The organism is Bradyrhizobium sp. CSA112, assembly GCF_029051645.1.
In the GTDB taxonomy this organism is placed as follows: domain Bacteria; phylum Pseudomonadota; class Alphaproteobacteria; order Rhizobiales; family Xanthobacteraceae; genus Bradyrhizobium.
In genome coordinates, this window is the sequence record NZ_JAACFS010000029.1 from 1 (window position 1) to 57671 (window position 57671).

Sequence of the window (57671 nt, forward strand, 5' to 3'; positions counted from 1 at the left end):
CGTCGATGCGGTGACGCTGGAGGATGCCAGGAAGGCGGCGCAGCGGCTGTGGGGCCAGGGTCTGCTCACCGTCATCGTCGGCAGCTCCCCACTGGCCGCAGCCCAGTCGACCACCGCGCCATCGGCCACGACGCCGCCGCCAGCGGCAGTACAGCCAGGCGCCGCGCCATCCGCCGCAACGCCGGCAACACCCAATTAACTTTGTGTTCGTGAGGTGACATGCGCTCTGAACTTCTTTTTTGCGGCCGCGACAGCTGCGGTCGCGGCAAGCGATGCCGTCAATGCGACGGAACGTCCGCAGGAGGTGTTTTCAAAAACCTCTGCCGGTTGGGAACCGCAAGCTTGCGGGGATATCTGCGTCGTCTCAGCCAGGATATCCTGTCCGCGCCGACTGCCTGACCAGATCTCTTAAAGTGACACATAATTAATTGACCGCGTACAATCATCTTGGCGCGAGGCCAACATAGCCTAGCCAAGATAATCGACGCCGGCACAGAAGGGACGCCGCCAAGTGCTCCTGCCACCGGCGGCATCCCAAAGGTCTGTTTCAGCGGGGAGGGGCATGGCTCTGCCGCAAGCTGGGCTGTGGAAACGCCTACCCGGTGGGGGAATCCTCACCCGAGTATCCAGGCCAGAGGCTAGGGTCAAGCGACGGGTTGAGACGAACAAAATCCTCTTCTCGCCACTCGGCTGTGTGGGGCACAGCTAGGATAGAGAAGGTTGTCGGTGAGTCCTCGCTCGGCATGAGTCCGACGGTTCTTAGCACGTTGAGCTGGGCGTTCGAGGCCGTTTGGGGACAGAAGACCCAGTACTCGCTGGCGCGACGTCCGTTTTCCATGACGAAATTTCCGAGTTCCAGTGGCGCATCCCCCGTGGACGACGATGGCCCGGCTTGTGATGGCGCGGCAGGCGATGGCTCGGCCTGTAGCAGCCTGGGTTCGAGCTCCTCCCAAACCGGGTCCTTATCGCGGGCTTCCGCCAGCGACTGAGCAGGCGGCTGCTGCGAGCTGGGCCCGTTCGCCGGCGGCCGAGGATGGCTCGGCTTGCATCGGACCGGGTTCGACCTTCTGCCAAATCAAGTCCTGATCGAAATCTGGGGCTTCCGCCAGCGATGGAGCAATCGTCTGCTGCGAGCTGGGCCGCAGCAAACTTTCGCCGGCGGCCGGTAATGGCCCAGGGGGGCCGCAGCCGGCGTACGCAGATCATCGTCCCAACTCAAATGTGACGAATAGGGATGCTCGGCCTCCAAATGTGGCGAATAGGCTTCCCCCTGCGGCACTGGCGACCACGCAGCATATGGCGGGGGACTATCTTGCAACTCGCTCAGCTGGTGCTCAAAGCCCGTTGGATCCTCGGGCGGTGGCGGTGAGGCGGGCTGTGGGTCCGTGTTCAGTGGGTCGATTGAGTTGAAATCCATCCTGTTCCTCCTTCACATGGAGCGGCTCGAGCCATTCTTTGAAGAAGGCCACTTGCATCGCGACTACGGAGAACCACTGAGAACTCTCGCCTTGAGCTGCAGCCTCCAATCTGCCGGCAACAATGGCGCCAACCAGGTTTGCGGTTATTCCGAGCATCGGGTGCCCCGACGTTGCATGACGGTGGATAGACGGCATCGCCGTCGAGACATCCGCGCTCTCATGCTAGGAGGGTGAGCTTTCGAGAAGCTGACGAGCATCAGAAGGATTCAAAATGAGCCAATGGAGACGGCATTGACTTCCGCCGAAAGCTGCCGCGCATTCTAAATTTCATCTCTGGCCCGGCGCAGGCTCGCGCACGATGCTGTCCTGACGCGGCGCGTCGGAAGAATAGGGGGCTTCCGGTCGTCCATCGCGAACGACCGTGGTTGAGGAGCCACGAAATAACTTCAGCACCGATTCCCGCGACTGCTTTTCGACCGCAGCGTGCGGCCGCGCCTGCGCCTCCGCTACAAGGCCGTTGAGCGTTTGGTCCAAGAGCGCGATGAAGCGTGGTGGACCAGAAACCAGGACGAGGCCATCTCCTGGTGCCGGTCTCACAAGATAGCGCTCGTCGGAGATATTGAGTGCATCGAGGGCCGCTTTGAATGCATCGAAGCTGATCGGCTTCAACACAAGCAGACGACTTTGCGCCTCATTTGCAGCAGATACATACAGCACGAGCCCATCGTAGTACCATTGAAGATTGTAGAGATTGGTCAAACGGTCCAGGAACTCGCGCGGTGGCAGATCTGGCATGCGCCCGCGAATCCGACCCTTCACCTCCGCGCTGACGTTCACTCTGATATTGAGGTTGTTACCGAATTCCAGCAGTGCGGCAGACAGGTCCTGATCCAGAACCGTGTAGCTATAAGGTGCCGAAGGCAGCGAGAGCGGAGCCCCAAACGCCGTGAGTACCCCGGAGCAAAGGAAAACTCCTGCGCCCGCAACTCGGTTCAAAATGTTCAGGATCGTGCGTCGGCTTAGCATTCCCAAGTCCCTTCGACCTGAGAACAAGTATTAAGACTTCGCCCAAATTGGAAGCCAAGCGTGATCTTTAAAATGGCCTTATGGCTCGCATGTTCGTCAGCTTGCGGTCAGCTGGCCTCTTTACGGTATTGACCATCAATTCTTAACAAGGGCGATGTCTCATCGCAGCCCAAACCAATGACACCTTCGATCATGCTAGGCGCTACGCCGATCTCTCTGAAGCCTGCCGACGGTCTGTCCGGGCTCTGCCAGCCGGCAGCCATCGGCCAGCAGAGCCAGTTTCAGCAGACTCTTCTGCACGTCGCTTCGACATCAGACGCTGCCTCCTCAGTTACCGATAGAGCAGCGTCCGTTCCTGCGGTGTCAGAGGTTCAGCGTGCAGCAGTGCAGGCGAGCCCGCCTGGCGAGCGCGTGCTCCAGGCTCTCTCTTCGATGTATCGGAGCAATCCCATTCCTTCTGCAACGAGCGGCGGTGTGACCGCCATTTCGAAGACTGTTCAACCTGGGCCGGCCGCTCAGCCGCTTTCGCGGTCGCAGCTAGTCGGGGCGAGCCCCGCGGGCAAGCCGGAAGGGGTGCTCGACTTCGACGCGATGGTTGCGGGTCTGCGGGACGTTTACAAGGGTGTCGTGGAGGTTTCGCTTGTGTCCAAGAGCACCAGCGCCGTCAGCTCATCTTTGAACAAATTGCTATCGGCGGGCTGAGTTCGTTGACGTCTGCTTTCATCTATGGACAAAACGGCCATGCCCGCCTAGCCGGTCAGTGGTTGCGTGTTTTTGCCGTGCTGTCGCTTCTCCTCCCCTTGATTGGCTGTAAGGCCGATCTCTACACCAAAGTGCAGGAGCGCGAGGCCAATGAGATGCTTGCTCTCCTGCTTAGCAAGGGCGCCGATGCGGTCCGTGTTACTGCCAAGGATGGGACCAGCACGATCCAGGTCGAAGAGAAGCAGCTAGCCTTTTCGATTGAGCTGCTAAATCTCGAAGGGTTGCCGCGCCACCCTTTCAAGAACCTCGGCGAGGTGTTCAAGGGATCGGGCCTGGTTGCCTCGCCGATCGAGGAGCGCGCCCGCTACGTTTATGCCCTGAGCGAAGAATTGTCGCGCACGATTAGCGATATCGACGGCGTCATATCCGCGCGTGTCCACGTTGTTTTGCCAAAAAATGATCTATTGCGCCAGGACACGATGCCATCCTCAGCGTCGGTGTTCATTCGACATAACTCCAATGCAAAGCTCTCGCTCCTGCAACCGCAGATCAAGATGCTGGTCGCCAACAGCATCGAGGGCCTATCCTATGACAAGGTGGTGGTGGTCTTTGTGCCGGTTGAGCGGGCTCCGCTTGAGCAGCCTGCCCCGCGAGCTGCGTCCGCTCAGTCGACCAAATCCATTTCAGACCCGCTACTTGCGGCCGGTATCGGAGGAGGCGGCGCTGCGATTGGCCTTCTGTGCTACATATTCCTGGGCTCTCGTATGCATCAGCGCGCCCAGCCGTCGCGCGCGCGATCCAGACTTGGCAACCGTTCGAACACGCCCGCTATCCCGCCTCCCGGTAAAAAGATCACCTCCGACAAGGCATAGGAGTGCGCAGATGCCCATACCGCTGCCATCCTCCGGTTCTCATACGTGGTCCGAATCGACCTCTGAGGGGCTGCGCGAGCTTGCTGCCTCGACCCATCTGACCCGATTTGCTGCCCGTCTTGACGGGCGGCTGTCGGCTTCGACTTTGGTCCGGCTACAGAAGAGCTCAAGGCTGCAGGTAAGACTTGCTGAAATGCTGCTTGGTAATGAAATGGACTCCAACGGCTGTAACTGGGGAACTGATCTTCTGCTCGGCCATGATCCGAATAGGGCTGCTTTGCTTGCCGGCAGTATCTGGCATGCTCGCTCGCTCCTAAAGCTCGTCTCAAAGCAGCATCTCGCGATTCTGCTCGGGCGTATCGGGGCAGAAGCGCACGCTTTCGGTATCCGGAACTTGGCCAGCGCGGTCGCAATCACCGCTACCGCTGATCCGGAGCAACTTTCGCAACAGATTGAACACGATGGCCATGCCTGCCTAGGTGCTTGGCTCGACGAAGCCTCGGCACTTGATCGCACGCGCGTGCTGTTACGCTTGCCCATGGGCACTGCTGCCGAGAATCCAGCGGCCGAACACCGCAATGCCGCGGGCCCAGTGCTTTCCTTGGTGATCGCACATTTGTCGAGGGAGACGCCACGGCATGACAGCTGATGACCCGGGACTGCCGGTGGCTCCCGAGATACGGCCGCTCGGGCCTCTCATATCGGCGGCCGAGATCGGGATCTGGTGCGATGCCGTAGAAGCGCGCGCGGCTGCCGAGCGGCATCTGCAACGCGTTCGCGGCTGGGGACGGACAGCTTATGAGCGGGAGCGGGCGCGTGGCCGTGCGGATGGCTTCAAGAGCGGCGCCGAGGAAATGTCTCGGCTGATTGCGCAGGCTGCTTCCGCACTTGCGCAGCGAAAAGCCATTCTGGAGCAGGAGTTGCCGCAGCTCGTCATGGAAATCGTGAGCGATCTGCTGGGCGCGTTTGATCCAGGCGAGATGCTGGTGAGGACCGTTCGTCACGCGATCGAGCAAAAATATGGTAGCGCGGAAATTTGCCTTCATGTCTCTCCTCTGAAAACCGATGCGCTAGCGCGCGAGTTCGCTACGTACGATGGACAGGAGGGCCGGCCGAAAGTGCGGGTTGCTCCGGATCCGGCTCTAACGACAGAGCAGTGCGTGTTGTGGAGCGAATTTGGCAATGTGGACATTGGAGTTGCCGCGCAGCTGCGGGCTCTACGCCTTGGCCTGGATTTGCCATCAAAGGAAGACGGGCCATGACCACATCAGCGACCGATGCGGCGGGAGAGAGGAATCTGCACGCCGCGCTATCGTCTCTGAAATCTACAGCAAAGCATATCGACACGCGTGCTGTACGAGGGCGGATCACACGGGCGGTCGGCACCTTGCTCCATGCCGTCTTGCCAGAGGCGCGTATAGGGGAGCTTTGCCTGTTGCAGGATCCCCGCACCGGATGGTCGCTCGAGGCCGAGGTGATCGGCCTATCGCAAGATGGGGTATTGCTCACTCCCATTGGTGACATGGCGGGCTTATCCAGCCGAGCAGAAGTGGTCGCGACCGGACGAATGCATGAAGTTCCGGTCGGCCCCGATTTGCTTGGCCGGGTGATCGACAGCTTCGGCCGTCCGATCGACGGAAAGGGTCCAATCAACGCCGCTCAAACTCGTCCGCTGCGCGGCAAGGCCCCCAACCCCATGACAAGGCGCGGTATCGAGCGAACATTCCCACTCGGCGTCCGTGTCTTGGATGGGCTTCTAACATGTGGCGAGGGGCAGCGGATCGGCATCTACGGAGACCCAGGGTGCGGTAAGTCGACGCTCCTGTCGCAGATCGTAAAAGGCGCGGCTGCCGACGCCACCATAGTCGCGTTGATCGGTGAGCGCGGTCGTGAAGTGCGGGAATTCATCGAGCAGCACCTTGATGAGGCAGCGCTTCGACGCACCGTCGTTGTCGTTGAGACCTCCGATCGTTCGGCAATGGAACGAGCGCAATGCGCTCACATGGCGACGGCAGTCGCCGAATATTTTCGTGATGAAGGACTTCGCGTCGTCCTGATGATGGACTCATTGACGCGCTTTAGCCGCGCCATGCGCGAAATTGGCCTTGCGGCAGGAGAGCCGCCGACGCGGCGCGGCTTTCCGCCATCGGTTTTTGCGATGCTTCCTGGCCTGTTGGAGCGTGCCGGCATGGGCGAGCGCGGCTCGATCACGGCCTTCTATACTGTGCTTGTCGAAGGCGACGGCTCGGGTGATCCAATCGCCGAAGAATCACGAGGCATTCTTGATGGCCACGTTGTTCTCTCACGCCTTTTGGCTGCGCGCGAGCATTTTCCAGCTATTGACGTATTGTCAAGCCGCAGCCGCGTGATGAATGCGGTCGTCTCTGTGTCGCATCGAAAGGCGGCTTCCTTCTTCCGTGATCTGCTCTCCCGCTACGCCGAGGCCGAGTTCTTGGTGAAGGTTGGCGAATATAAGCAAGGCAGTGATCCTCTGACAGACCGGGCAATTAATTCGATCGAGGAGTTGCGGAAATTCCTGCGTCAGGGCGGAGACGAGGCGTCAAGCTTTGAGGAGACGGTCACATGGATGTCGCGTCTGACCGCGTGAATCGCGTCCATGCCTCGAAATTGCGGCTAGTGAAGGACATGAGACAGCGGAGCGCCCTTCGTGAGGTGTACAACATGGAAGCCAAGCGCCGCACCGCGTTTCAAGCGGTGGAACAAGCTGTCCGGGATCTTGCAACGGCCGAGAAAAACCAAGCGGCGCTCGAAGCGGAGCTTTACCGAGAACTGGCATCTTTTGATTCGCTATCTGTCGAAGAGCTCGATCGTCGCTGTCACATCGTCATTGGACGGCTCAAAACTGAGATCGCAGGAGCACGCCGAACGCTTGAGGAAGCGCGCGCCGCTCAAGAGCGGGCCGAGACGGCGGTCTTCGAGGCGCGGACCACTTTGACCAAGTGCTCGGCGGCGAGTCACAAATGGCAGAAAATTGAAGGCGACGTTCAGCGCGCGAGTGATGCCCATTCAGAGGCGGAAGCCGAGATGGAGGCGGATGATGAGGTTTTGCTTCGGTATCGCAGTGGTTCGCGTACTCACACGGCTAGCTACTGAATCTGATGGCTTCTTCTATGCTAGGGAAAGCGCCTTGTCTTGTAGACGCGCCTGTGACCATGGCTACGGGTGAACAATCGGGATTTAAACCGGCGCTAACCCTGTCCCCTGCGGTCGTCTCTTGGCTCAACGAGATCGCTGCTGCCCGCAAGCCTCTGCAAAGCCGTCTCCGCGATAAGCCGCTATCCGTACGGATGGAACGGCTTGTCTGGGAGCCGGAGCCGTGTGCCGTATCGATGCTCGACTGCGTTTGGGCCATCGGACATGAAACAATCATCTTATCGTTGGCCCGTCCGGTTGTAGAAGGGCTGATCGCGACGGTGCAAAGTGAGCTTGGCCTACCTGCCGAGCCCACTCGTTCGCTCCTCGTCGAATTTGCACTCGATCCGTTGCTCGATCAACTAGAGGGTCTGACACAACAGAAGTTGCAGCTGATCTGTTTGAGCGAAGCAACGGCTCGGGGTCCTTATCTGGAGCTCGAAATCACCTACCGCCCATTCAAGGGAAAAGCGCGCCTGCTCCTGTTCTCACCTCTCGATGGTTCAGTTCCACCCGCGTTTCGGGCGTTAGGCGGACTGCTCAGGCAGCTGCCGCGAGAGGCACGCCAGCTTCCCCCAGAATTGCCTGTCATCGTTAAGGGAGAGATCGGCTCTCTCCGTGCGACGGTTGCGCTGCTAGGGAAAGCAAATGCAGGAGACGCTCTATTGCCGGACGTAATACCCTTGGCCCGTGGCCAAGCCATCCTCAACGCGGGAACCTTATGGGCTCCGGCACATGTTGCAGAGGATCGCTTGATCGTGCGAGGGGCATTCCGCCTCCAACCACATCCCCTGGAGTGTGCACATATGATGACTCAATCCGAAAAACCCCGGCCGCCATCTGAAAGTGATCTCGACAACATCGAGATTACTCTTGTTTTCGAATGCGGCCGCTGGACTGTCGCACTCGGAGCCTTGAGGGATATCAGCGAGGGACATGTGTTCGAACTTGGCCGGCCGCTCGACGGACCGGTTGATATCCTTGCTAACGGCCGCCGCATAGGCCGCGGGGACATCGTAAGCATCGGCGGGGAGCTTGGCGTCAGGTTGCGGGGCAGGTTGGCCGTCAATGACTGACATTCAACCGGGAATTCTTGGACTCCTTGCGCTCACAGCCGGCCTTGGCCTGCTGGCGTTCCTAGTCGTAACAAGCACTGCGTTCATAAAGGTGTCCGTCGTGCTCTTCCTCGTTCGCAACGCGCTCGGGACTCAATCTATCCCACCGAACCTCGTTCTATATGGCGCGGCGCTGATCCTGACAGTTTTCATTAGCGCGCCAGTGATTGAACAGACCTATAATCGCCTTTCTGCGCCACAACTCCGCTACCAAACAGTCGATGATTGGCTGAGCGCTGCAAAGGAGGCGCAGGAGCCGCTGCGCGGGCATCTGAAGAAGTTCACCGCTGACGAGCAGCGCCGTTTCTTCTTGGCTTCAACCGAACAGGTCTGGCCCGAGGACATGCGCGGCAACGTGAGCGCCGATGACCTGGTCATTCTGGTGCCATCTTTCCTAATTTCAGAACTCAAGCGTGGCTTCGAAATTGGGTTTCTTCTCTATCTGCCCTTTATCACCATCGATCTGATTGTAACGACCATCTTGATGGCCATGGGTATGTCGATGGTTTCGCCAACGGTGATATCCGTGCCTTTTAAGCTGTTTCTATTCGTCTCAATCGACGGCTGGTCGCGGCTCATGCACGGGCTGGTGCTCAGCTACACAACGCCGGGAGGTTGAGCATGGATGAGGCAAGCATTCTCACTCATATGAGCCGGTCACTTGTGCTCTTTATGATCTGGGTTCTGCCACCGCTTATCGCGGCGGTCGTTGTCGGCTTAGTTGTCGGCATCATGCAGGCGGCAACGCAGCTTCAGGATCAAACTTTGCCACTGACTGTGAAGCTTCTGGTCGTTGTCGCGGTGATCGCTTTGTTCTCTCCAGTGCTCAGCGCCGCGCTGATCAAGGAAGCAGAGCAGGTATTTACCGACTTTCCCGCACTCACAGCAAGTATTAGCCGACGTTAGATGAACGTCCCCTCATTCACCGAGACGCAAACTCTGATCCAGGAGGCGATCGAACTCGTGCTCGCAGCCGGGCTCGCGGCAGCCCGCGCCCTTGGCATTATGTTGGTCCTTCCCGTGTTTACGCTGCCGCGCATTAGGGGGCTGATCCGCGGCTGCGTGACCTTTGCGATGGGACTGCCATGCCTGTTGCAGATCAGGCTCGGCTTGCAGTCGCTGGATGAGGGCTCACGACTGATCAGTGTCACGCTACTCGGTTTGAAGGAGGTGTTCGTCGGCCTGCTCATCGGCTTTTTGCTCAGTATTCCGTTATGGAGCATCCAGGCAGTGGGTGAGATCATCGATACCCAAAGGGGGATTACGAACCCTGTTGCTTCCGATGATCCAGCCACGCGTGGCCAGGCTTCGGCGACGGCGGTTTTACTCGGTACCACTGCGATTTCGATTTTCGTTCTAGCCGGGGGATTGGAGAATATGATTAGGGGCCTTTATGGCAGCTATTTGATCTGGCCCGTGTATCGGCTGATGCCTAGCTTGACCGTGCAAGGCGCGATGGCATTTCTGGGGCTTCTCGGTCACATCATGTATACGGCGCTACTGGTCTCTGGCCCCGTGTTGGCATTCCTGCTGCTACTCGATGTATCGGTCATGATACTCGGGCGGTTTGCGCCGCAACTCAAACTGAACGATGTCTCTCCCACCATGAAGAATCTGGCGTATGGGATAATCATGGTAAGTTACGCCACCTTCCTCGTCGAATATATGGGATCGGAGATCAGTCAGTCCAACACCGTGCTCGAGTTGTTCAAGAACCTCCTTAAATGAGTGGCTCGAGCGAAGAGAAGAACCTCCCCCCCACTCCCAAGAAGCTAAAAGATGCGCGCAAGAAAGGGCAGAGTCCGCGCAGCACCGATTTGGTCAGCGCAGTCAGTGTGTGCGCCGGTTTCGGCTGCCTCTGGTTAAGAGCGGGCCTCATTGAGACCAAGTGGTATGAAACGGTACGGCTAATCGACAAACTGCAGGGGCAGCCGTTCACAAGCGCGGTCCAGCAGGCGCTGGGCGGCTTGATCGAACTGTTTCTTGCGGCCGTTGGTCCATTCCTCGGGGCCGGTGTTGCCGCTGGTATTCTAGCAGGGGTCCTTGCCAATGGTGGATTAAACGTCTCTTTCGAGTCCTTAAAGCCGAAATTCGAGAAATTGGATCCCATGAAGGGGCTCAAGCGGATTGCGTCTAAGCGGTCGCTCATTGAACTCTCGAAGTCGCTTCTTAAGGTGTGCGTTCTCGGCGCAAGCTTGCTACTCACGGTTATCGCAAGTTGGAAGGCGCTGGTATACTTGCCAACCTGCGGTAGGGGGTGTCTCAACTTCGTGTTCATTGAGATCAAATTGCTGACCGAAATTGCTGCCGGTGCTTTTCTGATCGCCGGATTGGCCGATCTTCTGATCCAGCGCTGGTTGTTTTTACAGGACATGCGCATGACGGAGACTGAGGCCAAACGCGAGTCCAAAGAACAGCAGGGCAATCCGCAGGTCAAACGAGAACACCGTCGCCTTCGTCAGGAGACGGCGAACGAGCCTCCGCTTGGCGTCCATCGCGCTACATTGATAGTGACAGGACAAGCGATCTTGATTGGGCTTCGCTACATTCGTGGCGAGACCGGCGTGCCGATCGTGGTTTGCCGTGGTGAGGGCGAACTTGCCTCACGACTGCTTTCTGAGGCGCAGTCGCTGCGCCTCAGCATTGTCCAGGATCCAGCCCTGGCGCGGCAGCTCATCCGGAATGCCAGGCTGGGCAACGTCGTTCCTGGGAAGTACTTTGAAGGGGTTGCGAGAGCACTCTATTCCGCCGGGCTGGTCTAGACATTGCTTATGGCAGCAATGATTGCGCCATCCGGCGCGCTATCGAGGCGACTGTATATCCCTCATCGCCGTTGATCCGGCTTCTGGCGAGGACCTGTTGCCAATTCCATCTTCCAAGTCGCTCTTGTTGCGTCGCCCCATGGACCCATATGTGGCAACAGGAATGGCGGCACGATCACCTTTTGTTGCCATGACTGCTCTATTGTCCAGCAGGTCGCTCGGATCGTTGACCATGACGCCCAGATTGTTGCGGATTGAGCAGCCTAGCGTCTGGTCGAACGAATTATCGTTAACCGAAGGACCAATGATCGAAAGGGACGGACATACGGGAGGACGTGCTTCATAGACAATGGCCTCGATTCGCACCGCGAAGCCGACAGGCCGGTCGATGCGAGGGCCGAACAGGCGGACGTTGTAAGGCGTGACGCCCATTGCGCGGGCCTCGCTGGCTACCTGCGCGGCGAGCCGGGGCGAGCCGGTGATATCGAGATGGAGCGCATCAAACCGACCGTGACTGGCGCCGGCAATTAAATCCCTCAGTCGATACCGCTCGAGGCCACGAAGGCTCTGCAGCACCAAGACACTGTTCTGCTGCTGCACCATGCTTGGTTGTTCAGCCGGCCCCGTGTTGATCAGAGCAGTGCTTGTGCAGCCGCCTAGGCTCGCCATCAGAACGAACAGATGGGGCAGGGCTCGTAAAGTCATTCGACGATCCTCATTCGATAACAAAGCCGGCGCCGCCTGTCGCGCCTGGTACACTGGTGCGTGGAGCGTCGCGGCCTCGCGGCGGGCTTGCCAACGTGTTCGTCAAGGCGCGCCCCATATCTGAGGGCGGTCCGATGCGGTCGGCGGGGGCGCTCATCCGGTTCGGGTTCGATGCTGGCCGCACGATGTAAGGCGTGACAATAATAACGAGCTCCGTCTCCTGCTTTTGAAAGGACGAAGAGCGAAACAGTGCACCGAGAATGGGCAGGTCGCCTAACCAAGGAAAAGTACTGATATCCGTGCTGAAGTTACGCCTGATTAGCCCCCCTATTGCGAAGCTTTGTCCGCTCCCAAGCTCGATAACGGTCTCCGCACGCCTCGTAGAGAGGGCAGGCACGGCCATACCGTTCACTTGGACCTCACCTACTTTCGAAATCTCGCTGACCTCAGGTTTCACGCGGACATTGATTTGATTGTTGTTAAGAACAGTCGGGACGAAGTCGAGGCTCACTCCAAAGTGACGAAATTGGATCGAAACCTGTCGGTTGTCCTGCATGACCGGAATTGGAAATTCGCCGCCCGCCAGGAAGCTCGCGGACTCACCGGACATTGCGGTGAGATTCGGTTCAGCCAGTACGGAAGCGAGGTGCTCGCTGGCGAGCGCGTCGAGAACAGCGCCGACGTTGATAGTACCGGCGCTGAAGCCGATACCTACCTTGCCGCCGCCGCTAGCCGTGCCGGAACCAGCACCTTTACCGCTGCTAAAGAAAAAAGTGCCATTCTGACCCAAAGCGGAGAGGTTGATGCCGAGCTCCTTCATGGCGCTGCGTGAGACCTCCGCTACGCGAACGCTCAGATTGACCTGTAACGATCCGGCGACCTGAATTTTATTGAAGACCAGCGCACCCGGACCGAGAAACTGCTCTGTGACCCTCACGGCAGTGGCGACGACATCGGCATTGGGAGCCGTACCGTTAAGGATCGCGCCGCGGGGGGTATAGCTGACTTGGATCGGATAGTCGCCGACCTGGGCCTTCAGCATGGCACGCAGATCCTCGATCGGTTGCGTGACGACAACACGCAACTCGGCGAGAGCTTCCCCATTGGCGTTCAAAGCGAACAGGCTGGTCCGTCCGGACTTCTTGCCAAAGACGAAGATGGTCGTGTTCGATGGCGCTTGATAATCCGCGATCGTGGGGTCGGCAACAAAGATGCTCGCCGCCGGCCCGGGCAGATGAATTGTCTTGCCGAGCGAGGAGGAAAGGTCCAGCGTCCCATTGATGCTGCTAGGAGCCGCGCGCGGCGGCCCCCCTCTAGCGTCGCGCGTCGTCTGAGCTGCGGCAGTTAGTGGCGATAGCAAAGCGACCGCGCACAGGAGGTGGGAAAGAGAAGGACAAACGGCAGACCACAGGGCGCTAGCGACGATCGAGCGTCGATCGCTGCCACCTTCATTATCAAGAGCGATCTTCAAGGTAGTCTTTGCTTTCAAGTTCGATCGACTACGCGGCCGATGCCGCGCTGTTCAATTCAAGGATATAGCCGACGCCGCGTGCGGTTGTGATCCGTAGCGTCGCACCAGACTGATTCAAATGACCGCGCAAGCGATAGATTGCGACTTCAAGTGCATTGGTAGAGACCTCGTTGTCAAACGCATAGAGGCTATCCTCCAGCGACGCGCGTGGCACGGCGCGGCCTGCGCGGCTGAGCAGATGCTCAAGAATGCACACTTCGCGGCGTGCAATCTTTAGGGGCCGACCACCAACTGAAACTTGCCGGGCGATCGGATCGAATTTTAGATTACCAAACACAACGACGGGGGCTGTCATTTGCGTTGATCGCCTCAGAATGGCTCGCATCCGAGCGATGAGTTCATCAGTAGACACGGGCTTGGGCAGAAAATCGTCTGCACCACCATTGAAAATGGCGATCCGCCTACCGAGATCATTGCGGCTGCTCATCACCATGGCAGGCATCAAATGTCCGTCGCGTCTCAACCGCTTCAGCCAGTCCAGGCCGTTTCCATCCGGTAGGGCCAACTCGAGCAGGAGAATGTCGTACTTGGCGTAGTCGAGAGCGGTCGCCGCCTCATCCAGCGTGCCCGCCACATCAACGGCGAAACCGCAATCCGAGAGCGCTCCTTGCACAGCGCGCGCAAGGTCCGCATCATGATCAACCAGTAGCGTTCGCATTTCATTGCCTCTTCATGCCAAAACTACCAAGCAGATCACCGTCGACCATGAAGTCGGGCGAAATTGAGTTCTCCAGCTTCAACGTAAACGTCGGGAGACGGTACCGACTAAGAAGAGCAATGTTGCCAACGGCCAACATCGCTCCGCCCATTGCCTGCCGATTAGCAATTTCGGCCGTTTGCTGTGGATCGCATGCGTCCTTGACAGTCAACGTGGTCTTGATGTCGGGAACCAGGCCAGAATCAGCCAGAGCATTGAGCGCTGTGGCAGGACCCTCGTGCATCTTCGCGCCAATCTCGGCAGTGCTTCCGGTCATCGGCTCGGCGAGCGCATTGCCAGCACGCGCAATCGAAACCAAAGCACAAGAGAGAATGGCTGGATTGGCATCCGAACTGATACGAGACATTTGGAAGCTCCCCATGTTGCCCTGACTCTGCGGTGAGTCTTGCTATGCCATCGACCTGTGAGGTCGTTTGGTCATAGCAAATGCAACCTTGAACGCGTGAAGACAGATCGCACCCCCGCAGCGGGCCGATGCTCTAGATGCCGCTAACGTGGGACGAAACAACCAATGCGCCGCGGGCTATGAAAGATTGTCTCGGTGGGCGGTGACGTGCATCGGGAGCACGAGAAAACCCGGCATTTAGACAGATCCAACGCGCCCGCTTGGCTGTGGCCCATCTGGCACACCGAAGAATGGCGAGTCCGTCCCCGCAGCGGCGTTATCAAGCATGTGGTTCGGGTGGTTCCGCCGCCTGCATTCCACCTCTCGGGACGAACGGCGGCGGATACCGAACTTGGACTCAACTTCATTTCCCCTCCGACAACGGGAACGCGACGACAGCGAGTACTGCTCTTGAGCTCCTCGTGCTGTTGCAGCCTCAACTTGGCCGGCGCGGGTACCCCGTCCGGCGCGTAGGCTACGTTGCCAACAGGCTTTCGAGTGGACTGATCGAGGAGCGTGACGGGGTCGAGCGGTGTGGCCCTACGGGTTGGAGACATTCGCAATTCTTGCTACCTGTCAGGAAGTGTTGCGCGCGACGCATTGTCGCGACTGGTGTCTGAAACCCTACAATCTGACGCTACGTGCGATTCAAGTCCCTTCGAGAGCTCGTTGCATGAGTATTCTAAAAATCGCAGGCTTGCTGAGGCAGCCACCATGGGAAATCGGATAAAAAGCACCGCGACGCATCAAAACAGCAAATCATCTTACGCGAACCAGAGGGCCTTCGCTGGCGCCGAGACTCATCATTCGTGGTTATCTGGACGGAAAATCGATGCCTGTCATTCGGGTTTGAGACATTTCGCGCTTTTTGCTATCTGTCAGGAAGTATTGTCGCGACCTGTGTCGGAAACATTACAATCTTACGCTGCATACGATTCAAGTCCTCCGAGAGCTCGTTGCGTGAAGATAAGCGGCCAAACCCCCTGACGCTCGATTCATACTCTCGTCCGACGTTTGCCGTCTTATATCCGGTGACGTCGTTCGTGCACCGACGAAAATTGATAAGCCCGTTCGCATGGGTGAGAGTTGCATCACTTCACCCGAGATAAGCAAGGGGCGCGACGTTCCCTGACAGCTCACCACCATGTGTCCGAGCTATGGGCTCAATCGGTGCCCGGCATAGTTCTTTATGGCTCGCATTTCCCAAAGCGCGTCGGTTACGCGCTTGACGGTGCGCTCTTCATCGGTGGCAATTGTCGAGGATCGTGGTTCCGCCCCTAGGCCCGTTCGAGCTGATTCAGGATCGGGGCTGATTAGGAAGCTGCGGATGCCAGAGCCAGCCATGAAGGCAGGCCGCCTCTCAAGAAGAGCGGCCAAGGTGCTGCGAGCTCATCAAAGTCATCACAATGAGTTTCTGGCGAGGGTGGTTGCGAACGATGGGCGCCACAACGAGATAGAGTGACACGGGTTTAGGTCCATCGACGCGGGTACAACCACGGCGCAGCCTGCGCATCGCAGTCGCGCGCGTCCCAGCCCAGAGATCGGCGGGTCAGAGGGAAAGGCCGCGTTTGTGCCCAAGGCTCAACGCTGCCGGGACCGGCTATGCCGCTCACGTAGTTGCTCAATTCGCGCTCGAGCGAAGGGCAGGGCACGAGCTGAAACCGAGAATGATGCCATCATGGCAAAGCGCCCCGAGGCGATCGACAATCTTCGGCGATAGATCCCCCGCAATCTACCCACCTGCATCAGCGGGCAATACGCAAGGCCCATTTCCTCGGCGAGACGGCTTCCGGTGTCGAGCTCACGGCGGCGCGGGCGCTCAATCAGGTTGAGGCCAAGCCGGACCTTGTCGCCGTGGCGGTGGGCAAGTCCAAGGTCTGCCAGCACATCGATCAGCCGCTCGAGTGCCGCGCGGACCTTGGCAATAAGTAAGTTGAATTTCGCGATCGCCATTTCCTTTTATCCAAACGCTCATATTGCGCAGCGCATTTCCCGTTGGTGCCCCTGGTGCGAGCAAGCCTATGCCGCCGGGTGTGCGGTAAAACTTCCCCCCATGCGCCGCCCCGCTGACCCGAGATTGCAGCCCAAGCGCGTTCTTCAACCAGCTTCAGGATAAACACGAACGCGTGAGCCGCCGTCCGTTTCCAGCAACTCGGCCCTGTAAGGCACGCCGCGGATGTTGATATACGTCGGGCGCCCCGCTTCCGGCATGAGGTGCTCCCCCTCTAGTGCACGGACAAGGTAAGGCGGAAGCCAGCGTTCGCGGTGCTGCCATCCCCCGCGGATAAGAAACCCAAGATCAGCTATGGGCTGCCGCGATGGCCCAGCTTCATTCATCGGCCTCGCGCGAGGATGATGGATGAGACGAACGTCCCTGTGCTCTCCCGGCCCAAACGTGGCCGAGTAATGCTCACCGTTGATCGCGAACTGGCTTGGGCCGAACTGGTTCGGCATGAGATTGATGTTACTCAGTACATCGATCAGGACGTCCGAGGCCGGTTGGGAGCCGTGGTGCCAGCCCTCGCCGACGATAGATCCGATATCCAGCCGCTCCTGAGGGGCCCCTGATGGCCCAACGAACGACGGCGGTCTGGCGAGGTCAGGCGCCGGCACAGAGTGAGCGTCGTCACGCAATTCATACGGTGTGGGCGGATTCAAATTAACCAGCGGCTCAAGACCGCCGTAGACGTCTGACGAGGGACGCCTCGCAGATGATAGTGACGCGGGTTCTTGCATCTGCTCTCTAAACCAATCCCAAGCGCCCGCGCTCGGGGTGGCTGGCGTTGCCGGAAGCTCCTGAAGCGAGCGCGGTTGCGGGCCGCGGTGCGGTGTGAACGAGGATGACGCGGGTTCTTGCATCTGCTCCCTAAACCAGTCCCAAGCTCCCGCGCTCGGGGTGGCTGGCGTTGCCGGAAGCTCCTGAAGCGAGCTCGGCTGCGGGCCATGGTGCGGTGTGAATGTGGACGACGCGGGCTCTTGCATCTGATTCCTAAACCAATCCCAAGCTCCCTCGCTCGGGGTAGCTGGCGTTGCGGGAAGCTCCTGCGGCGACCCGGGCTGCCGAGCGCCTTCCCCGGCGAGCGGACGCGCGCTCTCAGGAGGAGGTAGCCCCAGCGCTCTGTTCGCCTCGCGGACTTGCTGGTAGCGCCGAAGCCTGAGCAAATCGGCGTTAATTTTGGTGTCCGCGGTTTGGTTCCTATACTCCTCAACATCTTGGGCCAGCCCATTGTCATTCAGTCGGCCAGCCATGGCCCCTTTTTCGCGCGTTTGCAGCCAATCGCTCAACCTGGAAAGGCGGCGAGCCTGTCTATCGACAGTCTCCGGCTCAATCCTGCGTGTCGCCTTTTCCGCCGCGGTCCACATGTCGATGAGGGTTGCGTCTGCCGGATAAGGAGCCAAGCGCCGGATATCGGCTGACAAGGCCTTTCCGGCGCCGACGTCCCGGAGCTTTTTCAATGCCGCTTTGATGCGCCCGCTGCGATCCTTCGCATAGGTTTCCACATCGTCATCCAACCCAGCTTCCAGCTCAGGGTTGCCAATTCGATCCGCGATTGATGGCCTCCCGTTCTGGCTAAGTCGGCCGCTCAAATGGCGCAGATCGGCTATCGCATTTTTGATGGTGCCGTCGCCCAGTACTTTGCCGGTGCCGTCGTCCCGGGTGACCTTGGCTTTGCTTTTGAAGTCCTCAAACAGCTCCTCGTCCTCCTCAGGGACCCCGCGTGTTCGGCCGGGCTGCTTGGCGTAATCCACGCGAAACTTCGTTGAAAAGACCTCTTGCTGAGCCGTGGAGCCGGACGGCTTTTCGCTGCGACTCGTCCCAAACGCCTTTCCGACACCTGACTTGATACGCGACCACAGTCCGCGATCCTTGCTGTTCTTCGTCTGAATCGCGGGCCGCTCCTCAGATGGCAAAGTGTAGCGCGCACTGCTGAACATATCATCCCGCAAATTGGACTGCGGCGGTACTTGGGCCGAATCTCGAAAGTGAGCTCGGGGGATGTCTACGCTGTGGCGCGTGCTGCTGAACGAGGTGTCCCTCAGCCGGGAGTGTGGCGGCATCCGCACCGAACCGCCGAAGTCAGTGCGCCGGATTCCTCCATCGCCCTTTGCGGGACTCTCATCAGGCGAACTAGACCTTGCGGAGCTCTCATCAGACGAGTTGAGTTGTAACTCGTTCATCTGCTGCTCAAAGCTAGCTTGCTCCCTCGTGTTGCCCGATTGCTGCCCCGCGCGCGACTGTTGATAGTACGCTTGTGCGAACCCTTCCACATCAAAATCAAACAGGTTAAAATTGTTATTCGTTCGCTCCATGGCACCTCACATCCCACAGCAAAGCTCGTATCTGGCGCACGGTAGGGTGATCGAGTGAAAGCGGTGGAGCCTTCGGCCGAGATTCCGACTGTCGAAGCCTGAAGACAACTGACAATCAACAATCGTTTGCCGCGACCGAGACCGCCGCCACGCCCCTCCGATTCCGAGATCAAGCAATCGGGTGTTCATTTCCTGATGACGTCGCCGTCTAGATATCGAGGTTCTCATGCTAGGAGAGTTACCTGATGAGAAGCTGACGAGTCTCAGAAGGCCACAATGAGCTAATGGCGACCGCGTTGATTTCTCCAGAAATCTGCCGCGTACCCGCCATGTGATTTTTTGGCCCAAGCCACGCACGAGGCCGTCCCGACACGAAGCGAGCAAACAGCCTCGCCAACCGCTCGGGCATTATGTCTGCAAGCAATACGATCAACGTGAAGAACTCCGTATCGGGGGAATTCTCCCCATGTGGAGCCCGACTCAAGACGACGGCTGTGGCATCGCCATCAATTCGAGATCGCGGAACATGATGTAATTCTGCCGGATCCACTGATGCAACTCGGTGGAGGAATCCTTCTCGTTGCGCAGATATCCCGTGAACGAAAAGCTCAGTCGGTCGACCTAAGTCTTTAGAAATACCGGTAGCGCCGAAAACCGGAGTACGCGCGCGCCATCCATGGCTTCAGGTAACTCGCCGCGCAGCATGAATTCATTGTGGACGGTGACCAGCGCCCCGGCGGAATCCGCCACCGCAGCATCTCATGGCTGCGCGAGGAGACGCGGTCGGTGCCGGCGACGAATAGGATGATGGGGGCAACACGGCGGCGGAGCGCCTCCTTGATGAAGCCGATCTCCTCGCACATCTTGAAAAATTCATCAAAGGCATGGAAGCCGAGGTCGATTACCTTGGCCACCCGGTCGTGCAGGATAAGCCGGTCCATCAGCTGCATCTTGCCGTAGGTGTCGATCACATCCGCCGTCTCAGGTGATGTTAGGGAGGTAATCGACCAGTGACGGCTCCTTCAGGTTGATGTCGAACGAGAGCGCAGTGCCGTTCTTCAGCAGCAAGAACTCGCTCATGAGGCGAGAGACGAGGGTCTTGCCGACCTGCGGGATAGGAGAGCAGATGATGTAAACGGGCGTGGCTAACATTGCCAGTAATATCAAGCGAACTTCGTACGTGGTTCAGTTCTTCAATCGCCGAACGAGCGACTATTTTTCGCCGCCGCGGGTCACTGACTTGGCGCCGGCCAAGTCGGTCAAGTTAATGCGATCATATTCGCGCCAGACATTTGCGAGCCAGTGCCGAACATAGCCGCGCAGCACGAAGGGGTGGTTCGCGAGATCGTCGTGCCGACCCTTGTTGGCTACGAAGTTGACGAACGGGACGGAAGCAACTTCGACCTGCTCATAGGCCATCTCATTGAGCTTAGGGATCGTCAGCTCGGTCGCGTTCTTGATACGGTGGAACTAGGAGTTGTAGGTTGACTCGTCCCACTGGAAGAATTGAGTGTCGTTCATGAAGTTCTTGACCAGAAAATACGTTGCACCAGTCATGAAACTGGCGGTCTCGGCGATCTCGTCCCGGGAAGCGATGGATGATCCCAAGATGTGGAATACGGCAAAGGTGATCTGGCCGGACCGCGCGGCATCCAAAAAAAGCCGATGTCGCGCAAGGATGCCAGCGCCGGAGACAGCAAGCCTGCGCGGGCGTCGATCACCGTGACGGATAACCCTGAGTTAAGTGTGTCGAAGATCTTCATCTGATCCGCAGTCGTGGTCATGTCGACGATCTCGGTTATCTCGGGGTGGAAGCGCTTCAACGTTCCTCGCGGTGACTCAGTATTGAATGCGCGTGTCTGCACGTTAGTGGTATGAAATAGTCCAGAAGCGTTCGGGATAGCGTTCGGGATACGGTCGTCTTGCCAACCCCACCCTTGTCCGCACCCACCACAATCACAACTGGCTTTGTCATGGAATCCCCTTAAAGCACTCGCTACCGCCGACCGCGACGTGTGCAATCAGCAAATCTCTGCTTTGGATGCGAAGATGGCAGAAACAAGGGATAGTGGAATCTTTGACGCGTCACCAACGCGATTGGTGGGGATTTCTTGATGCGAGGCCATCAGTGACGTTGGGATACGGACGACTAGTTGCTGTGAGCGGTGTTCCACGTCAGGTTTGTGAACATGCGAACGAGCCGTTCTCGGAAAAGCCGACTGCGGCGATGATCACCGCGACCACCATCAGCAGTACGTCGCCGTATATGGATGAGCATCAAACAGCTTGAATCTCACGTAGCGTCAGGTTGTAGGCTTGGAAGAACGATGACCAAGGCTACCACGCAGGCGTCCATGGCTCATTTGAGAAATCAATTCGAGCGGCATGCTTGCGAGGTCGACCTTCTCGCTTGCGGATGATGACCGATCATTCAGGTACATCTTGTACCAGGATGGGAAGCGCTCTCGCCGGTTATTGGAATGACACTGAAAGCGGGCAAAGTCGCATGTGGCCTGGGGAGTGTCGGATGATACGAATGCTGAATGCTTGGTGATGTAAGTTGCAATTGCGCAGGTCGCGCACCGCCCGCGCTGCGATCAAGCTACCAGAAGCTCGCGAAGAGACGCGCTCCCGCTGCATAGGCAGTTGTGTCCGGCCGGGGTGTCGGCGTGGACCAGGCAACGTTCCTGTAAAAGGCCGCCGCAGATACTAACTGAGATTCGTGCCATGCTTCGAAGAAGACATCCGCGCCGGGATATCGCGCCACGACATGCAACGCGGTGAGCCAGCAGGCCTGAGGTCAGGCAGGTATCGAAGCGTGCGAGCGCATAGCTGCATGTATGTTGCGGCTTGATAACGCTCTGATTAGGAAGTCGGGCTCAGAGCCCTTTCGTTCTTCGCATCATCATTCGGTCGACACTTCAACGATGGACGAATGCCGTAATGCAACGATCAGAATGGCCGAATGTTCGGGCGATGAAAGCGGAGCGCTTCAGGAGTTTAACAGCCAAAGTCTAGCATCGCTGGTGAACGGTTTCAGCAAGTGGCCGGAAGAGGCGGCCTCTCGCCAAGCCACGATCGCAATAAACCGGCAAGCATCGGTGATGCGGCAGCCTGTACGGCCAACGCCAGCACCACTGGATGCCCCCGCCGCAAATTGCCAGATACCAGATCATGCTGCGATGCCGAGCGCCCTGGCCGTGAAGTCGCCAGAGGCAAGATGATCCCCGAGCAGGCATTCGAGTTCGGCACGAGACCCAGGGTCGTCGTTTAACGCACGTGTTGTCGTGGTCGGCCGTGTCCGGTTGAAGACGTAATTTCCAGGCCCGACACTACGCAGCTAGTAGCCCGCCGGCGTGACGCGAAGCACATGGTGTTTCTTCTTCAAGCAGCCTCGCACAAAAGGTCTTGTGGCACGCCGATTGCTGGGAGACGGTGAAGAATCCGTCACGACAATGGCGGTATCGCAGGCACCGGCCCGGGAGTTTAGATGAGACTTGCTCAGTTGATCCAAATCAATGCCATCACTGCTGCACTGTTGAGTGCTGTACCGCCGATTGAAGCCACATCCGTCGTGGTGCCCCTGTCATTAGGCCAGCAGCGGCATTGGTCCTATCGCGTCTGATCGTCGGCAGAGAGGCACATCCAGATCGCGCCTCGGTCGCGGCGAGCTGGGAGCGCCCGCCCTTCAGTGGCTTCGGAATTGGTCGCGAATGAGGCGCTGTGCACTACCTTCGTGGAGGGGGCGGCGAGCCGTTCCAGCAGATCGGGCGGCTGGAGTTAAGAGAGAGCTCGATTGGCGCGCAAGAGCTTTGAACCGAGAGAACGAAGTACATTTGCTGGCCGCGGCGCAGAACCACCCTGCGGCACTGGGCTGGGCACCATGTCTGAAGCGGCTCGGTGACCATCGTACCCCAGGAGAAAAAGGATGAAGGTTGGACTGTTTTATGAACACCAGTTGCCGCGTCCTTGGGAGGACGGCAGCGAGCGAAAATTGTTCAGTGATGCGCTGGAGCAGATCGAACTGGCCGATCGGCTCCGATTCGATCACATGTGGGAGGTTGAGCATCATTTCCTCGAGGAGTACTCCCACTCATCCGCACCCGAGGTCTTTCTGGGGGCTGTCTCCCAGCGTACAAAGACTATTCGCATTGGTCACGGCATTTGCCTGTCCTCCCCGAATTACAACCATCCGGCACGGGTGGCGGAGCGTCTGGCGACGCTCGATTTGATCTCTGGGGGGCGCGCCGAGTGGGGGACCGGAGAATCCGCGTCGCTGATCGAGATGCATGGCTTTGGGATCGAGCCCGAGCAGAAAAGTGCCATGTGGCGGGAAGGGGTCGAGCAGACCGCCAATATGATGACGATGCAGCCGTATCCCGGATACGACGGGCAATTCTTCACAATGCCGACCCGTAACATCGTGCCAAAGCCGGTCCAGAAGCCGCACCCACCGATCTGGATGGCGTGTTCACGGCGCGACAGTATTTTGCGTGCCGCGCGTTACGGGGTAGGGGCGCTGGTTTTTGGATTTGTGGAGGCGTCGCAAGCGAAAGTGTGGCGCGACGAGTATTATCAGATCATCAAGTCCAATGAGTGCGTGCCCATTGGGCATTCGGTAAACGCCAACATCGCCACTCTCAACGGTATGATGGTTCATGAGAACGCCGAAGAAGCGATGCGTCGAGGACTCGATGGTTTCAAGTTCTTCGGTTATTCGATCGCGCATTATGCTGTATTTGGCGAACACCGCCCTGGGCGCACGAACTTGTGGCGGCGCTTCCAAGCGATCAAGGACGAGATGAAGGAGACGCCAGGCTCAGGCAGCATCGGACAGCCCAGGAGTGTTCGCGAGCATCTCATGGGGTATGCTGATGTCGGTATCGACCAGATGATCTTTATCCAGCAGTGCGGCATGAATAAGCACGAGCATATCTGTGAGGCACTTGAGCTGTTCGCCAAAGAGGTCATGCCTGCTCTGAAAGAGCGGGAAGACGAGCGCGTCCGACGTAAAGAAGAGGAGCTGGCTCCCTACGTAGAGGCGGCACTTGCCCGCAAGTCCTCGATGCCCGAGCTGCACGAGTCGGACATCCCGAATGTCGAGGCGATTGGCATCGTCCTTGAGCGTTGTACAGGTAAGGACTACGCCTCGGCCGGTGGCACCTTCGCGGACCCGACCCGCGGAGGCGCCATTCCGATGGCTTCACGCGAGTCCTTCGCCAAGTCGGCCAAGGTCGACTGACGCGAGGGCCGCGATGGGATCTGGCCGAGTTCATGGGCGGGTGCCCTCAGTGGCCGGCAACGGCCGAGGAAATCGGCCACGCATCGCTCACAGTCCTAAGAAGCTTGTGTGCTGGCCGCGCCAATCCTACAATTGATTTCTCTGCGAAGCTGGGAACGCGGAGTCGAACCCAAAGCTATGCGTCTAAGTTTTCTGGGTGACTACGTTGATCGGGGTAGATGCCGAATGCACCCCCTGAATCCAATTGCCCCTTTAGCTGATGGATGCCCCAATCCATACGCGAAATCATGGGTACTACTCAGTTATCCGAACTGGGCTGAGCATTGAAATCCTATAAGCATCTGCGCATTCGATGAAGATATCCCAAGCCTTTTGAAACGGCTCACCGGCTCCCGAACGTGCCGCCCACACATAGGTGCAGCCGCGTGCACGGCCATTCCTATAGGGTCGAGGTGCAACTCGATGGACCAGGGATCCTGTCACCGGATTCGTCGTAGACTTTTCTGACCTAGATCATCAGTGCACTTGATCATTGATGCCTAAACGAAGTCGAGGGATTGGAGAATCCTACGGCAGAGAACATTGCCGTTTTGATCTTGGAGAGATTGAAGCACAAGCTTCATCAAATATTATCCGTTCGAGCCTACGAAACCTCCGATTGTTGGGCTGAATATGATGGACGATGACAAGAAAAGCAGCTTGTTTGGCCTGCTTCTCGTCGTCGAATTTGCAATCCTTCGAGCCCTAAAGCTTAAAAAAAGGCGTGCATCTAAAACCCCTTCTGCCCGAACCATCGATTCCCGCTCAAGCGCTAGGAGATTCTTCACAGGCCGATTGCTTATGGGTCCCGGATCACGCTCGCTTGTCCGGCACGCGGAGGACTACTCTGCCGCGACCAGTGGCTCTCGTTGAGATATGCTCGGTACGCCAACGCAATTCCCTCCCTCAGCGAGGTGCGGGCTCGCCAGCCGAGCGCGGTGAGGTGGCAGACATCGAGCAGCTTGCGCGGCGTGCCGTCGGGGCGCGAGGTGTCAAAGCTGATCTCGCCGGTATAGCCGACAGTTGCGGCCACGACACGGGCGAATTCGGCAATCGTGATGTCCTCGCCGGTGCCGATATTGACCAGTTCGCTATCCGAATAGATCTTCATCAGATGGATGCAGGCATCCGCGAGATCGTCGACATAGAGGAATTCGCGCCGTGGCGTGCCGGTGCCCCAGACCACGACCTCGCTGGCGCCGGATGCCTTCGCCTCATGGAAACGGCGGATCAACGCAGCCACGACGTGGCTATATTCGGGATGATAATTGTCTCCGGGGCCATAGAGATTGGTCGGCATCACATTGATGAAGTCGGCGCCATACTGTCTCCGATAGGCCTCCACCATCTTGATCCCGGCGATCTTCGCAATCGCATATGGCTCGTTGGTCGGCTCCAGTGGGCCGGTCAACATGGAATCCTCGCGCAGCGGCTGCGGCGCCAGCTTGGGGTAGATGCAGGAGGAGCCGAGGAACATCAGCTTCTCGGCTCCGTTGACATGCGCCGCATGGATCACATTCGTCGCGATCGCTAGGTTGTCGTAGAGGAATTCGGCGCGAAGCGAGTTGTTGGCGACGATGCCGCCGACCTTGGCGGCAGCGAGAAACACCACCTGCGGACGTCTGGCGGCGAACCATTGGTTGACTACCCCCTGATCACGCAGATCGACTTCATTGCGGGTCGTTGTCAGCAGTTCGACATCTTCACGCCCCAGCCGGCGCGCCAGTGCGGAACCGACGATGCCGCGATGGCCGGCGACGTAGACCGTCTTGCCTTTCAGCTCAAACGGAAGGCTTGCCATTGGCCACCTCCCGCCTTGCGTCATGGAGATCGCTTGCGACCATTTCCTTGACCAGTTGGGCGAACGACGTCCTGGGCTTCCAGCCGAGCTTCTCGCGCGCCTTGCTGGCATCGCCGACCAGGAGATCGACTTCGGTCGGCCGGAAATAGACCGGATCGATGCGCAGGACCGTCTTGCCGGACTTGGCGTCGACGCCGGTTTCCTCGACGCCCTTGCCGCGCCATTCGATGCGGCGGCCGACTTCGGCAAACGCCAGCTCGACGAATTCGCGCACCGAACGGGTTTCGCCGGTCGCGAGCACGAAATCGTCGGGCACATCGGCCTGCAGGATCCTGTGCATGCCCTCGACATAATCCCGCGCATGGCCCCAGTCGCGCTTGGCTTCGAGATTGCCGAGATAGAGCACCTCTTCCAGGCCGGTCTCAATGCGGGCGACGCTGCGCGTGATCTTGCGGGTGACAAACGTCTCGCCGCGGATCGGGCTCTCATGGTTGAACAGGATACCGTTCGAGGCAAACATGCCATAGGCCTCGCGGTAATTCACCGTGATCCAGTAGCCGTACAGCTTGGCGACGCCGTAAGGCGAACGCGGGTAGAACGGCGTGGATTCCCTCTGCGGCACCTCCTGGACGAGGCCGTAGAGTTCGGAGGTCGACGCCTGATAGAACCGCGTCTCCTTTTCCATGCCGAGGATCCGGATCGCTTCCAGCAGCCGCAGCACGCCAATGCCGTCGGCGTTGGCGGTATATTCCGGGCTCTCAAAACTGACGCCGACATGGCTCTGGGCAGCGAGGTTGTAGATCTCGGTCGGCCTGATCTGCTGCATCAGCCGGATCAAATTGGTCGAGTCGGTCATGTCACCGTAATGCAGCAGGAACGGCACATTGCGGGAATGCGGATCCTGGTAGAGGTGATCGATGCGCGCGGTGTTGAATGAGGACGACCGCCGCTTGATGCCGTGGACCTCATAGCCGAGGCCGAGCAGATATTCGGCAAGATAGGCCCCGTCCTGGCCGGTGACGCCGGTGATCAGCGCCACGCGCCGCTGTGAATCCTGAGCCGTCATTCTCTCTCCGGTTATGCGCAAGGGAAGGCCGTCATTTGCGAAGTCTAACTGAAAGTCGATTCAAATCAGGCGGTTAGGCCGCCGAGTCAGCATCGGCCGGGGCAATGAAAGCTGGAGCCCGCCCTTTGCCTTGTGCTGTGGTGCGATTGTGACGAGCTACTTTGCAATTCGACAGCAATGACATGGTACGACGCGCCTATTGAAGAGCCCGAAATACGCTGGCGACGCATCCTAAAAGCCACGAGTTGATCGAGAGGCGCGCATAATCCATCCGCTTTATCGTCAGGCCGGCGCATACACTATATATACATTGATATACATTGCGCAGGAAGGGGGTGCGTGTAATCGAGAATTCAAGGACAAAGTTCAACGGACCTCCGCGAGGCCCTGTAAGTAGGCAGCTGCCGAGCGCTCCAAAAGTTCTCGACAGGACTGCTGGCTAGGCTTCGGCAGGCCTTTTTCTAAGAGGCCGCATATTTCCATGGAACCCACATCATCCTTAACAGTACATCGGCAGATTGCTTCTCTTCTTCCAAAAGCCGGATCGCGTTATCTTGGACATCGGCTGCAACGACGGAACCGATACGCGAAAGTTTCTCGAGCTCTGCCCGCAGGCTCAGCTCTACTGCTTTGAGCCAGATCCCCGAGCGGCTGCTCGCTTCAAGAAAAACATGGATCTGTACCTCGACAAAGTGAAGCTATTCGAGATCGCGGTCAGTGACCGAAATGGCAGGGTCGATTTCCATCCAAGCAATGGAAATGGAGATGCGAAGGAATGGGATCTCTCTGGCTCAATACGCCGACCCAAGAATCATCTCGTGGAACATGACTGGGTTCGGTTTGATCATCCCATCTCAGTTGAAACTCGACGGTTGGATGATTGGTGCAGTGAGGCGAACTTAAAACGCATCGATTTCATCTGGATGGACGTGCAGGGAGCCGAGTCCGATGTGATCGCTGGCGGCAGGAATACCTTGAGCAACACGCGCTTCGTCTACACGGAATGCAGCGACCAGGAGCTCTATGAAGGGCAGTAGTCCCTGCAAGCCAATCTTGACCTGTTACCTTCGTTCGTCCGGCGATGAACCCTCACTCGCCTGCGACCAGCTCTTCGATAAGAACTCGCAAGTACCCAAATCCCGAAAAGCCGCAGGCCCAACAAAAACAGCTTGAATCTCACGTAGCGTCAGGTTGTAGGCTTGAAAAAATGCTGACTAAAGCCATCATTAGCAACTCAAACGAGTGCCACGCAACGTTCCCATTGAGGGATTCGTGTCTTCTCGAGCATCCTCGTGACGCTTTCATTCAGTGTGCTTCGAGAGGCTGAGTCACTTCGCGTGTTGGCAGGCAGAAACAGATCGGAGTCAAGGAAAGATCCACAAATCCAAGAGGGCTCGTAAGAGGGCTCGTAGTGGTGCGACGTGGGAGGTAGATCAGTCCGTGCAAGCGCTTCGGAGGGCCGGCCACCCTTAGGCAGAGTCACCCATGTGGGTGAGGCGTGCGCCGCATTGGCTGGGCCGCGTGGCACGTTGCGATCTTCTCAGCCGATCTTGATATGCAGGTGGCGAGGGCGCCGTATTCTTTAGGAAGTGCGGTATCGCTGCGAAGGAGCTGAACTACTGTGATGCTTGCTGCCTTCTCCTCGTTTCGTGGAGCATGTTGGGAAACCTCAGTCCGCTGCTCACCGGGGGCCGGCGGTTGCGCCGGCATGGTCATCATGGTCGTGTAATTTCGGACTCCCGCCATGCGTGCAGAAGTCGACGTCGCCGCTTTGGAGGTCGTGTCACGGCGAAGCGCCCCAATGGGTGAGGCTGCGGATCCGGCAGACGTCTCGAACTTCCGAGATCGTATGCGCAGGGTCGTCTTTGAGCCTTACTCTGCTTACCGCAGCCCCAGAAGTAGAGTCTAGAAGTCGACGGAAGCTGTTTCGCCCAAGTTTCCTGAGCCCGCATGATGTGACCGTCGTGGCAACACAGGCGCGGAGGCGGAGCGGCTTTGGCCGGTCTTTCAACGGCGACCACAACTTCGCCGACAGGCGAGCCAACATTCAGAAAGGAAGCATGTCTTGACTCAGGCCGAAAAAGACGTGGTCGAGCACATGCTCGCATCATTAGCGATCAGCTCGCTGCAAAGTGGCATTGCACCTACCAACGAACAGGTTGCGCATCATTTTGAGCTATCATGCGAGGAGGTTGGACTTGTCGTCACGCTTGAATCTGCGACCCGAATCTTCAATTGCTTCGCACGCGAGATCCACAAGGCGCAGTCGGTGCTCGAGTTCATCGGTCGCGCCACGGATCAAATGCAGTGAGCGAACGGAATGGAGCTCCCCGCACGAGCGCGCAGCACAAAGTCGCCCTCGTTGGTCCGGCATCATAATGGAGGGTAGGACCGACAGGTTAGGTTCCACATAGACTGCATAATTCTGCTCGACGTCCACAAGCAGGGTACCAATCCGCCCCGACCTCTGCCTCACCGGAATTGTTGAAGGCCGTACCCGTCCACTCTGAGCACTCTGCGACAGCTCCGACAACGGTGATGCAATTCGGCCAGCCAGGTGTGGCGCGAGGGCTGTCGATCTCGAAAGCGGGTCGCGTCAGCGCAGAGCTCGTCCGATGCACGCTCGATCGGTCCGATCCTGCCGTCGAAATATCGAGCGTCGCAGAGCATGACTTCGTCTCGGATGCTGCGGGCCTTGAGCGGCCTGCGATCTCAGGCTAGCTAACGTAAAGCGAGCTCAGATCTGCAGCTTCACATTGTTCCAGAACAAAGGTTGGTCCAACCTATGAAAACGCTAACGACGTTAGGGGCTGCTATCGGCGCAGCTTTGGCAAATGACATCAGCTTTTCCGGCGGATCGATATGTGACCCGGTCCCCCTCCCATTTCCGGCCGAAGACGACATGTTGGGGAACGTCTCGCTTCGTCGTCGGCGTGAGTTCGCCTGGGGACGGCATCACGCTCATGAGGTCTTGCGCAAATTGGGTTTCGCTCCTGTTCCGATTTTGTCGAGAGTGGATCGGGCTCCTCTTTGGCCTTCGGGAGTCGTCGGCAGCATTTCCCACTCTTCGTCTGATTGCGGAGCTGTTGCTGGAAAGTCCAACACTGTGCTCGCTCTGGGGTTGGACATTGAAGATCAAGAACCGCTAGGAGCGGACCTTTTGCCGCTCGTGTGCACCTCCGAGGAAATCGAGCGTAAGGAGTGGTCCAGCAGTCGCTTCGGCCCGAAATTGTTCTTCGCAATAAAGGAAGCCGTATACAAATCATATGCGCCGGCAACTGGTGAATTCTTGGATTTTCAAGATGTCAGTGTCAGGACGAATGATCAGAGCGGGGTCTTCGAGGCTGAGATTGTCAACCCGGAAAAGCCTACTAGTTTCGGCAGTCGAACCATAAATGGAATCTATCGTCCATTTGTTGGAGGAATTCTAGCACTAGCCGTGCGATTTCGAGGCGCGTGATGCATCTCGTCAGCTAAATGCTGGAAGGCCAAACGAGACCTCATCGAGGTTGCCTTGCAATTGAAGAATATTCTTCTGTTCTAGTAGCGAGTGGGCGCTTTGACTCCGATAAGAAGCTTAATGTCTATGACTCCGTAGCGCCCCGCTGCCCTCTCCGCGATCCGACCAGACAAGGTCCTTCACCGAGCCCTTTCTGATCGAACGTGAGCTGAGATGCCGGTCATCATGTGGGTCTCTCAATCAGGAAACCGTGAAAAGGGAGCGCCTGATAGGTCACGACTAGCTGCCGTTATCCGGGTTTCGCGCGATGATGCCCACGCTCGCAATAGCGATGGCGCCGTTAGATCCAACATCGAACAAGCTATGTAAACTGCCGGATACGCAACGTGGTGAGAGCGACGCCGCAAGCAACAGCCAAGCCAGAGATGATCGAGGCGGTGGGCGCCCGTCGGGCTGCCGAGTCGCAATTCGCCTTGGCCTGCGCGCGCGCTTCCGTACGAAAGCAAACGCGCCTCTTGTCTAGAAGCCGCCAAGCTGTTGCGAATGCGACATCGCGAGCGAAAAAAACAGCCAATTTGCGGTTGCGTCGCAGTGGCTCAAATCCTGCACCGCGCCAGGTGGCAGTAGGGCCAAGCCGGTCGCAGAAGTCCGAAGTTGCAATTGAAGGGGAATCGCGAGCTGCGGAGCATTGGGAGCTTTTTGGGTTTCTAAGCCTCTCAACGCATTTCCGCTGTGCTTCGTTACGCTTGCGGACCGGTGCTGTTCGCACGGTTCTCGACATAGGTGTAATGATGAAATCCGCGTCTAGTGAGAACGAATCGATCAAGACCGTCGCCCCTGAGAGCCAATCGAGTGTCAACGCCATTCTGACGACGGCTTTTACAATGTGCCCCTTATCTAGGTGGCTCTATCCGGAGCCGGAGCGCTACTTGCGCCATTCAGCGGGTTCATCGAGCATTACTGCGGCGATCCATACACCAATCGAAGCGGCATATTTCGATAACGGCGACAAAGGCGCGCTTCTGTGGCAGACCGACAAAATGCATCGGAACGACGCGCGGATGATGAAGTTCCTGCTCGGGAGCGTTCCAGAGTACAGGCGAGCGGAAACCGAAAGGGTACCCCGATTGTTCTCTGGTATGCGATCCGCAGCCTAGGTATCGGAGGGATCAAGCGAACCTTCCGTCAATGTGAGCAACTCGCGGCCTACGCAGCCGAAGAGCTAAATGCCCATGGCGTGAGAGCGTGGCGCAATCCCGATGCGCTGACCGTGGTCTTCCCTCCCGTTGGAGAATGCATCAAGACCAAGTGGTAGATTGCGACGCAGGACGTCAGCCACCTGGTCGTCACGCCGGGCACGACCAAGCACCAGATCGATGCGCTAATCGAAGCTATGACGACGAGAAGGCTGGGGCTCGAGGAATCGGACATTCGTGATGGCTGCGTGTGGCACGCTTAACCCCCTAACATCGGAGTAGGTGAGGTGCGTCGAGTGTCTACTCCGCTTGCTCTCGAAGGAGATGAATGTTGCAATCACATTGATCGAGCACCGCATCATGACATTCGAAGGGTTGTCGGGCCTTAGTAGTCTCGCATTCGTTGCCGGAACGGCCTATCGTACCGAGCCAAACATGGTGCGGTCCTCTCGGTCGGATCCGTCACCTTTGGCTAAGGACTGCCGATAAAAATTTCGATGAACGTTTCTGGAGCTTCGGGCGAATGTCCTCGACGCGATCTCAAGCCGGAGCACTGTTGTGGATCGGCGAGGAGAACCAATGGCGACAAACGAGCGTTGCTAGTCGCGAAGCGTCTAGCCGTCAAATCTTGTGCAAGCAATTTCTGCGGGGGACGCCGAGTTGGGTAAGTCAAGCGAGCGGATTGGAAGCGCCCGAGTAAGCTTAAGAAGGAAGCGTGCCGGAGCGGCTTCCGCCTACCGCTGCGCGACCGCAAAGGCGCCGATCGATGAGAAGGGGGGCTGCCATTCGGCGTGCCCGGCTCGAGAGCGGGCTTACGCTTGGCGATGGTGCATCGGCAGCATGTATTTCAGTCCGGATGATCAGTCGGTTCGAAACGAGGCAATCGACCGTCAGCATTGTGCTGCTTGAAAGTTTCTGCGCGAGATTAGGTAATGACCTCGGCGTTTTTCCGTGAAGTTGAACGACGGGAGAGGCTCAACTCAAAGGCGCTGATCAAAGTGGAGGTCGTCCGCTCAGCTGGCAGGTACGGCACACCTATCGCTTGCTGTCGCACCGAAAGGGAGCACGGAAGCTTTTCGAACCCTGAGCTGGGCCCGGTTGTCTGAACAGATTTTCCGCATCGATAAGTGGAGCCTCTGCCGAGGTTAGGCTGCCAAGCGGAGAGGCAGCGTGGTGAAGTAAGCTTGATCGGGCGTCGCGCCGTCAAGGCTCCGATCGAAGCACGGGCCTCGCTGACGCTGTCGTAGCCGGCAGATACACCTCCTCGTACTTGACGCTGCGCCAAGGCGCTCGACGAACACGTTGTCACGCCAGGCACCCCGGCCGTCCATGCTGATGGCGACGCCGTTGTCGGCGAGCACGCCGGTGAATGCCGCGCCCGTGAACTGCGAGCCCTGATCGGTGTTGAATATCTCCGGCTTGCCGTGACGCGCCAAAGCATCCTCCAGCGTCTCGACGCAGAATGCCGCTTCCATTGTGATCGACAGCCGCCACGACAGAACCCGGCGGGTCGCCCAATCCAGCACGACAGCGAGATACACAAAGCCACGCGCCATCGGGATGTACGTGATGTCCATCGCCCAGACCTGGTTCGGCCGCGTGATCTCCATGCCGCGCAGCAGATATGGATAGATCTTGTGGCCGGGCTCGGGCTTGGTGGTGCGCGGACGGCGGTAGAGCGCCTCTATCCCCATCTGCCGCATCAGCGTTTTGACATGCCGGCGGTCGATCTTGCACCCCTCGGCAGCCAGCAGGCCTCGCAACATTCGCGAACCGGCGAAAGGAAACTCCAGATGCAGCCGGTCGAGCCGTCGCATGATCGCGAGGTCGTCGGACGACACCGGGCGCGGCAGATAATAGACGCTGCCGCGGCTGATGTTCAGAGCTTCCGCTTGCCGGGTGATCGGCAGATCGTGCGCACGGTCAATCATCGCTTTGCGCTCAGCAATCCCGCCTTAGTGAGCGCTCCTTCTAAAAAACTGATCTCGGCGCTGCACGCCCCCTGTGGGATAGAAACGGGTTGGCGATAGACTGCGTTCGGAAGGGAGCGGCCGATACGATTTTGGTGGCATTTAACCCCGTCAAAAAACCTGGTCCATGAGCTGTTGCGGACTTGAGAGTGGTGACGCCGCATAGGCGATCCCGTTTAGGAATCTGATCAATTGCGCAGCTCAGCCCTTCCGCCCTGTCAGCAGGAGGATTGGAGATGAACCGAGAAATCGAAGTCCAAGGTCGACCGTACCATGCCCATGGTGCACCCGAACGCGGCTGCCATCGATGTTGGTGCGACTATGCACATGGCTGCCGTAGGAGCGGATCGCGTACTGGAGCCAGTACGCAGTTTTGGCACCTTCACGGCCGATCTCGATCAACTAGTAAAGTGGTTTGTGGAATGCGGCGTCGAGACCGTCGTCATGGAATCAACCAGCGTCTATTGGATTCCGATCTTTGAGCTTCTCGATGCACGAGGATTTGCCGTGTTTCTTGTCAACGCGCGCGATGCCAAGCATGTGCCGGGGCGCAAGACCGATGTCAGCGATGCGCAGTGGCTGCAGCGGCTCCATTCGTTCGGATTGCTGCGGGCGAGCTTTCGGCCCAAAGGGCAAATTGCGGAGCTGCGAGCCTACGTGCGTCAGCGTGAGCGTCTGCTGGAATACGCCGCCTCACACATCCAGCATATGCAAAAGGCATTGACCGAGATGAATCTTCAACTCCACCACGTTGTGGCCGACATCACGGGCACGACTGGCCTGCGCATCATTCGCGCGATCCTTGCCGGCGAGCGCGATCCTGAGGCGCTGGCGTGTTTGCGCCATTACAGTTGCCACTCCAGTGTCGAGACGATCGCGAAGGCGCTCACCGGAAGCTACCGCGCGGAGCATCTGTTTGCGCTCGATCAGGCACTCGCCCTTTACGACTCTTACCACGAGAAGGCATCTGCCTGCGACGTCCGAATCGAGGCTGTGTTGAAGGAACTCATTATCCATAGGGGTCATGATCATGGATCAGCGCCGCCGGTCTCGCGGCGTCGGAACAGAACCGATCAAGCGAACGCTCTGGCTTTCGACGTCCGCGCGTCGTTGTTTGGGCTGCTCGGAAAGGACGTCACCACCATCGACGGCCTCGGTCATTACCTCTCGCTGAAGCTGATCGCAGAATGCGGCGACGACCTTACCTCATGGCCAAGTGCAAAGCATTTTACCTCCTGGCTGGGGTTGGCGCCGAGCAATAAGGTCTCCGGGGGCAAAATGCTCTCGTCACGAACGCGCCGGTCCGGCGGTCGGGCCGCAGCTCTTCTGCGCCTTGCTGCCGTAACCGTCGGACGCACCGACACCGCGCTCGGCGCCTTTTATAGAAGACTGTCGTCCCGCATCGGCAAGGCCAAGGCAGTCACCGCGACGGCCCGCAAGATCGCAGTCCTGTTCTACAACGCTGTCCGTCACGGAATGGACTACGTCGATCCCGGCGCCTCGTCCTACGAGACACGCTACCGTACGCGAGTGATCAACAATTTGCACCGACGTGCCAAGACATTCGGCTTTGTTCTGCAGCCCTTGGAACCGGGAGCTGGTGCCGTTTCTTAGGAATCGTTCTCCAGCGTCAGTTCCCCAATCTTGGCGTGCAGCGACTTCACATCGATGGCGGGTAGCGCCACCGCGTTGCCGCCCCCAGGGCCGAACACGTCGGCGGCCCCGCCCTCAAGCTGCGCTTTCCATGATGCGATCTGATTGGGGTGGATGTCGAACCGCTCCGCCAGCTGAGCCAGTGTTCGGTCGCCCTTGACGGCGGCCAGCGCCACCTTCGCCTTGAAAGCCGGTGTGTGGTTCCGGCGTGCTCGTCTGCTCATCGTCTCTCCTGATTCGCGGGCCAATCTTGCCCGCCGTCAGGCAGAAACTCCACTTATCGCATCGTTCAGATTGGTGGGGCCGGCTCTCCCTTCCTCATCAGCATACAAGCAGAAAGCGATAGCATCCGCGGTTTCTATGCGCGTTAAGTGATGAAAAGCGCGCAAACGCGTCGATCCGCGGGGTGAAACGCCTGCATCAGCGTGTTGTCAATTCTCGGATGGTGCTTCAACGGGAACAGCAAAGCCCGCCTTTACGCGATCCAATACGACCATCGTCTTGAAGCTCTTAATGTCCGGGTTCACATAGAAGAACCGCCGAGTGAACTCCTCATAATCTTCCATTGTGGGCGCGGTAACGTATAGGACAAAATCCGCGTCGCCGGTGACGTAGAAGCCGTTGACGATCTCAACGGACGATCTGATGGCCTTCTTGAATCTATCGATTATATCTGAACGCTCTCGCTCCATGGTCACCAGCACCAGCATTTGAATAGGTCTGCCCACCGCTTTCGGCGAAACGATTGAAACATCGGCCTCGATAATGCCCTCCGAACGGAGCCTCTTCAGTCGTCGTTGACACGCGGTAGCAGAAAGCCCTGCTAGTGCGCCGATCACCTCGGAAGTTAGGCGGTTGTTCTTTTGCACAATCTCGAGGATGCGGGCGTCTATCCGATCGTATTGCATAATCGGCTCCCCGGCCTTGAGGTGAATTTCATCCCGAAAGGCGTCCAAAATATTCCAAATGCATGCGATGATTTCAACGAATGACCGCGTGGGCCATCGCACCGTCTTGGCCGCTGGTAGTGAGTCTGCTCCGCCAGGAGCTGATCATCCTGCCGGATGAAGAGCAGCCAGTGAACGTTAACGACGACGTGTGAATGGTATGAGGCGTTGGTGCGATCACCTGCTGCTCCCCACCTTTGCCAAAGATCGTTCGTTTAAAGGAGGGCCTATGCTCAAATTTCAAGCTGGCTCTGCTTTCTCTTGCGAAGCTTTTGGGTTCCGGAGATTGCGGGCCCCTCGGCTCTAACTTGCTGACGGATTTGCTCAAGCTGGCGGCCGATCTCGGCCTTGCCGCTGGCAACGCGATTGCGCCAAAGACCGCTTACAATGTTCGCATCCTTCTGAAAACGTTGCTCCACGCTCCGGGCCTTCTCCTCGCCTATCCATCGTTGGGGCGCTGCCGCCGGCGGCCCAGGGCGATGACCTCGATGCAACGATAGGAATCAACTTCCTGCCTGAAATCATGCATCGCATTGCCGCCATTCCACCTCCACTGATGAACTCAGTCTAGGCCGGATCGCAGGTGAGCCGAAGGATGGAGGTGAGGGGCTCATGCCGGTAGACTTAGTTACGTGTTGAGCGGCACAGGTACTGAAGTTGACTTGAGCCTCAACGTGAAAGGAAATATGGTCGCTAACAGCCGTTCGAAGGCGGAACACTGTTCAACCAGGCGTTGCTCGATGAGCTTTCGCTCCTCATCAGGCAACTCGCTTTGAAGCAACTTACGACAACGCCAAATTTCATTGCGCACTGATCTGATCTCACTTAAGCTATCATCAATCGAAGTACTCATGGATGCCGACACAGTGTGGAACTAACCTTTGAAAACTTATCAAAGTGTCATCCTCGGCGAAGCCGCACACTGAATCGCCTTCATCACGAACGTTTCAGGTGTGTTGAGGATGGCCGGAAGATCAGGCCGACAGTGGCATTCATGGCATCAAGATAGCATCGATAGATGCAGGCCTCGCGCGCCGATCTCGGGGCCACCATAAATCTTAGGCTCTCAATCGAGCCACGGTGGAAGCTTTGCGCATGTTCGCCTCCAGTCGGCATTACGTCTATAGCCTCCCTACATTGTCTTCCGCTTCACCATGCCCGCAGGTGAGGTGCAGCGATCCCAAGTCTGAGGTCCGCCTTGTTGGCGAAGCGGCCCGCTCCATCGGAGTGCTTTGCGAGGTTTGCAGAGTTTAACGAATATTTAGATCTTGATTAATGCAATGAGCAGCGCATCTTCGTGGAATTTCTGCGCTTTGGTACATTTTTTTGATGGATTCAAGCAGCCGGGATGCGATGGGTTTGTAGCAGCACTCGTGAAGTCGCCACTGCCAATACAGGCACGCGAACAAGCTTTAACGCGAGCCATGTGTTACCGGCAGAGCGTGTGAGATGTCGATCTCGGCCTTCCTTTTTCATTACGGGGGCGGAGAAATGCTTACTCTCCACATTTCTTCCGATCATGGTCGTCTGGATGGAAGGAGTGCACCATATCGCTTTCTACGGTAACCGGCATGAGGCCCCCACCTCGCCATCGCGAGGTTCACCTGCGATACAGCTTGGCATGAGCTGATCTGTGGAGGTGGCGCGATGGCAAATGCCATGCTTGATGCCAGGCAGGAAGGTGACTCTTATCGCCGCGTCGAGGTGATCACCGGGGAGCGCCGACGGCGACGGTGGACGGGCGAGGAGAAGGCCCGGATCGTGGCGGAGAGCTTTGAGGAGGGTGCGAACATCTCCGAGGTGGCGCGGCGCAATGGCGTTTCCCGCGGGCTGCTTACGGTGTGGCGACGCCAAGTTGCGGCGGCGGTAGCGGGCAAGCCGCCAAACTTCGTGCCGATCCAAATTGGTGCCGAGAGCGGTGGCGGGACAGCAGGCGAGTCCGAGCGTATTTCGCCGGTACAAACGAAGCCTTTGGAGATCAGCGCGCCGCGGGCCAAGGCCTGCGGGGTGATCGAGATCGAGGTGAGCGGGGCGCGCATCCGGGGCGAGCCGGGCGTGGAGCTGGCGACGCTGTCGACCGTGCTGGCAGCGCTTCGGGGCATCCGGTGATTGCGCTACGGTCCGACCTCAAGGTGGTGCTGGCGACACAGCCGGTCGATTTCCGCAAGTCGGTGCACACGCTGTCGGCGCTGGTGAGCGAAGCGCTGCGCGCGAATCCGTATTGCGGCGACGTCTTCGTGTTCCGCAGCAAGCGTATGGACAGAGTGAAGCTTCTGGCGTGGGACTGCAGCGGCATGGTGCTGGTGACGAAGTGGCTGCACCAGGGACGCTTTACCTGGCCGCCCGTCCGCGACGGCGTGGTGCATCTAAGTGCGACGCAGCTCGCAATGCTGCTCGACTATCCATGCGAATGCCCCTCCTCGTGAGGCTCAGTGATTCTGAGATCAAGATGATCGAACGCGTGATTGCGTAGTTTTCGAACAGCCTCAATCACGTGCGACGTGTTGGAGAACAGGTGCGCGCCGGAAGAGTGACGATCGATCAAAAGGCGCCTTTGCCTGATCTGAACGTACAGCCAGTTCACTGGAATGTTCAATACGCCGGCGAGTTGCTGGGCGCTGAGCAAGTCCGGTGAATGCCGCCATCGCGTACGTTGCTCGGTAAGCCCCCTTGAGGCCGGCGTGCAAGCGAATGCGCTGGACGGTGATCGGCAGCACTTTGTCGGGGCAATTTGGTGACCGGTGTCCTTCGTTCGTCAACATGGCAGCGATCTCCTCGTCGTGCATCTTGGTGCGGGCGAGCTTGAGCACGCGTTCTCGCATCTCCGCGCCTTGGGTGAGACTCGCTACTGAGTTGACACGCATCTTTACCTCGATCTCGGTGACAGCTCCGCCGCGCCAGACGATCCTCACCCTGACGACGTCGTGCTCGCCGCGGTCGAGGATCACCTTGTCAATGAGACAGCGCAGCAGCGCCTTGCGTTTTGCGTCGGTCGTGCTCGGGTCTGTCCAGATCGCAGGCAGACGGCCGGAGAGGCGGACGACTTTGTCGTTCAGCGCCTTGTTGCCGACGGTGATCTGAGCGATAGCCTGGGGAGACTCCAAACGGGCCAGGACCTCCTCTGCCGCTCGGACCTCCTTCAGAGCCTCCTCCCAACGGCGCTCGAGCTCGGCGGCGACAAGCCGGTTGTCAGGATCGACGCGGTTGAACTGACGTTCGGCGAGCGCTGATTCGTAGCGCCGGCGCTCGAGCTGCTGCTCGGCATTGCTCCGTATTGCTTTGTACGTCTGTTGCTGAGCGCGACGAGCGCACGACAACGCGTCGATCTCGGCCGGCGCCAGCGCTGTGAGGAACGCTTGCGCCACGGCGGCGTCGACGCGGGGAGCACGGATGACCTCGTGGCTCGCAAGTCCGGGTGCGAGAGCAATGACCCGAACTTCACGGCCAAAGCCGTCGATGTTGTCGGCCTCTACGTCGCCCCGCCCGAGAAGGCTATCGTGCTATGCGTGGACGAAAAGCCTTCAATCCAGGCTTTGGAGCGAGCGCAAGGTTATCTGAAGTTGCCCAATGGTCGCGCCTTGACCGGTCAGAGCCACGATTACACGCGTGCATGGCACGACAACGCTGTTTGCGGCGCTCGAGGTTGCGACCGGAAAGATCATCGCGATGCATTCAAAACGGCGGCGCCGTGTCGAGTTCCTCGACTTCATGGACAGCGTCACCTCGGCTTTTCCGGACCGCCAGCTTCACGTCATCCTCGACAACCTCAACACCCACAAGAAGAACGAGCACTGGCTAAAGGCCCACCCCAATGTGAAATTTCATTTCACGCCGACAAGCGCATCCTAGCTCAATCAGGTCGAGGTTTGGTTTTCGGTCTTGCAGGGGCAGTCGCTTAGCGGCACCTCCTTCACAAGCCTCAAGCAGCTGCAGGAACACATCGATGCCTACGTCGACGCCTACAACGACAAAGCCGAGCCCTTCGTCTGGACCAAGAAAAAAGTCCGTCAACGCAGATTCAAAGGCCGCCGTATCACTCAGCTCTGATTCCGGGTACTAGCATGGGGATCCGGCGCCGATTGGGACGGCATGCCCGCAAGCGTTTCCGTAAGGCGTCGCTATCCACCGACTGGTTCGGTTCGTCAGCTTGGCTAGCGCGTGTGGATGAGCCACTAATTCGATTATACATGGCGATTCGCGTTTCCCTTCGGCGAAGTCTCTTCGCAAGCGCGTCGGGCTGCATGATACTCAGACAAGCTGATGACAAGCTGACGGGCGCAGGTGTTACCCGGCTTAGAGAGCATGAGGAAGGGCATCGTCACGTTAACGGGCATCCGACGGATCTTGGGCGGGGAAGAGCATAGTTTTCAGGCAGCGAGCGCGACCGAGGTGATGTCCGCCCATGTCTCGAAGGCGACCCCATGGGCTTCGCGATAGGTGCTAGCAGTCAAGCGATGGGGCCTTAGGTGAAACAGGTTCGCGATGGGATCGTGGATAGAAAGAAAGCGCTGCGCCTGTCGTGCCGATTTGAAGCGCTTCATCTGCCGCTCTCTTCGGCGAGCGGGCTGGTGGGAATTCTCTGTTCGATGTTTAATCCTCTATGCTGCCGATGCTTGATGCTTAGCCCCATCTCCCTGCGAGTAGCGCCATATGGCAGGAGCGCGATCGCGAGCGCTACCGCAGCATCGCTATTGGCCGGTACTGCATTCAGGAAATCCGCCGGACCGCCATCAGCTTGCGCAGCCACTCAACTGCCACAGCGTTCATGCTCGCCAGCTGCCAGCGGGTTCGACAAAATGCGCACCCGCTGGCGATGCGGACAGTTAGTGGGGAACGGTGAATTGTCTATGTAGTAGAAGCCGGCTGGACCGGAGGGCTCCCGCCCAGCCAAGTTGGCTCAGCCACCGCATAGATTTCAGGTCTGGCGGCGCGTAAGCCTAACGAACCCTCCTTCTTTTAGCTCGGCGTTATAAAGCTTGCTGCCGAGCGAAATGGTTGTTGGGTGGTCTGCGGTAGGCATGAGCCCATGTTCGCGCAGCTTTTCAATAAGCGCCAGCGGGGCCCATTGCTCCGGGCGGGGCACACGACCACGCCGGGTCTCAATGAAGAACGCTCCGAAATCTGGCGCCCCCGTCGACCCGAGTCGCGGCATTTGAGCTTCCGGTGGGTTATGAATGAGGCGTACGCTCTGAGACGGATCCAATGCGGCCGTGTAGAGGTGACCCCGGATCTCGTAGCTCATCGTCGGCTGCTCCGAGTCGGGCAGGAGACCGTGGTGGGTCAGTTTCTCGATCATTCGGAGCGGGGCGACTTGGGAGCCGTGCGAAAACATTTCGGGAACGGCCCATGAGACATCATATACCGTCTTGTCTGGCTCGGCAGACGAGGACGGCCCGGCTTCATTCATCACTCGACTAAATAGGTCATGATCTTCTTGAGTCCACTCGTAGGCACTTGGGGACCCTGGAGACCCAGCACCGTCGATCCGGTTGAAATCCATACAGCTCTCCTATTGGTTTGAGAACGTGGGCTCAAATCCGCCAGAGCTTTCCTTGGGCTTGTCACCAGTTGACCCATCGGCGGCATCCGTCGTCAAGAGACCACGTTCTCATGTTAGGGAGCTTAGCTGTCAGGAAGCTGACGAGTTTCGGGACACAGCTGTACCCGCGCCCGCGTTCCCAACTCGATCTTCTGGACTCCGGGAATGAGATCCTGTGCCATTAGCCCAGCAATAGAGCAGCTCGATTGTTTTCGGCGATCTTACCAAGACGGGTGTTTTACCTTCATTGGCGTTATTGTCTCACCACGTCTCTTCTTTCTTTGTGCGTCAGGTCGTGCGCCACATCTTCGCTTCGAACCCGGCTACCCCGATCATTCTCGAGTGTGACCCCTCTGACGTTCGCGCCATTGTTCGTCTTGTTTCTTCCGAGCCTGCTGCTGCTTGAGCGCGTTCTCAGCAACTTCGGGGAATTGCTCTGCTCTCCGGTTGGCAGAGATGGTTCGGGACAGGCCGAGCCCAGGTCTATAAGATCTACTGCTCACGCCCGCTTCAGGCCAATGGCTCGGATGGTGGCCCGGACTGACGCATAGACGATTGGATGGAATTGCCCTAATCATCATTCCAGACGGTCGCATTTAACAGAAACAGCGCCGCGAGATAATGATAAAGTGCCGTCAGCTCGACCGGTGGGGCAAAAGCCTGCGCCATCAGTGCCGTCAAGGCTGAGCGATGTTTGTTGGTCTCGATGTACTGCGCCGACGCGCAGACATTGCCCTTGGTCCGGCGGGGCAGCGCGACGTTGCCGGCGAAGAAGGTAGCCAAGGCCTCCGGCGTCATCGGCACATCGCTTTGGACAACTCGGTGAGGCAAGGGCCGAGATAGGGAATAATGCTGCGGGCACGCTGCCTGAGGCCGAGGCCAATGAGGATCATCTCCGCGTCGCTCGCATTGAGCGGGGTCGTCTTCATCGGTCATCCCCGTCCTCACCACGTTCCTGGCATTTACGTGATCGGCAACGGCGTGTCACTCGCCATCTCAGGCAGATCGAGCACCCAGCCATTGGCTATTCTTATCCACCCGCCCCACAGCGTGTCGTGCTCCGATCCAAGCGACCGACTCTTCGAGGTCCTTCTTCGGCACGTAAATCGACAGGCCAGCCTCGGGCGAGCGGCAATCATGACTTTCATAAGATCAACTCTGGTTCGAAGGACATTGCCCGCAGGACTGCGAGCGTCCAGCGCGCAAGCGCGCCACGATGCCGGACAGCGCGCGCAAGAGCTGATCGATCTCTCCGATCGTGGTTTCACGCGAAAGCGGAAAGCGGATCGCGCCCCGCAGGCTCGTCGCCGGCACATTCCTCGCGCAGCACATGCGATGCTTCCATTGAGCCGGAGCTGCAAGCTGACCCGAGCCTGTGCCGATTCCGAATCTATATCCGCTCGCGCGTCACATCAGCAGCACGCCCGCGCGTGGCGGGCGCTCCCGTTGCAGCCCCACTTTCGCCCCGGTGCATGCGGCTATGAGAAGTCGGCCACTTTCAGTCCAAGCCGCACCTGGCGCGACTTCTGCTAGCCGGTCACCGGGACTAAATTGAGCGGATCGAAGTACCAAGAAGGATCATCCCCAGACGAATCCGTTTCGATATATTCTTCGCCGGAATATTCCTCGACGCTTTCTTCGTTTTCGTCATCACTACTCTCAGCTTTGGAGAGATATAGTCGAGGCTTGTCCGCCCGCTGCCATTTTCCCTCCTCATTCAGCGTCCACTTGTCGGGGTGCTGCCGAGGGTCAAGCACATATTGATTGTCACCCACGTGAACAAAACTGTTCGCGTCCGATAAGGCGCCTACAGTCGGAGAACGACGACTTTTCGGCGAAGACCTAGTTCGCGCGCGCCGCGCCAAGACGATGGGACACCAGCGCTGGGGTCGGCGGCACGCCAACGCGCCAAGAGTAATGCGTCTAAGCTCCCTTCGGAGGGGTTACTCAACGGACACGCGCTCATTCTCGAGGAGATCGCGTGAAGCTCGCCCGTCGCTTCAGCCAGATCGTGCTCTCGGGCGAGCTTAAGGAGTTGCTCCCGATATAGACCTGAAGGGCCTGGCCGAAGCGCGTCAGACAAGAGAGGTGTGTCGAAATCCGATCCGCCGGTTATCGACACCTCCATTCTTATCCCTGCTCATCCACAACGCCACTCGATGCGCGGCAGCGTCTTGCCGGCGCTCCAAGAAAAGGGGTGGCAATGCCTTATATCGATTCAGGTGGAATAAGGCTGTATTTCGAGGAATATGGGCGGGGCTATCCAATCATTTTCGTTCATGAATTCGAATCCGACCTGCACAGCTGGGAAGCGCAGATCCGTTATTTCTCGCGTGGTTATAGGTGCATCGCCTACAACGCGCGTGGATATCCACCGAGCGACGTTCCTGATGATCCCGCCATATACGGCTGGGAGGTCGCCGTGGAAGACATCGGCATCGTCATGCGTGACCTCTCGATCGGGCGCGCCCACATGGTTGGATCTAGCATGGGCGCCTATGCTGCTCTGCTGTTTGGGTTGCGGTACCGCGAAAGGAGCAGCGCGATCGTCGCAGCCGGAGCAGGGGCGGGATCTCCAGCCTCGGATCGTGAAAGGTGGTTGAAGAACACGTCTGTTCTCGCGCGCGCATTGGCGGCGCGAGGTATGGATGCCATGGCAGAGAAAATGGCACGCCACTCCACGCGAATTCAACTGAAACACAAGGATCCGAAGGGCTGGCAGGAGTTCGTAGATCGGCTCAAGCAGCATTCGGCGCAGGGGATGGCCAATACTTTGCTTCAGTGCCAAGCTGTGCGACCGGCTTTGTACAACTTCCGCGACGAATTTTCACGGATGACGGTCCCGGTACTGCTCGCGGTGGGTGACGAGGACATGCCATGTTTAGAAACCGGCCTAATGCTCAAATCCACAATTCCCGCCGCCGGCATTTGGGTGTGCCCCAATACGGGCCATGCCATCAATCTCGAAGAACCTGCGGCCTTCAACGCGCAAATTGAAGCCTTCTTCAGCGCCGTCGAGCGAGGAAGCTGGGGTCATATCGACCGGCGGAAACAGTCCGTCTCGGGACATGAGAAGTCAGCGGCCGCTCGATTGCATTTCGACGGAGCGCTTCCATGAAGCCATGGATCGGTGTCTACCTTTCAGAGCCTGTCGCCGCGCGGCTCGAAGTCGCAGCGCGACGTCCCGGGGCCACCAAATCGGCGGTCATTGAGGCTGCCCTCGCTCATTTCTTCAAGCCAGATCATGACGCCATCGAAGAGACCTCGGTTGATCGCCGGCTGAACGCCATCAATCGGAACCTCGAACGGCTTCATCAAGAGTTGCGGATTGTGAGCGAGGCTGTTGCACTTCAGGCTCGATTTCTTCTCGCCGTCACGCCCCCGCTCGCAACCGCCGACCAACCTGCCGCCTGTACCCTGGGACTCGCGCGCTTTGACGAATTTGCTGCTCAGGTGACAAGGCGAGTCGATCTAGGAACGTCGCTCATAAAGGAAACAATCGAGCGGGTGAATTCGACTGATCCGGCGCATCTTGCAACACAACCGGTGAGGCAAGAAGGGTCGACCCTTCTTGCAACACAACCGGTGAGGCAAGAAGGGTCGACCCGCTCCACACACCAGGAACCAAACGGCGTTGCGGCGACTGTCGCCGGCAACAAACCACAATCTCCGCCTGTTGCTCGAGGGGCAGCCTTCGAGCGCGAACCCGATGCAACAGCAGAGCAAATGCCTGGCGCGATATTGCGGCCGCTTCTGGCGCCATGGCGTGCTAGGGGGCCGCAGCGGTCACGAGCCTTCTCCACAGATTGGCTTTTAGTTTTGCGCGTCTTCTTACCCTTCGTCGCAGCTTACTACCTTTCTTTTCTCTTTCGCACCATCAACGCGACCATAGCTGCACCACTGACCAATGAGTTTGGTCTGGGTGCCGATGACCTCGGTCTCCTGACGTCCATCTACTTCCTGACCTTCGCGGCCGCCCAGATTCCTATCGGGGTGTTAGTGGACCGATACGGTCCAGGGAAAATCCAGAGTGTCGTGCTGATGGCCGCAGCCGCCGGGGCAGCGCTATTTGCCGTAGCCGACAACTTTTGGCTTCTTCTTCTCGGCCGGGCGTTAATCGGCCTTGGCGCTTCTGCAGCATTGACGGCCGGATTGAAAGCCGTCGGCGGCAAGGACGATCAGCGCAAGGATCTTGTGATCGCGCGGGATTACATCGCTCATGGCATTCGCGCGCGGGCCAGCGAGCTCATCACCCGCGAGTTGGGACCTGAGAGCGAATTGGAGGCAATACGCAAGCTTGAAAACGAAGTCGGCGCCGAGCGGTTCACCCGGCTCGATCGTGCCATCCTGCGCGACGCTGCTGAGGGCACCCTGAGGCTTGCCGCCAAACCGGAGCGCGATCCGCGGCGGCACGCCATGCGTATCGGGCGGCTGCGAACGCTGGAGCAGATGGACCTGGCGGAGGAAACCGCGCCCGGCGTGTGGCGGATCATGCCGGAGATGGAGCCGGCGCTGCGGCGGATGGGCGAGCGCAGCGACATCATCAAGACGATGCATCGCGACCTGGCTGCCGCAGAAATCCACCGTGCGGCCGGCGACCACGTGATCTTCGACGGTCAGGCTGGCGCCGCGCGGGTGATCGGGCGGCTGGTCGCGGAAGGGATCTCTGACGAGTTGCACGACCGCCGGTACGTGATCGTGGACGGGATCGATGGGCGAACGCATTACGCCGATCTTGGAGTCCAGCAAGTGACCTCCGAACCCTTGATCCGAAATACGATCGTCGAGATTCGCGGGCGCGACGTCAGCCCGCGCGACGTCGACCAGACCATCGCGGGCGTCGCCGGCCGCAACCGTGGCGTCTACAGCACCGAACTGCATCGAGAGTTCGATCCGAAGGCCTCCGGGGAGTACATTCAGGCGCATGTCCGCCGGCTGGAAGCCATGCGGCGGCAAGGCCTGGTCGAGCGCTCAAGTAGCGGCGACTGGCCCGTGGGTACGGATCATCTTGAACGCGCAGGTCAGTTCGAGGCCGCGCAACGATCGCGCAACCCGGCGCGGATCACGGTGCTATCCTGGCAGAGCCTTGACGAACTGCCCGGCGCATCCGGCGCGACCTGGCTCGACAAGCAACTCGTTGCGCGATCGCCGGAGATGATCGCATCGACGGGACTGGGTTCGGAACTCGAGGGTGCACTGCGTGCACGACGGCAGTGGTTGCTAGAGCAAGGCCTTGCGCGCGAACAGGGCGGACGGATCGCTTACGCGCGCAATCTGCTGCAAACGCTGGAGCGGCGAGAACTAGCCGAGGTCGGCGCACGCATAACGCGCGAGACCGGGCTCGATTACGCCGAGAACAAACCGGGCGACCGGATCACAGGCACCTATCGCCGCATGCTGACGCTTCACAGCGGCCGCTTCGCGCTGATCGAGCGTGCGCGCGACTTCAGCCTCGTGCCGTGGCGGTCAGTGCTTGAGCGGGCCAAGGGGCAGGCGGTCACCGGCGTCGTCGGCGGCGAGGGGATATCATGGTCGATCGGACAAAAGCGCGGCCTTGCACGCTGAGCACGATCTCGCACAGTAATAGTTGTAATTCTTCTCCGCTACCTTTCGATCAGTATCCTGGCGCGCCCGGTGGTTCCGATCCGGTCGCTCAGCCACGTCTCATAGCCCCACAGCCCGACCACTGGTTTGTTTAGGTAGACGAACAGTTCGCCATCCCGCTTGGGCGTCAGCCCTTCGCCCAGGGTCTCCGGCTTATCGGAGACGGCAAAGTCCTTCTGGTCCGGGAGCAGACTGTCGCTCTGCCTTGGCGGAGCACGGTCAAGGAAGTCCTCCTCATTCCCCTTCGAGCCGATCCGCAGAACAATGTTGCCCCATGGGCGGTCAAAGCTTCTACGGAATGGGAACAACAACGTCATGATTGCGGATTTCCACCCGGATAGATGCGATACCGGCTGGCCTCCCATGTAGGAGTCCTCGCCGAAGAATGTCCATTTACCTGACGTCGGATCGGTCTCAACCTCAGGAAGACGTGCGAAAACGATGCGATATCGAACACCCGTCTCCAGAAATACGCCAGTCGACACACAAAGATTACTCGGTTTGTTGACGGCGCCGTCAGAAGTATCGAAGACCAATTCGGCCTGCCGCTTTCCGCCGACACTCTTGAAGCCGTTATGGTCGGCATTGAGGCCCGGAGTTTCGGGGCAGAAGCTCCCAAACGAGTCACGTATCGAGAACAGATAGTGGCTGCCGAAAGCAAGCGCCAAATACAGCATGTCGAGTGCGGACGCGGCAGGCGCAACGTAGAATTTGAACCCTCGCAGGAGGAATTGATAGATCGCCGACTGCCTAAGTTTCCGGACAAGCGCCCCGGGCAAGAAATAGAAAATGAGAAACGCGCTTAGAACGAAGCGGACCGGCTCCGCCGTATAGGCGAGCAGAAGGTCGTTCCAAGTCCCGGGCAGCATCAACCAGCCGAGGCCGGGTATGCTGCTAAGCATCGGATAGAACAGCACATAAGCAATGGCACCGACAAACAGGATGCTCTGAAATGGTGAGGCGACCCACGGTGCCTTCGGCTCGGCCGGCGCGTTCGTCGCCGGCAGATACTCACTCCACAACAGCCTCATCCGATCATTGATCGAGCGCCCGAGACGGACGCCGATCCAGATCAGGAAGGCTACGAGACCTGCCCAGATCAGGAACCATGCCGGGTCCCGCGCATAAGCGTCGATCCAGCGGGAGGCGAGTCCCGGAAGGACCGAGCTGACCAGACGAATGGTGTCGGAGACCATCCGCAGCGGAGTCCGAAGTTCCTGAAAGGCGTAGCTGTCCCTCAGGAGCGGATAGAGCAGAAGATAACCCGTCACGAAAACAGTCAGGAAATAGATCATCCGCTTTCGCCAGACAATGTCCCAGATCGCTTCTTGGGCGGCATGTCGGGCGCTGGCCTGCTCGCCTTCCGCGATCGCTTTGGAATTGGGCTCGATGGTGGAGATGACGTTGGAGACCGCCGGCCCCGCTGCCGAGTAGGTCACCGCGGCATCGGTTGACTGGACGACCTCGTAGTCCTTTGGAAATCCGACCGGCGCATAGAAATGGGCGCCCATCCTTATTCGGCCAAAAACCGCGTCATGGATCTTGGGCAGGCGCCGTGGGTGAGGTTTGCCATCCTTGTCGAGCGTGACCGGCATCACCTCGTAAAAGTCGGCGATCTTTCGTGGGCTGTATCGGTAGTAGCCACCAAGGCCGCTTCTCGAATCGTAAAGCCGTCCATCCTTGTCCTTTGCCGAATCCGTGCTCAGCAACGCGTCGGGTTCATCGTCCGGCATATCCTTGAAGACAAGACCGGCTTCTTTCGCCTCCGCCATCATCCAGGCAAGCGAGACATTGGCGAGCGAGTCGTCGGGGTATCCACCGCCGACATTCGAGTGCACGCCGGCAAACCACACCTGCATCAGCTGCTCGTCGCTGGTCGAGCGGCTCGCACCGCTCGGCTTGGTGTTTGCTTCATTCTCATTCCAGAGAACCGGATGAAAAGTTGCGCGTTCGTCGTCGATTGCAAGCGCATGCCGCGCCTTCACGATCTTCGTGTTAAATTCCTGGTTCGGTAGTTCGAGCGGCCAGATCCATTCACTGACGCCGCGCGTCATCTCGTCAATCGGCAAGCCGTAGGCGGCAACTGTGTCCCATACGCCCACGAACTCAATACTGTCGATCGGCCGCTCGCACGACACGTAGAACAGCTTGTCGAGCCAGAAGCGCGCGAGCCGAAACGGATATTGCAAATTCCAGACTGGATACTTGTCGTGCCGGTAGGCGCGATAGGCCGCGCGTGCTTTCTTATCGAGTTCGGTTTCATTGGCGAACTTGACAAGCCCCTGGTTCAGGACAAGACCGACGATGATGCGGATGGTGAAAGCGCCGCGGCTAAATCCGAAGGCGTAGATCTTGTCACCAGGCTGGTAGTTGCGGCACAGGAATTTATAGAGGTTCAGCACGTTGCGTTTCAGGCCGTAGCCGAACGCACCGCCCAGGATGGCGAGCGGCTTGAAGGACGATGTCCCGACGCCATCGTCGTAGATCGCGATTTGGTTCGGACCTTTCAGCTCCAGCGCCTGAAACACCCGCCATACATTGGTGCGCCATACCTTACCTGCGGAGTTCCCAGTGCCATCCGAAAGCAGAATAATCTTTTTGGCCATCGGCTCCTCCAAACGAAACGGCTACAATTGACAGTTCAGTCGGGCGCAAAGCGCCAGCTCAAATCGACTTGCCTAAGAAAAACGACAGCGCGTTCAGCCCGCCTAGTAGGGCAACCTGACCGATCGCGGCGGTGACGGATGCGATCTTGATGGCGGTGAGGGTACTCAGCAGGCGGAAAGATTCCGCAGTGAGGGGAACAAAAGACTTGAAAATGGCTGCGATAGTGCAGTCTTCCAAGATGTCGGTGGCCATGTAGCTTACTGGCAAGATCCACCAGATCCAAATCGGGAGGCCCGAGAGCAATGCCAGTCGCTCCGCCAATGCGAGCGAGGCAAATCCGAGAAAAAGCGCAAGGCAAATGAGGAAAAGTATGTCGAGCGGAAACAGGACGGGAACGACATATCCGCGGATAGCTTCGGTCTGCGTTTTGTCAGTGAGCCACCGACGAAGGGAGGCCTCGCTGAGCACCGCGCTTTGCGAGGGAATGTACTTCAAACGCTCCAGAAAGCGTGCCTCAACATCTTTGCCGTATCGCGGCGCGACAATAAACTTGAGCGCGAGCGTTAGTACGAGTGTCAGTACAAACAGAACGATGATCTTCGCCATGAAAATTCCTGGCTCAACAGTCTTGATCAGAAATATTTCGGCTTGTTGCGCAGCTGCTTGGCTTCGCTTCTTCGGCGCGCTTTAGCACATGCGTATCGGGCCCCAATGGTGCTGATGTTTGCACACTGTCAGGTTGTTTGACTATACCAATGCGCGCCGTTGCCTAAACTTTCTGTGGGCATTTTCTCTGGATTAGGTTGCGCGGGTTCGGTGTCGCTCATCGGCTTGCACTGCAAGGGCCTCGGCGATCTTTTTAGTCCAGGCTTCGCCCTGGTCCCTGGCGCCGGGGGAGCGCGCGGACAACCGGTCACCGGCAGTGTCGGCGGGGATACCCCGGTCGATCTGTATCAAACGCGGTATCGAACGCTAGACGCTGGGGGTGTGGCTGGAGCGAGTTCATCTTTCCGGTGAGACTGCTCGTGAGAAGGTCTTTGATATCCATGTAATGTGTTGAAAATACTTATGATTATACTATTTTAGCAGTTTTAGTATAACTTCCTTGCTCTCGGACCCGAACAGTTATACTATTTATGCGAAAATAGTATAACCGAGGTTTCCCATGGTGCAGAGCCAACGTCTCGATATCACCTACCAGACGCTGTATTCCGAACTGGTCCAGCGCAGTCTCGGCGAGAGCTTCATTTCGGAATTCTCCGCGAACGGCAGATTCGTGGCCGTGGAGGTCAAGGGCAAGAAGTATTGGTACTTCGACACGCCCAAGCCTGAGGGCGGCGCCCAGGATCGCCGCTACGTCGGTCCCGTTGACGATCCTGAAATCACCAAAAGGGTCGAGGCGTTCAAGGATCTGAAGGCCGACCTGAAAGGACGCCGCCGTCTCGTTTCCACACTGACGCGCGAGGCCTATCTGCCGCGCCCGCTGGCGATGACTGGTCAGGTCGTGGAAGGACTGGCGAAGGCCGGCTTCTTCCGTATGAGGGGAGTGCTCGTCGGCACCGTTGCCTACCAATGTTACTCCGCCGTGCTCGGTACACGCCTTGATGCGGTCGCCATGCAGACCGGCGATGCCGACTTTGCCCAATTCCACGAAATCTCGGTGGCCATCAAGGATTCCATGCCACCCATCCTGGAGGTGCTTCGACAGGTCGATCCGACCTTTCGCGAGATTCCGAGCCAGGTTGACGGCAGGGTCTCCACCCAGTTCGTCTCGAGGGACAAGTTCAAGGTGGAATTCCTGACGCCCAATCAGTGGTCCGACGACCAGGCAGGCAAGCCCGTCCCGATGCCGGCGTTGGGCGGCGCGGCGGCACTCCCGCTACGATTCCTCGACTATCTGATCTACGAGCCCATCCGCGCGGTGCTGCTGCACGGTGCAGGCGTGGCAGTTCTCATCCCATCACCGGAGCGCTACGCCATCCACAAACTCATTGTGGGATCCCGCCGGAAGGAGGATCGCGACGCGACCGCAAAGAGTACGAAGGATCGGCTTCAGGCCCGGTCAATGATCGAAGCGATGATCGCGAACCGGCAGCATGCCGATCTTGCCTCGAGCTTTACAGAGGCCTGGGACCGCGGCGATCATTGGAGATCGGCGATCCGCACCAGCATCGCGACCTATGACGACGACTTCCGGAATTCGTTCCGGACCGAGCTGGCCAGGGGCGTAACCGAACTCGGCTCCAATCCTGCCGATTACGATCTTGCAGATAAGCCAACCGATGCTTCTACGCTCCGCCCAAAATGACGGGCGGATTACGGCTCTGCGTACCGGTCCGAGCTGCCATCGCTAGATCGACTGAATGGCCTCAAATCCAGGATTGCCGAATAGAATCGGAGGATCGCCGGGTCGTGGAGAACGCCGAGCCGGGATGTCCCGATCGGATTTCCTTAGCAGTCTATCGTCCGCCAGATGGATGCTGGAAGCGTAATCCAACGTCGTCGCACTGCTCACATTCTATTGAGGTGTTTCCTGACATGCGCTGACATTGGAGCGTGCGTGATCTCTTCAGTTCGCATTTGATCAACGCGGATTTCGTTGCGAGCTACGATTTTTATTTCGATTGAATGTGCATCGTTCTCGTCCTTTTCATCGCGACGTTCACGCCGCGTTGTGAATGGGGCAGAGAATGTTTCCGGCAAAAATCTACGTAGGACAGATTGCCGTTGTCTTCGGCATCGTCGTCACCTCGACGTGGGGCGCGACACAATGGACGGCCAGCGCGCTCGGCTATCAGGACGGCCTTGGCTCGCCCTGGTTCACGCTGTCGGGCTATCCAGTCTATCTGCCATGGCGGCTGTTCGAGTGGTGGTATGCCTACGAGGCGTACGCGCCCGAGCTCTTCGAGCGCGCCGGCGCCATGTCTGCCGGTGGGGGAATTGCGGGTGCGCTGTTTGCGGTCATCAACTCCGTTTGGCGCGCCCGGCAAAATCAGTTGGTCACGACCTACGGCTCGGCGCGTTGGGCGACACATAGGGAGATCGCTGACGCCGGCCTGTTCCGGGCCAAGGGCGTTTTCCTTGGCCGCATCGAAGACGACTATCTCCGCCATGACGGTTCAGAACATGTGATGTGCTTTGCGCCGACACGCTCGGGCAAGGGCGTCGGTCTGGTGCTGCCGACCTTGCTCTCCTGGACCTCGTCGGCCGTGGTTCATGACATCAAGGGCGAAAACTGGCACCTCACGGCCGGCTGGCGGTCTCGTTTCTCGCATTGCTTGTTGTTCGATCCGACCGACACCAGGAGTGCCCGGTACAATCCGCTGCTTGAGGTGCGGAAGGGCGCCGCGGAAGTCCGGGACGTTCAGAACATCGCCGACATTCTGGTTGATCCGGAAGGCGCGCTTGAACGCCGCACCCATTGGGAAAAGACCAGCCATGCGCTGCTCGTCGGCGTGATCCTTCACGTCCTCTACGCCGAGGAGAACAAGACTCTCACCCGCGTCACCGAAATCCTCGCCGATCCCGCGCAATCGTTCGAAAAGACGCTGCGGATCATGATGGCGACCAACCATCTTGGCACGGCGGACGCACCGAAGGTTCACCCCGTGGTCGCGGCAACGGCGCGCGAACTGCTCAACAAGTCCGACAACGAACGCTCCGGCGTGCTGTCGACCGCGGTGAGTTTCCTCGGCCTCTACCGGGATCCGACCATCGGCCGCAATACCGAGGCCTGTGACTGGCGGATTGCCGACCTCGTTGCCGCCGACAGGCCGGTCACGCTCTATCTCGTGGTGCCGCCCTCCGACATCAGCCGGACCAAGCCCTTGATCAGGCTGATCCTCAATCAGATCGGCCGCCGCCTTACCGAAACGTTGAACACAAATGACGGAGCGCCGAGGCAGCGGCAACTCCTGATGATGTTAGACGAGTTCCCGGCGCTGGGACGGCTTGATTTCTTCGAGAGCGCGCTGGCGTTCATGGCGGGCTATGGCATCCGCGCCTACCTGATCGCGCAGTCGCTCAATCAGATCGCCAAGGCCTATGGCGAGAACAACGCCATCCTCGACAATTGCCACGTGCGGATTGCCTTTGCCGCCAATGATGAGCGTACAGCCAAACGCATCTCGGATGCACTCGGCACCGCCACGGAACTGCGGGCGCAACGCAACTATGCCGGCCATCGGCTCGCGCCTTGGCTCGGGCACGTCATGGTCAGCCGGCAGGAGACGGCGCGTCCGCTGCTGACGCCGGGCGAAGTGATGCAACTACCCCAGAGCGAGGCCATTGTTCTGGTGTCGGGCCTCGCACCTGTCCGCGCCAAAAAGCTCCGGCATTATGAGGACGCAAACTTCACCGGGCGGCTGCTCCCGACGCCACGGCTTGATAGCGGCCTGTACGCTGATCGCCCACCCTCGAGAGCTCATGATTGGCAGGACCAGCTCAGGCAGGTCGATCTCCGGCTCGCGACGCTTCCGTTTCGCGATCTGATGCAGGACGCCGAGGAGGATGGCGGACTCAAGCAGCAACTGCCTCTGTTCGACGAACCTGCGCATGGCGCCGGCGAGATTTCTTCAGGCGAGGAACGTCTTTTTGACGACGATTCCGACGCGGCCTCCGATCGCAGCCAGATGCAGCGCGCAGCCAGTGGGCCGGCGACGGTTCGCCGCGCCCATGCAGTGACGCGCGACGACGACGATCTGCTTCCAGCTTTCTGAAGGACCAAGCCATGAAACCGAAACTGTCTGCCTATGTCTCTGATCATGTCGCCAAGCGTCTTGCGCAGGCAGCCAGCCGGCCAGGAACCAACAAGTCGGCAATTGTTGACGCAGCGCTCGACCGCTTTCTCAATCCGGAGCGCGATCAGAGCGGCGATGCAGCCCTGGTGCGGCGCCTCGATCGTATAAGCCGGCAGCTTGACCGGATGGATCGCGATCTTTCGATCACGGCGGAAACCGTTGCGCTATTTGTCCGCTACTACCTCACTATCACACCGCCATTGCCATCGGGTGACCAGAACGCCGCGCGGGCCTTAGGGCGCGAACGCTTTGAGATGTTCGTGGCCCAGATCGGCAAACGCGTCGCCTCGGGCGGACGGCTCGTCGCTGATGTGATGGAGCGCGTCAGTTCGTCCAATCCGGATCTGTTCCTCCGGAATGTCGAGGAGGGAGCACCGTTGGGCCAGCCGACGGCAGGAGACCAAACCGACCCCCGTGCAACTGAAGCAACGGGTGAGCCGCCGGAGCATCCTCCGGAAGGACGAGAGGAGGTCGGCTATGTCTGATCTCCTCTCGCCCGAGACCCGTGAACGCCGCCGCAACATGCTGCGTACCGCAATGGGCCCGGCCATCGCAGTAGCGCTTGATGAGCCGGACGTTGTTGAAGTTCTGGTCAATCCCGACGGCCGGCTCTGGCTCGACCGCCATGGTTCCGGACGTGCCGACACCGGCGTGGTCCTGACGCCGCACGAGGCGGAGCGGATAATCCGTCTCGTTGCAAGCCACGTCCGCGCCGAGGCCAGCGGATCGTCTCCGATCGTCTCTGCCGAACTGCCCGAAACCGGCGAGCGCTTCGAGGGGCTGTTGCCACCGGTGGCGCTCGTGGCCTGCTTTGCCATCCGCAAGCCCGCAACAACCACGTTCCACTTGTCAGACTATGTCAGAGCGCAGATTGCCTCGCCGGCGATGGCAAAAATCCTCACCGAGGCTGTCGCAGAAGGGCGCAACATCCTGGTCGCTGGCGGGACCGGTTCGGGCAAGACCACGCTTGCCAATGCGCTCCTGGCCGAGGTCGCAAGTCTCGACCAGCGCGTGGTCATCATCGAGGATACCCGCGAACTTCGATGCGACGCCAAGGATGCGGTCGCGCTGAGGACCAAACCCGGCGTCGCAACGCTTGCCGATCTCGTGCGGTCAACCCTTAGGCTGCGCCCCGACCGGATTGTGGTCGGAGAGGTTCGGGGAGGGGAAGCCCTCGACATGCTGAAAGCCTGGAACACCGGCCATCCCGGTGGAATAGCAACCGTGCACGCCAACTCCGCGCGTGCGGCGCTCTATCGGATCGAGCAACTGATCCAGGAAGCGGTAACAACCGTTCCCCGCCGGCTGATCGCAGAAGCGATCGATCTCGTCGTCTTCATCAAGGGACGGGGCCCCGGACGCCGCATCGAGACAATTGTTGAGGTCAAAGGCCTCGATCTTTCAGGCGACTACGTCCTGGAGATACCGCCCGGCCTGCCGACCCCCGCCAATCATCCCTGATCAGGACCTGGAGAGAGTTCATGACGTTCAGACTGCAAGTATTAGCCACAGGTGGTTGCCTTGCACGGCTTCGCTATGTTGCCGAGCCCATCATCGTCGACATAGGCGCCGGCGCCATTGTCACCTTGCTAACGACGTCGGCCGCTTGGGCGGCGGGCTCCGGCATGCCGTGGGAAGCGCCGCTCGAGCGCATTCTGGAATCGGTGCAGGGGCCGGTCGCAAAGATCGTAGCTGTCATCATCATCACGGTGACGGGGATCTCGCTCGCCTTTGGCGATACGTCCGGCGGCTTCCGAAAGATGGTCCAGGTCGTGTTCGGCCTGTCCATCGCCTTTGCGGCCAGCTCGTTTTTTCTGTCGTTTTTCTCGTTCGGCGGCGGAGCGCTGATCTGATGCGGCGCGACGGCTTTGAACTCGTTCTTCACCGCTCGCTGACCGAGCCAATCCTGATTGGGGGCGCCCCGCGCGCTGCCGCGATCCTGCTTGGCACGGTTTCGGCGGCGCTCGCGCTCGGCTTAAGGCTCTGGCTCGCGGGGCTCGTGCTCTGGATCGTAGGGCACGGCGTCGCCGTCTGGCTTGCCAAGCGCGATCCGGCCTTTGTCGAAGTCGCGGTCCGCCACACCAAACACAAGGGATGGCTCGCATGCTGAATTTGCGCGAATTCCGCTCTCACGCACATCGGCTGGCCGACTGGCTGCCCTGGGCTTGTCTGATTGCGCCCGGAATTGTCCTGAACAAGGACGGCAGTTTCCAGCGCACGGTTCGTTACCGTGGTCCAGATCTCGACAGCGCAACCGAAGCGGAACTGATGAGCGCCGCATCCCGCGTCAACAATGTCCTGAAGAGATTCGGGTCAGGCTGGGCGCTGTTCTTCGATGCCACCCGCATACCGGCCCCGGAATACCCGCGGTCGCAATTTCCCGATGCGGTGTCCTGGCTGGTCGACGAGGAGCGACGCGCGTCCTTTGAGGGAACGGTTGACACGGCATGGGATGACCCTTCGCGTCAGGGGGGCCAACATTTTGAGAGCATCTCGCATCTCACACTCATGTATCTGCCGCCGGTCGAGCGAGTCTCAAGGCTGGAAGGCCTATTTCTGGAAAATCCGGGCCATGAAACGGCCGGCTCGAACCCGCTGTCTCGCTTATTTCGGCGACAGCACGCCGTTCGCCCGCAGCACGTGGCCGACCGCACCACGCCGCGACACGATAACACGAGCGACCGTCAACCGCCGCAACGCGCAGCGCGGCCGGGCGCATACCAGGAGCATCTCCAGCGCTTCATTCAGGAAACCGATCGTGCCGTCGATCTGCTCTCGTCCGTTCTGCCGGAAATCGCCCCGCTCGACGACAAGGACACGCTGACCTATCTGCACACTTGCGTCTCGACGAAGCGGCATCCCGTCAGTGTTCCCGAGATTCCGGCCTATCTGGACGCATTCTTAAGCGATGAGCCGCTGACCGGCGGTCTCGCGCCAGCGATCGGCCGCAGCCACCTTCGTATGGTGACCGTACTGGGCTTTCCGGCCGTTACGTTTCCGGGGGTGCTCGATGATTTGAACCGGCTCGGCGTCGCCTATCGATGGGCCAC

44 protein-coding genes and 11 pseudogenes (1 of these 55 running past the window's edge) are annotated in these 57671 nt (G+C 58.8%); 29 read left to right on the top strand and 26 right to left on the bottom strand.

What is annotated here, in order from left to right; translation table 11 throughout:
- A pseudogene (locus tag GWE18_RS31400) lies at window positions 1–199 on the top strand (insulinase family protein); the annotation flags it as partial.
- 1546 nt (window positions 200–1745) lie between these two features.
- Here the strand turns inward: GWE18_RS31400 and GWE18_RS31405 are convergent.
- Window positions 1746–2444, bottom strand: a complete 699-nt coding sequence (locus GWE18_RS31405; RefSeq protein WP_156434089.1) for a secretin N-terminal domain-containing protein — start codon at window positions 2442–2444, stop codon at window positions 1746–1748.
- Window positions 2445–2621: 177 nt separating this feature from the next.
- Between GWE18_RS31405 and GWE18_RS31410 the strand changes: the two genes are divergently transcribed.
- The 11 genes from GWE18_RS31410 (at window position 2622) to GWE18_RS31460 (ending at window position 11048) form a co-directional block, all read left to right on the top strand.
- Window positions 2622–3146: a nodulation protein NolB gene (locus GWE18_RS31410; protein WP_275189597.1), complete on the top strand. Its 525-nt coding sequence runs from the start codon at window positions 2622–2624 to the stop codon at window positions 3144–3146.
- Window positions 3147–3208: 62 nt separating this feature from the next.
- Window positions 3209–4018: a type III secretion inner membrane ring lipoprotein SctJ gene (gene sctJ, locus GWE18_RS31415; RefSeq protein WP_275189656.1), complete on the top strand. Its 810-nt coding sequence runs from the start codon at window positions 3209–3211 to the stop codon at window positions 4016–4018.
- A gap of 10 nt (window positions 4019–4028) precedes the next feature.
- On the top strand, window positions 4029–4667 hold the full coding sequence (locus tag GWE18_RS31420; RefSeq protein ID WP_275189598.1) for a nodulation protein NolU: 639 nt from the start codon (window positions 4029–4031) through the stop codon (window positions 4665–4667).
- Window positions 4657–5280 carry a type III secretion system stator protein SctL gene (sctL, locus tag GWE18_RS31425; protein ID WP_275189599.1) on the top strand — a complete coding sequence of 208 codons (624 nt, stop codon included), beginning with the start codon at window positions 4657–4659 and terminating at the stop codon, window positions 5278–5280. The genes GWE18_RS31420 and sctL overlap by 11 nt, the downstream gene beginning before the upstream one ends.
- Window positions 5277–6626 (top strand): type III secretion system ATPase SctN, encoded by a 1350-nt coding sequence (gene sctN / locus GWE18_RS31430; protein WP_275189600.1) that lies wholly within the window; start codon window positions 5277–5279, stop codon window positions 6624–6626. Before sctL ends, sctN begins: the two co-directional genes overlap by 4 nt.
- A complete protein-coding gene (locus tag GWE18_RS31435; protein ID WP_275189601.1) occupies window positions 6602–7132 on the top strand; it encodes a YscO family type III secretion system apparatus protein in 531 nt (176 codons plus the stop codon). Before sctN ends, GWE18_RS31435 begins: the two co-directional genes overlap by 25 nt.
- A gap of 59 nt (window positions 7133–7191) precedes the next feature.
- Window positions 7192–8247, top strand: coding sequence for a type III secretion system cytoplasmic ring protein SctQ (gene sctQ / locus GWE18_RS31440; RefSeq protein ID WP_213254876.1), 1056 nt, complete (start codon window positions 7192–7194; stop codon window positions 8245–8247).
- Window positions 8240–8905 (top strand): type III secretion system export apparatus subunit SctR, encoded by a 666-nt coding sequence (gene sctR / locus GWE18_RS31445; protein ID WP_108523099.1) that lies wholly within the window; start codon window positions 8240–8242, stop codon window positions 8903–8905. The genes sctQ and sctR overlap by 8 nt, the downstream gene beginning before the upstream one ends.
- A 2-nt stretch (window positions 8906–8907) precedes the next feature.
- The gene (locus GWE18_RS31450) at window positions 8908–9192 is read left to right on the top strand and encodes a flagellar biosynthetic protein FliQ (protein ID WP_108523098.1); all 285 of its coding nucleotides are present in this window, start codon (window positions 8908–8910) and stop codon (window positions 9190–9192) included.
- Complete coding sequence (gene sctT, locus GWE18_RS31455; protein ID WP_108523097.1) at window positions 9193–10014, top strand: type III secretion system export apparatus subunit SctT; 822 nt, start codon at window positions 9193–9195, stop codon at window positions 10012–10014.
- Entirely contained in the window at window positions 10011–11048 is a 1038-nt protein-coding gene (locus tag GWE18_RS31460; protein ID WP_275189602.1) for an EscU/YscU/HrcU family type III secretion system export apparatus switch protein, read from the top strand. Before sctT ends, GWE18_RS31460 begins: the two co-directional genes overlap by 4 nt.
- Window positions 11049–11087: 39 nt before the next feature.
- Here GWE18_RS31460 and GWE18_RS31465 read toward each other — a convergent pair whose 3' ends face one another.
- The 9 genes and pseudogenes from GWE18_RS31465 to GWE18_RS31500 form a co-directional block, all read right to left on the bottom strand.
- Complete coding sequence (locus tag GWE18_RS31465) at window positions 11088–11753, bottom strand: CpaD family pilus assembly lipoprotein (protein ID WP_275189603.1); 666 nt, start codon at window positions 11751–11753, stop codon at window positions 11088–11090.
- A 10-nt stretch (window positions 11754–11763) separates the two neighbouring features.
- Window positions 11764–13179: a type II and III secretion system protein family protein gene (locus GWE18_RS31470; RefSeq protein ID WP_275189657.1), complete on the bottom strand. Its 1416-nt coding sequence runs from the start codon at window positions 13177–13179 to the stop codon at window positions 11764–11766.
- Between the two features lie 73 nt (window positions 13180–13252).
- Window positions 13253–13942: a response regulator transcription factor gene (locus GWE18_RS31475; protein ID WP_275189604.1), complete on the bottom strand. Its 690-nt coding sequence runs from the start codon at window positions 13940–13942 to the stop codon at window positions 13253–13255.
- 1 nt (window position 13943) lies between these two features.
- Complete coding sequence (locus GWE18_RS31480) at window positions 13944–14348, bottom strand: hypothetical protein (RefSeq protein WP_275189605.1); 405 nt, start codon at window positions 14346–14348, stop codon at window positions 13944–13946.
- 1116 nt (window positions 14349–15464) lie between these two features.
- Window positions 15465–15737 (bottom strand): annotated as a pseudogene (locus GWE18_RS42380) (conjugal transfer protein TraG); the annotation flags it as partial.
- A gap of 231 nt (window positions 15738–15968) precedes the next feature.
- A complete protein-coding gene (locus GWE18_RS31485; protein ID WP_275189606.1) occupies window positions 15969–16340 on the bottom strand; it encodes a DUF3363 domain-containing protein in 372 nt (123 codons plus the stop codon).
- Between the two features lie 144 nt (window positions 16341–16484).
- Window positions 16485–18698: a hypothetical protein gene (locus GWE18_RS31490; RefSeq protein ID WP_275189607.1), complete on the bottom strand. Its 2214-nt coding sequence runs from the start codon at window positions 18696–18698 to the stop codon at window positions 16485–16487.
- A gap of 480 nt (window positions 18699–19178) precedes the next feature.
- Window positions 19179–19850, bottom strand: a pseudogene (locus GWE18_RS31495) (hypothetical protein).
- Between the two features lie 60 nt (window positions 19851–19910).
- Window positions 19911–20673 (bottom strand): annotated as a pseudogene (locus GWE18_RS31500) (hypothetical protein).
- Window positions 20674–22626: 1953 nt separating this feature from the next.
- Here GWE18_RS31500 and GWE18_RS31505 point away from each other — a divergent pair.
- Window positions 22627–23940 (top strand): LLM class flavin-dependent oxidoreductase, encoded by a 1314-nt coding sequence (locus GWE18_RS31505; protein ID WP_275189608.1) that lies wholly within the window; start codon window positions 22627–22629, stop codon window positions 23938–23940.
- Between the two features lie 352 nt (window positions 23941–24292).
- A pseudogene (locus GWE18_RS31510) lies at window positions 24293–24626 on the top strand (6-carboxytetrahydropterin synthase).
- Between the two features lie 152 nt (window positions 24627–24778).
- Here the strand turns inward: GWE18_RS31510 and GWE18_RS31515 are convergent.
- Window positions 24779–25780: a GDP-L-fucose synthase gene (locus GWE18_RS31515; RefSeq protein WP_275189609.1), complete on the bottom strand. Its 1002-nt coding sequence runs from the start codon at window positions 25778–25780 to the stop codon at window positions 24779–24781.
- On the bottom strand, window positions 25761–26846 hold the full coding sequence (gene gmd, locus GWE18_RS31520; protein ID WP_275189610.1) for a GDP-mannose 4,6-dehydratase: 1086 nt from the start codon (window positions 26844–26846) through the stop codon (window positions 25761–25763). The genes GWE18_RS31515 and gmd overlap by 20 nt, the downstream gene beginning before the upstream one ends.
- A gap of 481 nt (window positions 26847–27327) precedes the next feature.
- On the opposite strand from gmd, the pseudogene GWE18_RS31525 reads away from it, so the two are divergent.
- Together GWE18_RS31525 and GWE18_RS31530 are read left to right on the top strand one after the other, a co-directional pair.
- A pseudogene (locus GWE18_RS31525) lies at window positions 27328–27880 on the top strand (FkbM family methyltransferase); the annotation flags it as partial.
- 1031 nt (window positions 27881–28911) lie between these two features.
- Window positions 28912–29157, top strand: coding sequence for a hypothetical protein (locus GWE18_RS31530; RefSeq protein WP_275189612.1), 246 nt, complete (start codon window positions 28912–28914; stop codon window positions 29155–29157).
- A gap of 3490 nt (window positions 29158–32647) precedes the next feature.
- On the opposite strand, the pseudogene GWE18_RS31535 reads toward GWE18_RS31530, so the two are convergent.
- A pseudogene (locus GWE18_RS31535) lies at window positions 32648–33448 on the bottom strand (IS3 family transposase); the annotation flags it as partial.
- Window positions 33449–33745: 297 nt separating this feature from the next.
- Between GWE18_RS31535 and GWE18_RS31540 the strand changes: the two are divergent.
- Window positions 33746–35086, top strand: coding sequence for an IS110 family transposase (locus tag GWE18_RS31540; RefSeq protein ID WP_275189613.1), 1341 nt, complete (start codon window positions 33746–33748; stop codon window positions 35084–35086).
- Between the two features lie 2 nt (window positions 35087–35088).
- Here the strand turns inward: GWE18_RS31540 and GWE18_RS31545 are convergent.
- From GWE18_RS31545 to GWE18_RS31555, 3 genes and pseudogenes are all read right to left on the bottom strand, one after another.
- A pseudogene (locus GWE18_RS31545) lies at window positions 35089–35349 on the bottom strand (transposase); the annotation flags it as partial.
- A gap of 207 nt (window positions 35350–35556) precedes the next feature.
- Window positions 35557–36033 carry an Lrp/AsnC family transcriptional regulator gene (locus GWE18_RS31550; RefSeq protein WP_108523191.1) on the bottom strand — a complete coding sequence of 159 codons (477 nt, stop codon included), beginning with the start codon at window positions 36031–36033 and terminating at the stop codon, window positions 35557–35559.
- Between the two features lie 272 nt (window positions 36034–36305).
- Window positions 36306–36491, bottom strand: coding sequence for a hypothetical protein (locus GWE18_RS31555; RefSeq protein ID WP_145963793.1), 186 nt, complete (start codon window positions 36489–36491; stop codon window positions 36306–36308).
- 1240 nt (window positions 36492–37731) lie between these two features.
- Here GWE18_RS31555 and GWE18_RS31560 point away from each other — a divergent pair.
- Both GWE18_RS31560 and tnpB read left to right on the top strand, forming a co-directional pair.
- Complete coding sequence (locus tag GWE18_RS31560; protein WP_275189658.1) at window positions 37732–38181, top strand: transposase; 450 nt, start codon at window positions 37732–37734, stop codon at window positions 38179–38181.
- Window positions 38178–38498, top strand: coding sequence for an IS66 family insertion sequence element accessory protein TnpB (tnpB, locus tag GWE18_RS31565; protein ID WP_275189614.1), 321 nt, complete (start codon window positions 38178–38180; stop codon window positions 38496–38498). The genes GWE18_RS31560 and tnpB overlap by 4 nt, the downstream gene beginning before the upstream one ends.
- A gap of 60 nt (window positions 38499–38558) precedes the next feature.
- On the opposite strand, the gene GWE18_RS31570 is transcribed toward tnpB, so the two are convergent.
- The gene (locus GWE18_RS31570; RefSeq protein ID WP_275189615.1) at window positions 38559–39437 is read right to left on the bottom strand and encodes a hypothetical protein; all 879 of its coding nucleotides are present in this window, start codon (window positions 39435–39437) and stop codon (window positions 38559–38561) included.
- Between the two features lie 27 nt (window positions 39438–39464).
- Here GWE18_RS31570 and GWE18_RS31575 point away from each other — a divergent pair.
- Window positions 39465–40119 (top strand): annotated as a pseudogene (locus tag GWE18_RS31575) (IS630 family transposase); the annotation flags it as partial.
- Window positions 40120–40439: 320 nt separating this feature from the next.
- Here the strand turns inward: GWE18_RS31575 and GWE18_RS31580 are convergent.
- From GWE18_RS31580 to GWE18_RS31610, 7 genes and pseudogenes are all read right to left on the bottom strand, one after another.
- Window positions 40440–40723, bottom strand: a pseudogene (locus GWE18_RS31580) (DDE-type integrase/transposase/recombinase); the annotation flags it as partial.
- A gap of 264 nt (window positions 40724–40987) precedes the next feature.
- Window positions 40988–41572 carry a hypothetical protein gene (locus GWE18_RS31585; protein WP_275189616.1) on the bottom strand — a complete coding sequence of 195 codons (585 nt, stop codon included), beginning with the start codon at window positions 41570–41572 and terminating at the stop codon, window positions 40988–40990.
- 609 nt (window positions 41573–42181) lie between these two features.
- On the bottom strand, window positions 42182–42409 hold the full coding sequence (locus GWE18_RS31590) for a hypothetical protein (protein ID WP_057849738.1): 228 nt from the start codon (window positions 42407–42409) through the stop codon (window positions 42182–42184).
- Window positions 42406–42540 (bottom strand): hypothetical protein, encoded by a 135-nt coding sequence (locus tag GWE18_RS31595; RefSeq protein ID WP_256441740.1) that lies wholly within the window; start codon window positions 42538–42540, stop codon window positions 42406–42408. Before GWE18_RS31595 ends, GWE18_RS31590 begins: the two co-directional genes overlap by 4 nt.
- Window positions 42537–42759: pseudogene (nifT, locus tag GWE18_RS31600) on the bottom strand (putative nitrogen fixation protein NifT). Before nifT ends, GWE18_RS31595 begins: the two are co-directional and overlap by 4 nt.
- A gap of 4 nt (window positions 42760–42763) precedes the next feature.
- Entirely contained in the window at window positions 42764–42943 is a 180-nt protein-coding gene (locus GWE18_RS31605; protein ID WP_275189617.1) for a hypothetical protein, read from the bottom strand.
- Window positions 42944–43140: 197 nt separating this feature from the next.
- Entirely contained in the window at window positions 43141–43386 is a 246-nt protein-coding gene (locus tag GWE18_RS31610) for a hypothetical protein (RefSeq protein ID WP_342804313.1), read from the bottom strand.
- 428 nt (window positions 43387–43814) lie between these two features.
- Here GWE18_RS31610 and GWE18_RS31615 point away from each other — a divergent pair, with 428 nt between their 5' ends.
- The gene (locus tag GWE18_RS31615; RefSeq protein WP_275189618.1) at window positions 43815–44729 is read left to right on the top strand and encodes an alpha/beta hydrolase; all 915 of its coding nucleotides are present in this window, start codon (window positions 43815–43817) and stop codon (window positions 44727–44729) included.
- Window positions 44726–47176: an MFS transporter gene (locus GWE18_RS31620; RefSeq protein ID WP_275189619.1), complete on the top strand. Its 2451-nt coding sequence runs from the start codon at window positions 44726–44728 to the stop codon at window positions 47174–47176. The genes GWE18_RS31615 and GWE18_RS31620 overlap by 4 nt, the downstream gene beginning before the upstream one ends.
- A gap of 38 nt (window positions 47177–47214) precedes the next feature.
- On the opposite strand, the gene GWE18_RS31625 is transcribed toward GWE18_RS31620, so the two are convergent.
- Together GWE18_RS31625 and GWE18_RS31630 are read right to left on the bottom strand one after the other, a co-directional pair.
- Entirely contained in the window at window positions 47215–49821 is a 2607-nt protein-coding gene (locus GWE18_RS31625) for a DUF2235 domain-containing protein (protein ID WP_275189620.1), read from the bottom strand.
- A 58-nt stretch (window positions 49822–49879) separates the two neighbouring features.
- Complete coding sequence (locus tag GWE18_RS31630) at window positions 49880–50428, bottom strand: hypothetical protein (RefSeq protein ID WP_275189621.1); 549 nt, start codon at window positions 50426–50428, stop codon at window positions 49880–49882.
- Window positions 50429–50987: 559 nt separating this feature from the next.
- Here GWE18_RS31630 and GWE18_RS31635 point away from each other — a divergent pair.
- The 7 genes from GWE18_RS31635 to trbE form a co-directional block, all read left to right on the top strand.
- On the top strand, window positions 50988–52130 hold the full coding sequence (locus tag GWE18_RS31635) for a GSU2403 family nucleotidyltransferase fold protein (RefSeq protein ID WP_275189622.1): 1143 nt from the start codon (window positions 50988–50990) through the stop codon (window positions 52128–52130).
- 382 nt (window positions 52131–52512) lie between these two features.
- Window positions 52513–54540 (top strand): conjugal transfer protein TraG, encoded by a 2028-nt coding sequence (locus tag GWE18_RS31640; RefSeq protein WP_275189623.1) that lies wholly within the window; start codon window positions 52513–52515, stop codon window positions 54538–54540.
- 11 nt (window positions 54541–54551) lie between these two features.
- Entirely contained in the window at window positions 54552–55106 is a 555-nt protein-coding gene (locus GWE18_RS31645) for a CopG family transcriptional regulator (protein WP_275189624.1), read from the top strand.
- Window positions 55099–56082: a P-type conjugative transfer ATPase TrbB gene (gene trbB, locus GWE18_RS31650; RefSeq protein WP_275189625.1), complete on the top strand. Its 984-nt coding sequence runs from the start codon at window positions 55099–55101 to the stop codon at window positions 56080–56082. The genes GWE18_RS31645 and trbB overlap by 8 nt, the downstream gene beginning before the upstream one ends.
- 20 nt (window positions 56083–56102) lie before the next feature.
- Window positions 56103–56474, top strand: a complete 372-nt coding sequence (locus GWE18_RS31655) for a TrbC/VirB2 family protein (protein WP_275189626.1) — start codon at window positions 56103–56105, stop codon at window positions 56472–56474.
- Complete coding sequence (locus GWE18_RS31660) at window positions 56474–56731, top strand: VirB3 family type IV secretion system protein (RefSeq protein WP_275189627.1); 258 nt, start codon at window positions 56474–56476, stop codon at window positions 56729–56731. The genes GWE18_RS31655 and GWE18_RS31660 overlap by 1 nt, the downstream gene beginning before the upstream one ends.
- Window positions 56725–57671 carry the 5' portion of a conjugal transfer protein TrbE gene (gene trbE / locus GWE18_RS31665; RefSeq protein WP_275189628.1) on the top strand. 1642 nt of this gene lie beyond the right edge of the window, so the window shows 947 of its 2589 coding nt (coding positions 1–947); its start codon is at window positions 56725–56727; its stop codon lies beyond the right edge, outside the window. The genes GWE18_RS31660 and trbE overlap by 7 nt, the downstream gene beginning before the upstream one ends.

Coding starts and splice junctions, on each gene's coding strand:
- GWE18_RS31405 (WP_156434089.1), bottom strand. CDS start 2,444: ATGCTAAGCCGACGCACGATCCTGAACATTTTGAACCGAGTTGCGGGC.
- GWE18_RS31410 (WP_275189597.1), top strand. CDS start 2,622: ATGACACCTTCGATCATGCTAGGCGCTACGCCGATCTCTCTGAAGCCT.
- GWE18_RS31420 (WP_275189598.1), top strand. CDS start 4,029: ATGCCCATACCGCTGCCATCCTCCGGTTCTCATACGTGGTCCGAATCG.
- sctL (WP_275189599.1), top strand. CDS start 4,657: ATGACAGCTGATGACCCGGGACTGCCGGTGGCTCCCGAGATACGGCCG.
- sctN (WP_275189600.1), top strand. CDS start 5,277: ATGACCACATCAGCGACCGATGCGGCGGGAGAGAGGAATCTGCACGCC.
- GWE18_RS31435 (WP_275189601.1), top strand. CDS start 6,602: ATGGATGTCGCGTCTGACCGCGTGAATCGCGTCCATGCCTCGAAATTG.
- sctQ (WP_213254876.1), top strand. CDS start 7,192: ATGGCTACGGGTGAACAATCGGGATTTAAACCGGCGCTAACCCTGTCC.
- sctR (WP_108523099.1), top strand. CDS start 8,240: ATGACTGACATTCAACCGGGAATTCTTGGACTCCTTGCGCTCACAGCC.
- GWE18_RS31450 (WP_108523098.1), top strand. CDS start 8,908: ATGGATGAGGCAAGCATTCTCACTCATATGAGCCGGTCACTTGTGCTC.
- sctT (WP_108523097.1), top strand. CDS start 9,193: ATGAACGTCCCCTCATTCACCGAGACGCAAACTCTGATCCAGGAGGCG.
- GWE18_RS31460 (WP_275189602.1), top strand. CDS start 10,011: ATGAGTGGCTCGAGCGAAGAGAAGAACCTCCCCCCCACTCCCAAGAAG.
- GWE18_RS31465 (WP_275189603.1), bottom strand. CDS start 11,753: ATGACTTTACGAGCCCTGCCCCATCTGTTCGTTCTGATGGCGAGCCTA.
- GWE18_RS31475 (WP_275189604.1), bottom strand. CDS start 13,942: ATGCGAACGCTACTGGTTGATCATGATGCGGACCTTGCGCGCGCTGTG.
- GWE18_RS31480 (WP_275189605.1), bottom strand. CDS start 14,348: ATGTCTCGTATCAGTTCGGATGCCAATCCAGCCATTCTCTCTTGTGCT.
- GWE18_RS31485 (WP_275189606.1), bottom strand. CDS start 16,340: ATGGCGATCGCGAAATTCAACTTACTTATTGCCAAGGTCCGCGCGGCA.
- GWE18_RS31490 (WP_275189607.1), bottom strand. CDS start 18,698: ATGGAGCGAACGAATAACAATTTTAACCTGTTTGATTTTGATGTGGAA.
- GWE18_RS31505 (WP_275189608.1), top strand. CDS start 22,627: ATGAAGGTTGGACTGTTTTATGAACACCAGTTGCCGCGTCCTTGGGAG.
- GWE18_RS31515 (WP_275189609.1), bottom strand. CDS start 25,780: ATGGCAAGCCTTCCGTTTGAGCTGAAAGGCAAGACGGTCTACGTCGCC.
- gmd (WP_275189610.1), bottom strand. CDS start 26,846: ATGACGGCTCAGGATTCACAGCGGCGCGTGGCGCTGATCACCGGCGTC.
- GWE18_RS31540 (WP_275189613.1), top strand. CDS start 33,746: ATGCCCATGGTGCACCCGAACGCGGCTGCCATCGATGTTGGTGCGACT.
- GWE18_RS31550 (WP_108523191.1), bottom strand. CDS start 36,033: ATGCAATACGATCGGATAGACGCCCGCATCCTCGAGATTGTGCAAAAG.
- GWE18_RS31560 (WP_275189658.1), top strand. CDS start 37,732: ATGCTTGATGCCAGGCAGGAAGGTGACTCTTATCGCCGCGTCGAGGTG.
- GWE18_RS31585 (WP_275189616.1), bottom strand. CDS start 41,572: ATGGATTTCAACCGGATCGACGGTGCTGGGTCTCCAGGGTCCCCAAGT.
- GWE18_RS31590 (WP_057849738.1), bottom strand. CDS start 42,409: ATGACGCCGGAGGCCTTGGCTACCTTCTTCGCCGGCAACGTCGCGCTG.
- GWE18_RS31595 (WP_256441740.1), bottom strand. CDS start 42,540: ATGAAGACGACCCCGCTCAATGCGAGCGACGCGGAGATGATCCTCATT.
- GWE18_RS31605 (WP_275189617.1), bottom strand. CDS start 42,943: ATGTGCTGCGCGAGGAATGTGCCGGCGACGAGCCTGCGGGGCGCGATC.
- GWE18_RS31615 (WP_275189618.1), top strand. CDS start 43,815: ATGCCTTATATCGATTCAGGTGGAATAAGGCTGTATTTCGAGGAATAT.
- GWE18_RS31620 (WP_275189619.1), top strand. CDS start 44,726: ATGAAGCCATGGATCGGTGTCTACCTTTCAGAGCCTGTCGCCGCGCGG.
- GWE18_RS31625 (WP_275189620.1), bottom strand. CDS start 49,821: ATGGCCAAAAAGATTATTCTGCTTTCGGATGGCACTGGGAACTCCGCA.
- GWE18_RS31630 (WP_275189621.1), bottom strand. CDS start 50,428: ATGGCGAAGATCATCGTTCTGTTTGTACTGACACTCGTACTAACGCTC.
- GWE18_RS31635 (WP_275189622.1), top strand. CDS start 50,988: ATGGTGCAGAGCCAACGTCTCGATATCACCTACCAGACGCTGTATTCC.
- GWE18_RS31640 (WP_275189623.1), top strand. CDS start 52,513: ATGTTTCCGGCAAAAATCTACGTAGGACAGATTGCCGTTGTCTTCGGC.
- GWE18_RS31645 (WP_275189624.1), top strand. CDS start 54,552: ATGAAACCGAAACTGTCTGCCTATGTCTCTGATCATGTCGCCAAGCGT.
- trbB (WP_275189625.1), top strand. CDS start 55,099: ATGTCTGATCTCCTCTCGCCCGAGACCCGTGAACGCCGCCGCAACATG.
- GWE18_RS31655 (WP_275189626.1), top strand. CDS start 56,103: ATGACGTTCAGACTGCAAGTATTAGCCACAGGTGGTTGCCTTGCACGG.
- GWE18_RS31660 (WP_275189627.1), top strand. CDS start 56,474: ATGCGGCGCGACGGCTTTGAACTCGTTCTTCACCGCTCGCTGACCGAG.